Annotated in this window: 52 protein-coding genes and 5 pseudogenes; 35 read left to right on the top strand and 22 right to left on the bottom strand. The window is 48.6% G+C overall.

All coding sequences use genetic code 11. The features are described 5' to 3' along the window. Nucleotides 1–194: 194 nt before the first annotated feature. The 4 genes and pseudogenes from VSQ61_RS19440 to VSQ61_RS19455 form a co-directional block, all read right to left on the bottom strand. Nucleotides 195–431, bottom strand: a complete 237-nt coding sequence (locus tag VSQ61_RS19440; protein ID WP_334346052.1) for a TraX family protein — start codon at nucleotides 429–431, stop codon at nucleotides 195–197. 91 nt (nucleotides 432–522) lie between these two features. Next, nucleotides 523–690 (bottom strand): annotated as a pseudogene (locus VSQ61_RS19445) (CatA-like O-acetyltransferase); the annotation flags it as partial. Nucleotides 691–1,026: 336 nt separating this feature from the next. Next, entirely contained in the window at nucleotides 1,027–1,368 is a 342-nt protein-coding gene (locus VSQ61_RS19450; protein WP_334346053.1) for a DUF3021 domain-containing protein, read from the bottom strand. A 111-nt stretch (nucleotides 1,369–1,479) separates the two neighbouring features. Further along, nucleotides 1,480–2,034, bottom strand: a complete 555-nt coding sequence (locus VSQ61_RS19455) for a GNAT family N-acetyltransferase (RefSeq protein ID WP_502877060.1) — start codon at nucleotides 2,032–2,034, stop codon at nucleotides 1,480–1,482. Between the two features lie 225 nt (nucleotides 2,035–2,259). On the opposite strand from VSQ61_RS19455, the gene VSQ61_RS19460 reads away from it, so the two are divergent. From VSQ61_RS19460 to VSQ61_RS19475, 4 genes are all read left to right on the top strand, one after another. Then, nucleotides 2,260–2,784, top strand: a complete 525-nt coding sequence (locus tag VSQ61_RS19460) for an RNA polymerase sigma factor (RefSeq protein WP_334346055.1) — start codon at nucleotides 2,260–2,262, stop codon at nucleotides 2,782–2,784. 118 nt (nucleotides 2,785–2,902) lie between these two features. After that, the gene (locus VSQ61_RS19465) at nucleotides 2,903–3,664 is read left to right on the top strand and encodes a hypothetical protein (RefSeq protein ID WP_334346056.1); all 762 of its coding nucleotides are present in this window, start codon (nucleotides 2,903–2,905) and stop codon (nucleotides 3,662–3,664) included. Continuing rightward, nucleotides 3,655–4,566, top strand: a complete 912-nt coding sequence (locus tag VSQ61_RS19470) for an ABC transporter ATP-binding protein (protein WP_334346057.1) — start codon at nucleotides 3,655–3,657, stop codon at nucleotides 4,564–4,566. Before VSQ61_RS19465 ends, VSQ61_RS19470 begins: the two co-directional genes overlap by 10 nt. After that, entirely contained in the window at nucleotides 4,559–5,782 is a 1,224-nt protein-coding gene (locus tag VSQ61_RS19475) for an ABC transporter permease (protein ID WP_334346058.1), read from the top strand. Before VSQ61_RS19470 ends, VSQ61_RS19475 begins: the two co-directional genes overlap by 8 nt. A gap of 574 nt (nucleotides 5,783–6,356) precedes the next feature. Here the strand turns inward: VSQ61_RS19475 and VSQ61_RS19480 are convergent. Continuing rightward, entirely contained in the window at nucleotides 6,357–6,560 is a 204-nt protein-coding gene (locus VSQ61_RS19480) for a 4Fe-4S binding protein (protein WP_334346059.1), read from the bottom strand. Next, the gene (locus VSQ61_RS19485; RefSeq protein ID WP_334346060.1) at nucleotides 6,536–7,111 is read right to left on the bottom strand and encodes a flavodoxin family protein; all 576 of its coding nucleotides are present in this window, start codon (nucleotides 7,109–7,111) and stop codon (nucleotides 6,536–6,538) included. The genes VSQ61_RS19480 and VSQ61_RS19485 overlap by 25 nt, the downstream gene beginning before the upstream one ends. Nucleotides 7,112–7,225: 114 nt before the next feature. Here VSQ61_RS19485 and VSQ61_RS19490 point away from each other — a divergent pair, with 114 nt between their 5' ends. Next, a complete protein-coding gene (locus VSQ61_RS19490) occupies nucleotides 7,226–7,660 on the top strand; it encodes an RrF2 family transcriptional regulator (protein WP_334346061.1) in 435 nt (144 codons plus the stop codon). A gap of 50 nt (nucleotides 7,661–7,710) precedes the next feature. Here VSQ61_RS19490 and VSQ61_RS19495 read toward each other — a convergent pair whose 3' ends face one another. The 4 genes from VSQ61_RS19495 to VSQ61_RS19510 form a co-directional block, all read right to left on the bottom strand. Next, the gene (locus VSQ61_RS19495; RefSeq protein WP_334346062.1) at nucleotides 7,711–7,872 is read right to left on the bottom strand and encodes a hypothetical protein; all 162 of its coding nucleotides are present in this window, start codon (nucleotides 7,870–7,872) and stop codon (nucleotides 7,711–7,713) included. Nucleotides 7,873–7,927: 55 nt separating this feature from the next. Beyond that, entirely contained in the window at nucleotides 7,928–8,137 is a 210-nt protein-coding gene (locus VSQ61_RS19500; protein WP_334346063.1) for an NAD(P)H-binding protein, read from the bottom strand. Continuing rightward, entirely contained in the window at nucleotides 8,134–9,774 is a 1,641-nt protein-coding gene (locus tag VSQ61_RS19505) for an aminomethyl transferase family protein (RefSeq protein WP_334346064.1), read from the bottom strand. The genes VSQ61_RS19500 and VSQ61_RS19505 overlap by 4 nt, the downstream gene beginning before the upstream one ends. 173 nt (nucleotides 9,775–9,947) lie before the next feature. After that, nucleotides 9,948–11,351: a hypothetical protein gene (locus VSQ61_RS19510; RefSeq protein ID WP_334346065.1), complete on the bottom strand. Its 1,404-nt coding sequence runs from the start codon at nucleotides 11,349–11,351 to the stop codon at nucleotides 9,948–9,950. 176 nt (nucleotides 11,352–11,527) lie between these two features. On the opposite strand from VSQ61_RS19510, the gene VSQ61_RS19515 reads away from it, so the two are divergent. Then, entirely contained in the window at nucleotides 11,528–12,187 is a 660-nt protein-coding gene (locus tag VSQ61_RS19515) for a TetR/AcrR family transcriptional regulator (RefSeq protein ID WP_334346066.1), read from the top strand. A gap of 230 nt (nucleotides 12,188–12,417) precedes the next feature. On the opposite strand, the gene VSQ61_RS22880 is transcribed toward VSQ61_RS19515, so the two are convergent. The 9 genes and pseudogenes from VSQ61_RS22880 to VSQ61_RS19555 form a co-directional block, all read right to left on the bottom strand. Further along, on the bottom strand, nucleotides 12,418–12,723 hold the full coding sequence (locus VSQ61_RS22880; protein ID WP_350340334.1) for a chemotaxis protein CheW: 306 nt from the start codon (nucleotides 12,721–12,723) through the stop codon (nucleotides 12,418–12,420). A gap of 10 nt (nucleotides 12,724–12,733) precedes the next feature. Beyond that, nucleotides 12,734–12,958: pseudogene (locus VSQ61_RS19520) on the bottom strand (hypothetical protein); the annotation flags it as partial. Continuing rightward, entirely contained in the window at nucleotides 12,931–13,470 is a 540-nt protein-coding gene (locus VSQ61_RS19525; RefSeq protein ID WP_334346067.1) for an NUMOD4 domain-containing protein, read from the bottom strand. The pseudogene VSQ61_RS19520 and the gene VSQ61_RS19525, both read right to left, overlap by 28 nt. A gap of 49 nt (nucleotides 13,471–13,519) precedes the next feature. After that, complete coding sequence (locus VSQ61_RS19530) at nucleotides 13,520–14,074, bottom strand: DUF2815 family protein (protein ID WP_334346068.1); 555 nt, start codon at nucleotides 14,072–14,074, stop codon at nucleotides 13,520–13,522. A 1-nt stretch (nucleotide 14,075) separates the two neighbouring features. Then, nucleotides 14,076–15,212, bottom strand: a complete 1,137-nt coding sequence (locus tag VSQ61_RS19535) for a DUF2800 domain-containing protein (RefSeq protein ID WP_334346069.1) — start codon at nucleotides 15,210–15,212, stop codon at nucleotides 14,076–14,078. A 1-nt stretch (nucleotide 15,213) separates the two neighbouring features. After that, a complete protein-coding gene (locus VSQ61_RS19540) occupies nucleotides 15,214–15,630 on the bottom strand; it encodes a hypothetical protein (protein WP_334346070.1) in 417 nt (138 codons plus the stop codon). Between the two features lie 2 nt (nucleotides 15,631–15,632). Further along, nucleotides 15,633–16,016, bottom strand: a complete 384-nt coding sequence (locus VSQ61_RS19545) for a DUF7768 domain-containing protein (protein WP_334346071.1) — start codon at nucleotides 16,014–16,016, stop codon at nucleotides 15,633–15,635. Further along, complete coding sequence (locus tag VSQ61_RS19550; protein ID WP_334346072.1) at nucleotides 15,976–16,392, bottom strand: DUF7768 domain-containing protein; 417 nt, start codon at nucleotides 16,390–16,392, stop codon at nucleotides 15,976–15,978. The genes VSQ61_RS19545 and VSQ61_RS19550 overlap by 41 nt, the downstream gene beginning before the upstream one ends. Before the next feature lie 6 nt (nucleotides 16,393–16,398). Next, a complete protein-coding gene (locus tag VSQ61_RS19555; protein WP_334346073.1) occupies nucleotides 16,399–17,895 on the bottom strand; it encodes a DUF4368 domain-containing protein in 1,497 nt (498 codons plus the stop codon). A gap of 234 nt (nucleotides 17,896–18,129) precedes the next feature. Between VSQ61_RS19555 and VSQ61_RS19560 the strand changes: the two genes are divergently transcribed. From VSQ61_RS19560 to VSQ61_RS19600, 9 genes and pseudogenes are all read left to right on the top strand, one after another. Then, nucleotides 18,130–19,113 carry a DUF6017 domain-containing protein gene (locus VSQ61_RS19560; RefSeq protein WP_334346074.1) on the top strand — a complete coding sequence of 328 codons (984 nt, stop codon included), beginning with the start codon at nucleotides 18,130–18,132 and terminating at the stop codon, nucleotides 19,111–19,113. 31 nt (nucleotides 19,114–19,144) lie between these two features. After that, nucleotides 19,145–19,366, top strand: a complete 222-nt coding sequence (locus VSQ61_RS19565; protein ID WP_002569164.1) for a DUF5348 domain-containing protein — start codon at nucleotides 19,145–19,147, stop codon at nucleotides 19,364–19,366. 41 nt (nucleotides 19,367–19,407) lie between these two features. Then, nucleotides 19,408–19,884 (top strand): PcfB family protein, encoded by a 477-nt coding sequence (locus VSQ61_RS19570; protein WP_002586631.1) that lies wholly within the window; start codon nucleotides 19,408–19,410, stop codon nucleotides 19,882–19,884. Continuing rightward, a pseudogene (locus VSQ61_RS19575) lies at nucleotides 19,881–21,688 on the top strand (VirD4-like conjugal transfer protein, CD1115 family). Before VSQ61_RS19570 ends, VSQ61_RS19575 begins: the two are co-directional and overlap by 4 nt. Next, nucleotides 21,675–21,845: a hypothetical protein gene (locus VSQ61_RS19580; protein ID WP_016228395.1), complete on the top strand. Its 171-nt coding sequence runs from the start codon at nucleotides 21,675–21,677 to the stop codon at nucleotides 21,843–21,845. Before VSQ61_RS19575 ends, VSQ61_RS19580 begins: the two are co-directional and overlap by 14 nt. Nucleotides 21,846–22,254: 409 nt before the next feature. Further along, the gene (locus VSQ61_RS19585; RefSeq protein ID WP_034222532.1) at nucleotides 22,255–22,386 is read left to right on the top strand and encodes a Maff2 family mobile element protein; all 132 of its coding nucleotides are present in this window, start codon (nucleotides 22,255–22,257) and stop codon (nucleotides 22,384–22,386) included. A gap of 760 nt (nucleotides 22,387–23,146) precedes the next feature. After that, nucleotides 23,147–25,021: a group II intron reverse transcriptase/maturase gene (gene ltrA, locus VSQ61_RS19590; protein ID WP_334346075.1), complete on the top strand. Its 1,875-nt coding sequence runs from the start codon at nucleotides 23,147–23,149 to the stop codon at nucleotides 25,019–25,021. Nucleotides 25,022–25,356: 335 nt separating this feature from the next. After that, nucleotides 25,357–25,629: a helix-turn-helix domain-containing protein gene (locus VSQ61_RS19595; RefSeq protein ID WP_004060877.1), complete on the top strand. Its 273-nt coding sequence runs from the start codon at nucleotides 25,357–25,359 to the stop codon at nucleotides 25,627–25,629. Further along, complete coding sequence (locus tag VSQ61_RS19600) at nucleotides 25,589–25,966, top strand: TnpV protein (RefSeq protein WP_103242552.1); 378 nt, start codon at nucleotides 25,589–25,591, stop codon at nucleotides 25,964–25,966. The genes VSQ61_RS19595 and VSQ61_RS19600 overlap by 41 nt, the downstream gene beginning before the upstream one ends. A gap of 40 nt (nucleotides 25,967–26,006) precedes the next feature. Here the strand turns inward: VSQ61_RS19600 and VSQ61_RS19605 are convergent, their stop codons facing one another. Beyond that, the gene (locus VSQ61_RS19605) at nucleotides 26,007–26,333 is read right to left on the bottom strand and encodes a helix-turn-helix domain-containing protein (protein WP_103242553.1); all 327 of its coding nucleotides are present in this window, start codon (nucleotides 26,331–26,333) and stop codon (nucleotides 26,007–26,009) included. A 138-nt stretch (nucleotides 26,334–26,471) separates the two neighbouring features. On the opposite strand from VSQ61_RS19605, the gene VSQ61_RS19610 reads away from it, so the two are divergent. The 3 genes from VSQ61_RS19610 (at nucleotide 26,472) to VSQ61_RS19620 (ending at nucleotide 27,333) form a co-directional block, all read left to right on the top strand. Beyond that, the gene (locus VSQ61_RS19610; RefSeq protein WP_103242554.1) at nucleotides 26,472–26,660 is read left to right on the top strand and encodes a hypothetical protein; all 189 of its coding nucleotides are present in this window, start codon (nucleotides 26,472–26,474) and stop codon (nucleotides 26,658–26,660) included. Then, nucleotides 26,642–26,830, top strand: coding sequence for a SymE family type I addiction module toxin (locus VSQ61_RS19615; protein WP_016292393.1), 189 nt, complete (start codon nucleotides 26,642–26,644; stop codon nucleotides 26,828–26,830). Before VSQ61_RS19610 ends, VSQ61_RS19615 begins: the two co-directional genes overlap by 19 nt. Nucleotides 26,831–26,931: 101 nt before the next feature. Next, on the top strand, nucleotides 26,932–27,333 hold the full coding sequence (locus VSQ61_RS19620) for a hypothetical protein (protein ID WP_103242556.1): 402 nt from the start codon (nucleotides 26,932–26,934) through the stop codon (nucleotides 27,331–27,333). 91 nt (nucleotides 27,334–27,424) lie between these two features. Here VSQ61_RS19620 and VSQ61_RS19625 read toward each other — a convergent pair whose 3' ends face one another. Both VSQ61_RS19625 and VSQ61_RS19630 read right to left on the bottom strand, forming a co-directional pair. Beyond that, nucleotides 27,425–28,234: a helix-turn-helix domain-containing protein gene (locus VSQ61_RS19625; RefSeq protein WP_103242557.1), complete on the bottom strand. Its 810-nt coding sequence runs from the start codon at nucleotides 28,232–28,234 to the stop codon at nucleotides 27,425–27,427. Between the two features lie 287 nt (nucleotides 28,235–28,521). After that, nucleotides 28,522–28,731 carry a hypothetical protein gene (locus VSQ61_RS19630; RefSeq protein WP_155885346.1) on the bottom strand — a complete coding sequence of 70 codons (210 nt, stop codon included), beginning with the start codon at nucleotides 28,729–28,731 and terminating at the stop codon, nucleotides 28,522–28,524. 155 nt (nucleotides 28,732–28,886) lie between these two features. On the opposite strand from VSQ61_RS19630, the gene VSQ61_RS19635 reads away from it, so the two are divergent. The 17 genes and pseudogenes from VSQ61_RS19635 to VSQ61_RS19715 form a co-directional block, all read left to right on the top strand. Beyond that, nucleotides 28,887–29,078, top strand: coding sequence for a hypothetical protein (locus tag VSQ61_RS19635; protein WP_103242559.1), 192 nt, complete (start codon nucleotides 28,887–28,889; stop codon nucleotides 29,076–29,078). After that, on the top strand, nucleotides 29,068–29,406 hold the full coding sequence (locus VSQ61_RS19640) for a replication initiator protein A (RefSeq protein ID WP_103242560.1): 339 nt from the start codon (nucleotides 29,068–29,070) through the stop codon (nucleotides 29,404–29,406). Before VSQ61_RS19635 ends, VSQ61_RS19640 begins: the two co-directional genes overlap by 11 nt. Next, nucleotides 29,399–29,692 carry a DUF3847 domain-containing protein gene (locus tag VSQ61_RS19645; protein WP_103242561.1) on the top strand — a complete coding sequence of 98 codons (294 nt, stop codon included), beginning with the start codon at nucleotides 29,399–29,401 and terminating at the stop codon, nucleotides 29,690–29,692. Before VSQ61_RS19640 ends, VSQ61_RS19645 begins: the two co-directional genes overlap by 8 nt. Further along, nucleotides 29,689–30,204 carry a DUF5720 family protein gene (locus tag VSQ61_RS19650; protein ID WP_103242562.1) on the top strand — a complete coding sequence of 172 codons (516 nt, stop codon included), beginning with the start codon at nucleotides 29,689–29,691 and terminating at the stop codon, nucleotides 30,202–30,204. Before VSQ61_RS19645 ends, VSQ61_RS19650 begins: the two co-directional genes overlap by 4 nt. A gap of 577 nt (nucleotides 30,205–30,781) precedes the next feature. After that, nucleotides 30,782–31,321: a hypothetical protein gene (locus VSQ61_RS19655; RefSeq protein WP_103242563.1), complete on the top strand. Its 540-nt coding sequence runs from the start codon at nucleotides 30,782–30,784 to the stop codon at nucleotides 31,319–31,321. Between the two features lie 18 nt (nucleotides 31,322–31,339). Further along, entirely contained in the window at nucleotides 31,340–31,798 is a 459-nt protein-coding gene (locus VSQ61_RS19660) for a hypothetical protein (RefSeq protein ID WP_103242564.1), read from the top strand. A 76-nt stretch (nucleotides 31,799–31,874) separates the two neighbouring features. Then, nucleotides 31,875–33,464 carry a MobQ family relaxase gene (gene mobQ, locus VSQ61_RS19665; protein ID WP_103242565.1) on the top strand — a complete coding sequence of 530 codons (1,590 nt, stop codon included), beginning with the start codon at nucleotides 31,875–31,877 and terminating at the stop codon, nucleotides 33,462–33,464. Nucleotides 33,465–33,588: 124 nt separating this feature from the next. After that, entirely contained in the window at nucleotides 33,589–34,236 is a 648-nt protein-coding gene (locus VSQ61_RS19670; protein ID WP_103242566.1) for a CHC2 zinc finger domain-containing protein, read from the top strand. Continuing rightward, nucleotides 34,202–35,569: a virulence-associated E family protein gene (locus VSQ61_RS19675; protein WP_334346076.1), complete on the top strand. Its 1,368-nt coding sequence runs from the start codon at nucleotides 34,202–34,204 to the stop codon at nucleotides 35,567–35,569. The genes VSQ61_RS19670 and VSQ61_RS19675 overlap by 35 nt, the downstream gene beginning before the upstream one ends. Before the next feature lie 253 nt (nucleotides 35,570–35,822). Then, nucleotides 35,823–36,020, top strand: coding sequence for a hypothetical protein (locus VSQ61_RS19680; RefSeq protein WP_103242568.1), 198 nt, complete (start codon nucleotides 35,823–35,825; stop codon nucleotides 36,018–36,020). 6 nt (nucleotides 36,021–36,026) lie between these two features. Further along, the gene (locus tag VSQ61_RS19685) at nucleotides 36,027–37,691 is read left to right on the top strand and encodes a recombinase family protein (protein WP_103242569.1); all 1,665 of its coding nucleotides are present in this window, start codon (nucleotides 36,027–36,029) and stop codon (nucleotides 37,689–37,691) included. Between the two features lie 94 nt (nucleotides 37,692–37,785). Further along, nucleotides 37,786–37,869 (top strand): annotated as a pseudogene (locus tag VSQ61_RS19690) (Maff2 family mobile element protein); the annotation flags it as partial. 19 nt (nucleotides 37,870–37,888) lie between these two features. After that, complete coding sequence (locus tag VSQ61_RS19695; RefSeq protein ID WP_002584320.1) at nucleotides 37,889–38,758, top strand: VirB6/TrbL-like conjugal transfer protein, CD1112 family; 870 nt, start codon at nucleotides 37,889–37,891, stop codon at nucleotides 38,756–38,758. 177 nt (nucleotides 38,759–38,935) lie between these two features. Next, nucleotides 38,936–39,337 carry a PrgI family protein gene (locus VSQ61_RS19700; protein WP_159751715.1) on the top strand — a complete coding sequence of 134 codons (402 nt, stop codon included), beginning with the start codon at nucleotides 38,936–38,938 and terminating at the stop codon, nucleotides 39,335–39,337. Next, a complete protein-coding gene (locus tag VSQ61_RS19705; protein WP_118340138.1) occupies nucleotides 39,288–41,726 on the top strand; it encodes a VirB4-like conjugal transfer ATPase, CD1110 family in 2,439 nt (812 codons plus the stop codon). Before VSQ61_RS19700 ends, VSQ61_RS19705 begins: the two co-directional genes overlap by 50 nt. Then, nucleotides 41,723–42,670 (top strand): DNA (cytosine-5-)-methyltransferase, encoded by a 948-nt coding sequence (gene dcm, locus VSQ61_RS19710; RefSeq protein ID WP_154277754.1) that lies wholly within the window; start codon nucleotides 41,723–41,725, stop codon nucleotides 42,668–42,670. The genes VSQ61_RS19705 and dcm overlap by 4 nt, the downstream gene beginning before the upstream one ends. A gap of 25 nt (nucleotides 42,671–42,695) precedes the next feature. Beyond that, nucleotides 42,696–42,939, top strand: a pseudogene (locus VSQ61_RS19715) (CHAP domain-containing protein); the annotation flags it as partial.

Consider the following 42,939-nt stretch of genomic DNA (forward strand, 5'->3'; position numbering starts at 1 on the left):
TACTAGATCCCGATCAGTCAATTCCGATTTTATGCTCTTCCATATTGATCACAAAAATGAGCTGACAGTTGACTGCATCCACAGGACCAAAGCCACAATAAAAAGTGGGTACATAACACTTGTCTGATTAAAAATTCCCGTACTGAACGGAATTGGATTGATTCCGAATGCAAAACAATATGAAAAGTGGGAAATTACAGCAAAATCCCCATTCGCAGCATATACCTTTTTACATTATGCATGTAATAATACCCCTCACACACGAAAAACCACATAATCGGGGCTGTTAAACGCCCGACAATATGTAACGCCATTGCTCCCGGTTCCGTTGGAAAACCGAGATAAATCAAATCACATACATGGTCTATCGTCATGGTAATAATTGCAATCAGTTTTAAATGATTTGCATTCAATCGCAGCTGCAGTTTCATATTGCCCCCCCTGCCAATCTCTCGCAGTATTCTTTCAAATCATCCAACATTGGAACATTTATTACTTTGAACAAGTCCGTATCCTTATTTACATAGCCATTGTAAAGGATAGTCCCTCTTCCTTAACCATTCGCTTAAAATTTGTAATATCTGCCGTAAATGTCACGCAAAAAGCAGGCTCAACGCTGTTTCGAAAAACCGCACAGTGCATTGCCCTTTCCCATGTTTTTTCATCTATTATCTGATATGAATCGGCCATCTATTTATCCCTCCAAACTCTCATCTTACACGCTTCGCAGCTCCCCCATAAATTAGAATTGAACAAAATCGCTGCGCGATGGCCTGCCAAGGTTGTGGCATAGCGATTTTTTGTTTTCTGCAAAAAGCAGTGGGAAGCAAGTCCTAAAAGTAGTATTGTTAAGTCACCACAACAAAACAATCAAACAGGATCGGCCTTCCCACTGCCTATGTAAAGAATACCATCCTTCCGCTTAATTGGCAAGCGGTTTTATGACCCAAATGCACCTATTTCAAACCAATATTGTTCTTTATCTATTTTTAATAACAAATACTTTATGTAACTGCACTCCCATTATCAATTGCCTACATTTCCAGTATCAACAATTCTGTTCGTCAAGTCTAACGGAATATCATTTAGAATTACAAAATAACTCAGGAAGCCCCCTGCACTGTGCTCCATCCAATAATTAAAATAGGCAACCGGCATCATACTCACAGAGACAAGTATAAAATAGACTCCCGTCTGCTTCACAAGATTCCATTCCTCCGCTTCCCATATGACAGACCCCACCCCGAAGCCCGCACCCAGGATTCCACAGAGCACTGCCTGAAAAATAACGGCTTTGATTTCATTTCCCATGATGTTGACAAGCTTTGGCTCGGTATACGCACTGTCTATCTTAATTTCAACCTGCATGGGAGCTCCCTCCTTTGTGGTCTCATTATCGGAAAAATAAATGCTGCTTTCAACCGATTTCCAATAGTCGGTTGATTTTTAAATACAGGTGGCGATTCACGCTCATGCCAATCACTCTGCCGGCTCATACATCGTTTCATGGCTCCCAATCATTTTCTCCATCCAAATCATGTCATACCACCGGCCAAACTTATAACCGCACTTATGAAATTCTCCTACTTTGGCATAACCCATATGAGCATGAAACTCGGCACTGTTTTTTGTCAGGTACTCATCCGGCATTTCCGGATACCCGATACATGCATAGAGATTTAAGATTCCCATCCTGGCAAGCTTTTTCTCCAGCACCTCATACAGTCTTCTGCCAAGTCCCTGCTTTCTTTTATCCGCCGCCAGATAAATCGTCACCTCCGCCGACCAGTCATAAGCCGCCCGCCCCACAAACGGCCCTGCATAGGCATAGCCCAGAATCTCCCCATCACAAGCTGCCACAAGATAAGGATATCTCTGTAAAGTCCTTACAATTCTTCCCCTGAACTCATCTACCTTTGGCACCTCATATTCAAAGGAAATAGCCGTATGGATTACATAGTATCCGTAGATACTTAAAAGATCTTCTGCGTCATCCGGTGTTGCTGTTCTGATTTCAATGTTGGTCATAATCATCCCTCTTTCATTTATGGCAGCAGACAGGCGGCGGAGTGGGCGGACAGGCTGCCGCTGCCCGTCTGAACTGTTATCATCTGTGATTTTTTGATCAAAGTATACCAAAAAAAGACTTTCTTATCAATTTCCCACATTTTTTTCACACCCACTATCTTTTTCCCCTCCGGCACAGTTATAGTATATAGAAAGCGCTTTTCAAATGCACAAACCGGAAAGGAGGCATCCATGGGAATTACTGCTGACCTGGATTTTCTGCTTGTGGAGAAAATGCGTATGGGAAACGAAGAAGCCTTTGAAGCTTTTGTAACAAAATATTATCCCAAAATCCTGAAATACTGTCAGTCCCATACAGGCGACAGAGGCTATGCCGAGGATCTGACCCAGGAGACCTTTGTGCGTTTTTTCCGAACCCTGAACCGCTACCGGCATTACGGAAAGGCGGCCAATTACCTGTATACCATCGCTTCCCATGTGTGCCGGGATTATTACAGGCAGGTAAAAGAAATTCCCTTTGAGACATTGCCCGATGCTTCTGTCCGGCCCACGGAATCGCCGGAAGAACAAATCGCCGTAAAATATGCCTTAAGCAGTCTGCCCCCGGAATTAAAGGAAACCGCCATTCTCTATTTTGTACTAGAGCTTAAGCAGCGGGACATTGCCAGGATTCTGGGTATCGGCCTGCCATTGGTAAAATACCGGATTAAAAGAGCAAGGGAGCTGTTATCCGATTCTTTTAAAGACGATTTTTAAAGTCGTCCATGATGAGGGGCAGACCCTTTGGCCCCATAACTTCATTGGTTAGGGCTGCAAAAATTTCCCGCAATTCATAAAAAACATTCGAAATTATGTTCGAAAAGGAGGCAACTATATGAAACGATCCAAGCATAAAATCCAAACACATTTGGGTGCAAAAGGCACCGTTTCCTATGACAGGGAAAAACTTCAGGAAACCATAAAGGCGGCAAAACGGGCATTCTTAGAAAACGAAGCGGAAAGCTCTCTCTCCCGCCTGGAATTTCTCTGCCGGCAGAGCCGCTACATCCGCAAGCACTGGTGGGTGCTTCAGGGATGCATCCTGATCCTTTTATGGCTTCTTCTGAATCTTTCGGGAAGCAGCATTTTCTTTCAAAAATGCATGGGGGCTTTTGCTCCTCTCTTTGCCATACTGGTTCTGCCGGAGCTTTGGAAGAACCGCAATGCAAATGCAATGGAGATCGAATGCACCGCCTGTTTCTCCCTACGGCAAATCTATGGGGCAAGAATCTTTCTGTTTGCCCTGGTAGATCTGCTGCTCCTTGGCAGCTTTGCCCTGGCCGCCATTCTGGCAGGCAAGCTGTCGGCAGAAGAACTGATCATCCAGTTCTTTCTTCCCTATCTGGTAACCTGCTGTATCTGCTTTCGCACCTTGTACAGCCCCAGGATCACCTCGGAAGCCCTGGCCATCCTTTTATGCGTGGCCTTTAGTTTTCTGTGGATACAGTTCGTATTGACGGAAAACATCTACAGCATCATTTCCCTGCCCCTTTGGCTGACCATGACGGCAATCGCCGCATGCTACCTTGGATATTGCATCGGAAACGGACAAAAGAACTGTGTTACAATCTGGGAGGTAAAAGCACAATGGAATTAACATTAACCAATCTCACAAAAGAATTTAAGGACATCACCGCTGTCCATCACGTATCCTGTACCATGACCAGCGGTGTCTATGGACTTTTGGGTGTAAACGGTGCCGGTAAAACTACGCTGATGCGTATGATCTGCACCCTTTTAAAGCCTACCGGCGGAACCATCACCTGGGACGGCCGGGACATCTTCCAAATGGATCGTGAATACCGGCGGATCTTAGGTTATCTCCCCCAGGATTTCGGTTATTACCCGGACTTTACGGTATATGACTACCTGATGTATGTGGCATCTATCAAGGGTCTGCGGCCCATTGCCGCCAGGCATCGGACCAAAGTCCTGTTAAAAGAAGTAGGGATGGAGAAAAAGGCTCACACAAAAATGAAAAAGCTCTCCGGCGGTATGAAACGCCGGGTTGGAATCGCCCAGGCCATGCTTGGAGATCCGAAAATACTGATCTTAGATGAGCCAACTGCCGGATTGGACCCCAACGAGCGTATCCGCTTTCGCAATCTCATCAGCACTCTTTCGGAGGATCGCCTGGTACTCCTCTCCACCCACATCGTGCCGGATATTACCTACATTGCAAATGAAATTCTTCTGATGAAAGACGGAGCCATCAAGGACTTTGGCACCTCGGAGCAGCTTCTTTCCAAAATGCCGGAACAGGTCTGGACCCTGACAGTCCCGAAAAAGGCCATGGATTCTTATCTTAGAGATTATAAAGTAGCCAATGTAAAAACCGTGCCCGAGGGGGCCGAGCTTCGAATCCTGTCCTCCAAAAGGCCCTCAAAAGATGCTGTTTTGGAATCTGCGACTTTGGAGGATTTATTTCTGGCTTATTTTGGAGAATCGCCCTATGGACATACGAGGGTCGAGGAAAGTGCAGGTGAGCAGGATGATTAAATATGAACTGAAAAAGGTATTTCTAAGAACAGGCAGCAGGATTGCCCTACTTGTGCTCCTGCTTGTGACAGGCATTACCTGCTTTTTCGCCGCAAACATTTCTTATGTAAACGAAAACGGAGAATCAACATCGGGACCGGCTGCCATAGCCGCCCTGAAAAATGCACAAAAGGAATGGTCCGGCTTTCTGGATGAGGAAACCCTCCGGCAGGTCATTGCCGAAAACCGAAGAATCCGTACATCACCGGAAGCAATATCAGACAACGTAAGAGAAAGCAATATTGCCTACAGTTGGGGACAGGGCATTGGCGAAATCCGAAGCCTGCTGAACTGCTCTTTTTGTGCCTTTCGGGAATACGATTACTATCGTGCGGATTCTTTGACAGAGGATGAAGCTTCCTCTTTTTATGCAAATCGAATTTCATCTCTTAAGGATTGGCTGTCAGATGAGGCAAAGGATCAGTTCTCAGAAAAGGAAAAGGAATACTTAATAGGCCAATACGAAAGTCTTGAGACACCATTTTTCTGGGACTATATGGCCGGATGGCGGCAATTATTTGAATACGCACCTACTGTTGTAATGATTACCATGCTGGTTCTGGGATACCTGGTTGCCGGAATCTTTTCCAGCGAATTTTCCTGGAAGTCAGATGCCATCTTCTTTACTTCCTTTTACGGGCGGGATCGGGCAGTTTTTGCCAAAGTAAAAGCCGGTTTTCTTCTGGTAACCGCCGTGTATTTTACTGCCTTTCTTCTCTATACCGGAATGGTCTTGACGTATCTGGGAGCAGACGGCTTCAACTGTGCCATTCAGAGCAGCTGGGGTTCCTGGAAAAGCTTTTACAATATCACCAACTGGCAGGAATTTCTCCTGATTGCCCTGGGCGGATATATCGGATGCCTGTTCATCTCCTCCTTAAGTATGCTGGTGTCCGCAAAGACAAAATCTGCCGTGATTGCCGTCATGGTTCCCGTTGTATTGATTTTCATTCCCTCCTTTATCGGGAATATCAACAGTCCTCTTATTAATAAAATATTAGGGTTGCTGCCGGATCAATTACTGCAGGCGGGAGTGGCGTTAGATTATTTTAATCTGTACACAGTCGGAGGGCATGTGATTGGGGCGGTTCCCGTCATTCTGGTTCTTTATGCCGTTCTCACTGTGGTTCTTATGCCTGTGCTGTATCAGGAATACCGGCGTAAACAAATAAGCTAAAGCAAATGGTGTTATTCTTTTTTGCTTCCTTATTTTTAGCAATTCAGACGGCATCTTCTTGCATGACCTATTGTCATACAAAAAAATGCCGTCTAATGCGCTACTTTAATTTACATATATTTTCATAATTTTACAAAAAACAGTTGCCATAAAGATGGCATTATGTTAATCTTTAGTAGTGATGCTGCCTGATATCGGTAGGCGGTTGCCCTTTCTTTCGATTGGGGGGCCATGCCCTCCAATCGAAAGAAAGGGGGGATAGCATGGTTACATATGACGGGCTGTTTCAGTTTGGATTATTGATTGTTGCTATTGTTGGTCTTGTTTATAAGATCGCACATAAAAAATAACCGCCTGGCCTAACAAACTGAGCGGTTATTTTTACCAATCATTTTAGAGGGCAACCGTCTATTGTGGCAGCATCACCTCTGTCATTATAATAGCATTTTCTTTTTCTTGCGTCAATCATGAAAGAGGGTTTTCTCTAACTTTATGATTCCAGTTACAATTCACACCTATGTCAGATTTTATAAAGTTTTTAGTTCACAAGGTGCGAATTGTAACTGATTCCACACTATATAAAGATTTCACACTCTTTTCTTACGGAGCAGGCCTTTTTAATAGCCAGAGATGCCGCAGATACCAATGCACCGTTTACTTTTCTTGCATGATGGGGACATTGGGTTACACAGCGCATACAGGAAATGCACTTCTTACTGTCAGCCGACTTTATATTAGCAGGATTAATTGCCTTTACGGGACATTGTTTTGCACACAAGCCGCAGTTAATGCAGTCTTTGGCACCAGTCCGGCACCGCCCGACTTTTTGTAGGGCCGATTTCCCGGAATATGAATTTTTCCGGTATCCCGGGATGAATCCAGCTTTTCCTTTATCTGTCCGGCAAACGTTTCAAGCCGGGACAAATCTGCGGCATCCGGTCTTCCTGCCGCATACTGATGCATTATGGAATGCTCCGCCACGGCGGAAACAGTGGCAACTACATCAAATCCGCTTTCCCTGGCCGCATCCTCCATCTCTGCCAGTGTATCTTCATAGGCACGATTTCCATATACGCAGACTAATGTGCATTTTGCGGAATTCCCCTGAACCTTGTGAAGACGCTCCACTGCAACAGCAGGCACTCTCCCTCCATAAGAGGGCATTGCAATAAGGACTCTATCCTCCGCCTGAAAAACGTGCTGCGAGAAATCAGCCTCCCCGTCAGAAAGGTCTATGGTCTCCACGGCAGAATCCCAATGCTTCGTGATCCCATCGGCCACCTTTTTTGTACCACCCGTAGGACTAAAAATCAATTGAACATATCTCATATGTCTGCCTCCTATGTAATTTTTAAAATTATGTAACTGTTCAATACGTTCACAGTTACAATGCAAAATCCATTCAAAATCGCCTGCGGCGATGGAATTTTGCACTCCTGAATCATGCACATCAGCACCAAATGCTCCATTGCAATCCACTGCCTGATTTTTATAAATGAATACGGAGAAAGCAAACGGGTAACAAGTGAACTGCTGTCATTATCCACAGGCTGCAATCCGGTTACGATCCGCAATATTATGAGCGCTTTAAAAAAGGACGGAATTCTTTCCGTCAAATTTGGAACGGGCGGCACAACATTGTGCTGCCCGCTGGAGGAAATCAATTTGTATCGTATCTGTATGGCAGTAGAGCCGGACGCACTGGATAAACTGATTGGCACCCACATGGCTCCGTCACCCTTCTGCCCCGTGGGAAAAAATATCCATTCCGTGCTGGAAGCTCCCTATGGCAAAATCCGGGATGATTTAAAAATCAGCCTGGAATCCATTACTATGAAAGAAATTGTTGATGGATATCACAGTGCGGTTTCTACATAAATTCCCGCCATACAGACAAAAGGCTGCTGAGGGCTTTATCCAAAACAGGCTTAAGACCTTACCGGTTCATGCCCCGCTTCCGAAATCGCAACTACTGCCGCATCCGCAATATCCCTCTCATGAATCTGAGCTCCCTTTGCATCCGGAAACGGCGTCTTGGATACCCCCTCATATTGAATGCTCTCTTTCCAAAAGATCAGAGTATTTTTCATAAATTCTACCGGATAAAGCATTACTGTGGGAATACCGGAATTTTTAAGCTGCTTTTCAATTGGGTATATCGTCCTGTCCGTCCAATGCCTTTTTACAGGCTGCGGCTTTTGAAAGATCTCCTGCTTCCACCCTCACATTGTCGGGAAAATCTGCCCGTTCCCGGCTGCGTACCAGTACTGTAACCTCTGAATTTCCTTTCTCCAAAAGCTGATGGACTACCAGATTTCCAACTGTCCCTGTAACTCCGGTCACCAATACTTTCATTTTCTTCTCTTTCCGGTAAAGTGCATGGTAATCATCATCGCTTTCATAGTTCCTGATACTGTATCTCCATCCAGATGCCCGTCAACTTTAATATCCATCTTGCCCATTGGCGTTTTCATCCGCATACTGTGGTAAAAATGACTGCCATCTACGGTTCCATCAACAACCTCGGCAATCGCCCCCATTGCTGTTGCAGTCCCTTTTAATACAGTTCCATCTGTAACATAATCAAAACTGCCTTTATTTTCTTTTCCTGCGACCACAACTGTGATATCATATTTACCATCCAGCTTTACGATTTCCTGCTCTTTAAAATCAGGATGAGGGATCTTTTCTACATCAAATGTTTCATTTCGAAATTCTCCCTGATAATACGGGAACGGTGCAACTACTGCCCGAATCTCTTTTTTAGGGAATTCCTCAGCCCCCCATAAGACAGTCAGCTCTTTTCCTTCCTGTGCGTATTCCGTATCTATGACAGCCAGCGATATCATTCGTTTTTCATAATAGGCATAAGTCTTTCCAGATGCTACACCTATCTTCTTTCCTTCTGCCATAACATAATCTCCCCTGACAAACGCACCATAAGAACCATCCGAATTGGAAGTATGATCTTCTATCGGATCATAAATATCAACGTCCTGTCCACGGAACTGGGACATAAACACGTCGCCCACATCCTCCGCATTCCATTCCAAAGTAACAATCCGATGTTTTGGACTCTCTGCAATCTTTTCCAAGGCTTTTTTCCCAATAAAATCGTGATCAAAATTTACCAGAAAGCCCCATCCAACATCATAAGGAGTTAAATAAAAATTATTTTCGTCATCTGCCGCACTCCCTCTCAGCGGCATATTAATTGCTTTCCCCTGACAGAATTTTGCAAGACCCGGATCACCATTAAACAGTGGATAAATATAATGCTGCATCTGATTTGCATATCCGGCAGGAGTATGATTCACAATTCCGTAATTACGGATTCCCTGCGGTTTTCCTCCATATTCCTCCAAAACCGCACGGATACGCTTATATGCAGTTTCTGCATCCCTTGCCGCACCATGTACTTCGTATGCAAGTGCCCCTGACATGCCTAATCTATGAATAGTCATTTCCGTTCCACATATCTGAACCTTTTTGTTGTGTGCAAATTTCAAATCGTGCAAATCACAGCCAGTAGCTTTTTCCATAATCTCCAAAGATTTGGGACCATCAATCTGGTAAAAATATTCGTCCTCAATATATTTTCCGGCCACATCCAAATCGCTTGTTTCCACATAGTACTGCAATACCGGCGCCAGAAAATAACAGCGATAATGATTTTCCTCTATGCGAATCACAACCCCGTCTGCCATCATTTGTCCTTTTTCATTACAGATTACAGCATGTCTGGAAGCACCCTCTCTCAGCTTTGCAAAGTCACGGTTGACACACACATAGTTCATCAATGTGTTTACATCTTTTCCCCACACATCATATGCCGGGCTAAAATTCAGATTAACGCCAAGCCATGCACTCTCCCTGCCTGCCATATATTCACTGCGAGGGCCGGAATATTCAAAGGGAAGCCACCCTCCCAAAAAATTAATTACATTATAGACTCCCTCAAACATAGCACTGGTTTCAATATTAAAATGCATTATTTTCCTCCTTTTTTAAGTTGCTGCGCAACAGCACTAAAGGGTAAAGTCACTTCAACGCACACCTACGAGAGAAACTTTCATTTAAAAGTGCACTCATGAAAGTTCCTGTCGTGCGCTTTCGCAACTTTACCGTCCAGCAGAAAATATTTCTGTCAAACACTTGACATTTTTTAGCCGGACTTTACCAAATGTGGGATTGATTCAATATCGTATTTTTCATTTCTGGGCAAATCCAATGACGGGAACGGGGCCACAGTTGCACGCACTTTCTTAATTGGAAATTTATCCCGATCTCCCCAAATGATATATACCTCATTTCCGGGTCTATCATATTCCGCATCCAGACAAGTCAGAGAGATATGCTTCCTCTGATACAACGTGTAAGTTCGGAAAGAAGTCACTCCAATTACTTTTCCATCCTTATCCTCCACTCTCAACTGGAAGTTTGCGTATTTATTATCTCTCGGCCAGTCAAGAAACATATAAGGAGTCCCCTCTCTCATATAAGATGCCATAATATCCAATACATCCTCACTGTTCCAGCTTAAAGTGACGGCATGGCGGTAATTGCTTTTTGCAATCTTCTGCAGAGCCTCTTTTCCTACAAAGTCATGGTCAAAATGCACCATCTTGCCCCAGCCGATTTCATAAGGATTGCGGTAATAATCCTGCAGGCAGCCGCCTAAGGTTCCCTCCATATCGCACACGTCATTGGCCGCATCCCATATTTCTTTATACCCCGGATGCTCCGGAATGATATTCTGGCGATACCACTTATAAAAGTCCTCATCCTCACGATAAGCATTGTAAAAATGTCCAAAGGACTGGGGAAAACCATTTTCCGTGTGCTGGCAAAAATATGACCAGTAAAACTCTCCGAGCCTGCGGATGCCAAATGGCTGTCCCGCTTTCCAGATTGCCTCATATACATCCGTACCCATGTCCACCGTACCATGCACCTCATAGGCCAGGGTGCCTGCCATGCCAAGCCGAAGCACACGCACACGATGTCCGGCAATCGTTGCATAACGGAAGCAGCAGAATTTCAAATCATGAAAATCCTCCTGCGTTGCGGCTTCAATCGTTTCAAGAGATCTGGGCCCGCCAATCTGAAATACAAAATCGTTAAATTTCGGGAATGCAGGCTCAATATTATATTTTCCGGACATTGCATAATACATAGTAATCTGCTCACACCCATAGGTGGCAAATTCATCCTCCGCCAGCCGCAGGCAGACGCCGTGTCCCATAACATGACCGAATTTGTTCACGAAAATCACATGGCGGGCTCTTCCCACTTTCATATTAGAATAATCTGCTACCGTAGTCTCCGTCAAAAGCCTTTCCGCATCCGGTCCTTTCAAATGCAGCCAAGTCCCCCGCATGCTCAAACCTGTATGCAGATAACAGCTCTCCTTCCATGACATAGTTTCATCCAGCCAGCCCGTATACTCCCTTGGAATCATCATGTTGCCCATGCGTCCATAAAATATCACGCTTGGGTCCTCCGGTAAGTAGGGCGGAAGCGTGAACTCCCTTGAGGGTCCCATTGAAAACTTAAACTCCTTTGCCATTTGTAAAAATACCTCCTTTTTTATTTTTATATAACAGAACAGAGCCCGCTGCTGCCTGTCTGAACCGTTATATATTTTATAAGTTCTCTGTATCACAACTGCCGTTTTACTTGCACAATATTCCGGAAAATGATATAATCAAATTTGTTTATAACCAAAATTTGGAGGACAATACCATGCCTGAATATGAAAACGGAAAACAAACACGCCAGCATATCCTTGATGCCGCAAGAAGCCTGTTCTGGTCAAAGGGATATAACCAGACGAGATTTGAAGATTTTCGCAGCCAATATGGAATCAATACCGGACTGGTTCACTACCATTTCAAAAAGAAAGAGCTCCTTGCAAAGGAAATTTATTCTTCCATTATTGACGAGACAAATGAGCTCATCTCTTCCGTAGTGGATAAGGAACAGCCGCTGCTTCATTTTGTTATGCTCTTTCACATCATGTGGAAATATTTTGGAGACAGCCCGGCATATGCCCGCTTTGTAAAAGAAGTGATCCATATTCGTATCCATAGTGAAGCTGTCTTTATCCCATGCCTGACCTCCTGCTATTCCCTGAATGACCATTACCGTCTCGGCCTTACGGAGCTGGATTGTAAAATTCGTGATTTGGCTTTGATCGGCAGTCAGGTGGAGCTTATTAATGCATTTTTATCTGGGACCCTTCCCCTCAGTACGGAGGAGTGCTCCTATCAGGATGTTACCAATGCCCTCCATCTTTTGAACATTCCGGATAAAGAGATTCTTGCTTCCGTCAACCAATCCGGCACTCTTTTAGCGGAACACTGCTTTGTGATGAAAGATAATTTTCAGCAAGCTATTATCTAAAATCAAGTCTTGTTTTATAATCGAAATTTTGTTATGCATAATTTTATACATAACCAATTTTGTATATATATAATAATATGCAATAACAAATTTGTCAATACCTTTAGCAATGAACAAATGTAAAACAAAGAAATAAGGGTATCGCTTAATCTTATAATTCGATGATTTTACGACACCCTCTATAACTTACATAGCCTCCATAGACTGGTGCCTGTCAGAGCTTAATGTTTTTATTTGTCAAGCATTAAAAATTTGAAATTCAACACTTCTATCTGTTTGGCGTTATGCAGGCTCACATCAATCACTCCCAAAACATCATCTGCTAATAGTGCATAAAATGAATTTCCAATACAAGCGTTTATCGTGAACCGGCACTTGCCTAAAGGTCCTTTGGAAATTCCCAATAAGAATTTTAAGTCGATTACGGTAAGAATCTGTTCTTTATAATTTGTGACGCCTAAAATAAAGTTCGGAGCTTTCGGCATCCCGACTATCTTATGAGGCTGCGAAACATTGCAAACATTATCAACCGAAATTGCATAATCACTTCACCACAGAACCGTCAAAAACCGCCTCCGCAACTTCCCCCGGCAGTTCCTCCCCCTGCGCCAGATCTATCACCCTGGTCTCCCCACCATCAAAGGAATAGGCAAACAGCAGGACTTCAAAAGCAGGGCTGTCCGCATAAGCGTAAACCCCGCACTTAATCAAATCCACATCACTGAACGTCTCAATATCCATTTCTAAAATCTTAGGTTTTCCGGCAGCCATCCAAAACTCTCCCTTCTCTTAATCCTTGATACTGTAGAGTCTGAAACCCCATATGCCTGCGCAATACTCTTTCCGCTCTCCCCGTTTTGGAGCCTTTCCCGTATTTCACACACCTGCTCCATCGTAACCTTCCCCCTTCCGATTTTTCTATCTTGGAAATAACAATCAATGCTGTTTTCAGAATGAGTACCATATCTCAAATTTTCAATACGGTTATCTTTCTTATTGCCATTGGCATGAAGTACTTCCATCCCTTCCGGCGGCATCCCCATAAAAGCCATAGCCACCAGTTGGTGGACTGGCCGCCCTCTATTCTTTCTGTCTAGTTTTACAAAAAGATAGCCCGCTGAATGATTACCAGGACTTAAAATACGCTCCCGTATTCTCCGTTGAAATCCATTCCCCAGCTTGCTTACCACATGAATCTCCCTGGCAAGGCTTTTTATCCTCCCTTTACTGCTTGCCTGATATTTCCCTTCCAATCCAGGAATGTCATTCCAGATTTCTTTCATGTTCCACTTCCTTCATAACGGGCGGCAGTCTCCCGCCGCCCTGATACATCTACCCAAGGAAATCTTCCTCTTCGTCCACTTCCACCGCGTCAAAATCTTCCTCCGCGCTCGTCCTCCCGCCCAGGGATTCCCCGTCACGCAGCTTCTGGATATTCCCAAGCCCCACAGCAATCCCCTTATTGCCATTGGTAGAAAATCCGTAAAAATTCACGCTGATCCGCCCATAGCACCCGGAATACACCTCCGACTGATCAAGGATCGGCTGCACGTTCTTATCCACCACCTGCGGCGCCTGCTTGCTGTTGGCATTAAAGAAATAGCTGTCCGCATAAGCCTCATCCTCCGGACGGTCAATATCCCCGTCCCGCAGGGGCAGCTTCAAATTCGCCGGGACCTTCCCGCCCCACTTGGAAACCGAATCCTTCTTTGCCTGCTCAATGGCCCTCTTAATCTTCCCAATGGTCTCCGTGTCCGACTTCGGGATAATCGCCGACACCGAATACTTCGGGTCCCCGTCGTTCACCGCGTTGGGCTCCCAGCAGTGCAGATAGGAAAATCTGCACGGTACGATCACTTTTGTCAGGTTCATATTCTCATTGCTCATCTTATTCTTCCTCCTTAAAATCCGCCTCTGCGGTTGCTGCCATTACTTCCTGTCTCTTGTCCGACTCCGGAACCAGCGTGATCTTGCCCTGCGGCTTATACACCAGCTTCCCAAGAACCTCCGCAAACTTCTTCTTTCCAAGCAGCTTCTCCATCTCCGTAATCCCGATCAGCGACTTCTTATAGATATCTGTGTACCCGGCAGCCACAGCCGCCTCCGCCGCCTCTTCCTCGTCCGTATACTTCCGGCAGGTCCTGCCCTCCACCAGCTTGAAGCCGTTCCACTTCTTCCCTCTGGTCACAGCCTCGTCCTGGGCATAGGCATACACGTCCGCAGACCACCTGGCAAGCTCGTCCGCTACCTTCAAGACCTCCGCAATCTCGTCATCCGTCAGAAGCGCCGGCGCCTTAAACTCCATCTGCGCCAGCCTCAGATATTCCTCTGCCCTGGCCCTGCAGGTATCCTTCGCCTTGCAGAACCGGCACCAGGAACCGCTCCGGAACTCGCCCTCACCGCTGATGGCAAGCGCCGCCTTCGGCTTCAATTCCTTCTCCACCCACTCCATCAGGTCAGATACGGAAATCTCCCAGGTACTCACCGATTCCAGCCTTGGCTGATAAATCGTCATACGCACCGTATCAATATCATAGATAGCCCCGAACAGTTCCAGCGCCCCCAGGCCATACAGCATCATCTGCGGGTTCCGCTCCGCCTCCACGGCTACTCCCTTCCCGTACTTCAAGTCCACCACCGTCAGCACCCGGTCCGCCACGATCAGCAGGTCCCCCGTGCCGAACCCCTCCGGCACATAGGCCGAATAATCCAGCCGCTGCTCGATCAGCACCACCGGGTCCTTACACTCCTGTCTGGCAAGCTCCACCTGCTCCATGGCATAGGACACATACCCGTCCGTGCATTCCTCCATCTCGTCACACTGGTAATCCGACACCGGACGCTTAGAACGCCGTTTCAGGCTCCGTTTCAGCTTATGCTCCGCAAGGGCATGGGCGGCAGTCCCTTCCTCCGCATACACGCTGTTCCCCGTCTCTTCCGCAAACTGCTCTTCCAGCCGCGCGGACGGCGTACAGTTCAGCCACCTCCTGGAACAAGACGCCGACAATAACGCATGTCTCCCCATATCAAAGCACCTTCGCTTCCTTCAAAAGCGCCGGGTAATGCTCCGGGCTCACCGCAGACAGCTTCACCGCACCGTACTTCTGCAACAATTCTTTAATCTCCTGTGATTTCCCCTCCTGGGTCTTCTGCGCCATCACCGCCCGCACGTCCTCAATGGCGACAGCCTTCTCCTTTTTAATATCCGCCGCCTTCTTATCCTCTTTCCCGGACTTCTGCCCTTTCCCGGCATCCGAAGCGCCAGCCGCCCCAGAATCCGCTTCCGCATTCCCATCCGTATCCACGGCTCCTGCGCTCTCCGGCACAGCCGCATCCTTCTCCGCCATATCAGCAGCACCATTCCACACCATACCGGCAAGCCCTCTCAGCCCGTCCGCCACCATGGAAAACCCGTCCGCAATCTTCAACAATTCATTTCCCATCTTCACAATCCCTCCATATCTTCCAAACGCTCTATCAGTTCCTCGGAATACATAGCGCACACCAGCAGCTCCTTCCCGATCTCCGGATGGCTGAAATACTGCGCCTTCTCCCCGTACATCTTCTGTACCTCTGCCTCCATCTGCCTGCGCCGCTCGCCCCTCTCAAAGCCGAAGACCCAGATACCGTCCGCCTTCTCCATCAGCCGGGAGACCAGGAGACCCTCCACCGCGCTCCCAAGCTCATCCTTGAAAATGCCATGGAAACATAAAAACGGACTCACCGGAATCTTCCCCTTATGGGCCGCATACCGGCAGTATTCCTCCACCCTCTGCCGGTCCAGTTCCTCACTCCCCGTCAGATGCGTCAGCACCAGCACCAGCTCCATGCCCGCTCCCTCCTTCCACGCTTTCCGGCTCCACGAACCGCACCTCAATCCCATGCTCCACGGCAAAGGCGATCTCCGAAGCCATCCCTTCCGTGGCCTCCCCGAACACCCACACCCCGTCACAGCAAAGGAGCAGCTCCAGCCCCATGGCAAGTCCCGCCTGCCGCTCCGCCTCGATTCCCTCGTTCAGAAACTGCGGGAACAGCAGATGCGGCGCAACAGGCAGGACCCCTTTTTCCCAGGCCGTCCGGCAGTACCCGGCCGCCTTCCTCGCATTCCCCTCCATGTCCCCACGGAAAGGGCTGCAGATAAACACCGCTTTACATGAGTTAAAGACAGTGTTTCGGGGAAGTGCCATAATCGGCACATTCCCCATGCCTATTTAATCAATTTTTCCTACAAAACGATAGTAAATCTCAATGTCCCTCACTGTCCTACCGTTCCCGTCTTTCCATGACTGGTGGACTACGATTTTCTCAATCAGTTCATTCAAGAGCGGGGCGGTAAGCTCGTCAATGGCACTGTATTTCTGGATTAAGTCAATCCAGCGTTTTGCATCGTCCGTTTCCTCTTTCGTTTCTTCAAGCCTTGCAGAGATGGTCTTGACCGTTTCATCAAGCTGTTGCTGCTCCGTGCGGTATTTGACGGAGAGCATGGAATAATTTTCTTCGTCAAGAAGCCCTTTTACCCTGTCCTCGTACATCTTCGCAAAAAGGCTGTTCAGCTCCTGCCTGCGTTTCTGTGCCTTTTTCAGCTCTTTTTCGGCACGGGCATTCTCGGACTGCCGCTGTTTCTCGCTGCCTTGCAGCAGCCGTTCCAGAATGGCGTCCTCATTCTCTTTTACCGCCATCAGCCAGTATTGTAACCTTCCGAGAACAAACGCATACAAAATCTTGTAAGGCGTGTAATGGAGCGTGCAGAAGTTCCTGCCATACGCCGCATACTGGGTACAGCGGTAAAAACGCCCCTTGTCCTTTGTGTTTGCCGAGCCGAGCGTCCATCCGCATTCCCCGCACCTTATAAGCCCTGCGAATATCTGCGGCTCATCGTCTTTACGGCTCCGTCGCCTTGAATTTACATGCGTCTGCACCAAATCCCACAAATCCTGCGTGACAATCGGCTCATGCGTATTTTCCACCACGAACCACTCATCCTCGCTATGCTTGATATTCTTTTTGGATTTATAGGACATCTTTGTCAGCTTGTAATGGACGGTATGCCCAAGGTATATCTGGTTGGCGAGGATATTGCTGACGGTCTGTATGCACCAGCGGTATTTTACTTCTTCAGGCTTCCCCTCAAACATGGACGCCTTATACCCGTTCCGTTTATAAAGCCACCATGTTGGGACTGGCACTTTATCTTTGGCGAGGGCGTGGCAGATTTTCTTTGCCCCATACCCATGTGCCGCAAGCTCAAAAATACGCTCCACAATCCACTTCGTTTCCTCATCAATAATGAGCCTGTTCTTTTCCGTCGGATGCAGCTTATACCCTAAAGGCGTGACTGGGGCGATGTATTCCCCATTTTTAAACTTGGCTTTCATCGCATTTTTTACCTTGCGGCTCGTTTCCTTTGCCTGCCATTCGTTGACGATATTCTTGAATGGGGCGATGTCGTTGTCCTCCCTTATCGTGTCAACGCCGTCATGGATTGCGATGTACCTTACGCCCTTGCTCGGAAAATAAAGCTCCGTGTACTGCCCCGTGAGGATATAGTTCCTGCCAAGCCTTGACAAATCCTTTGTGACAACGCAGTTGATTTTCCCGTCCTCTATGTCCTCAATCATGCGTTTGAAGCTTGGTCTTTCAAAAGCTGACGTTAGATAACGATACTTTTGAAAACACTGGAAAATCAAGGTTTTTCGAGCGACGGACAAGCAGGGTATTGTACTAAAAACTGAATACGACGCAGAAGCGGCGTTTCTTACTCTCTACATGGGAGAACAGGAACGCCGCTTTTTTCATGCCCTTTGTTACGCAGTAGGGGCAGAAAAAGCCTTGCTACAAGCGGTTTTGCGGGTGTGTATCTGGCGCGGCAAGGGATTTATACCTTATTCCCCGAAACCGCGCTTCTACTGCGTAACAAATCCAAAGCAAAGGAGCTATGAACTATGGCAGTTTTCAGAGTGGAACGGAACAAGGGCTACACCGTAATGAGCAACCACCACCTACGCAACAAGGAGCTTTCCCTAAAGGCAAAGGGGCTGTTGTCGCAAATGCTGTCACTCCCCGAAGATTGGGACTACACCTTGAAAGGCTTATCCCTTATCAACCGGGAGAAGATAGACGCTATCCGCGAAGCCATTAAGGAGCTTGAACGCGCCGGGTATATCGTCCGTTCAAGGGAGCGCGACGAGAAAGGATGCTTGCGGGGCGCGGACTATGTGATATTCGAGCAGCCGCAGCCGCCTACGCCGGATTTACCTACATTGGAAAATCCAACATTGGATAATCCAACGCAGGAAAAACCAACATTGGAAAAACCTACGTTGGAAAATCCAACGCAATTAAATAAAGATATACAAAGAACTGACTTACCAAAAAAAGAAAAAATAATTACTGATGAACAAAGTACCCATTCCATTCCTATCCTTTCCCCTACCCCCTCTCCTTGCAGAGAAGCGGCTACGCCGCCGGAACGGAAAGGAACGGAAGCGACAGCACAGAGCGCAGTTGATATATACCGGGAAATCATCAAGGACAATATCGACTACCACATTCTCAAACAGGACATGAAGTTTGACAGTGACAGGCTTGACGAGATTGTAGACCTCATGCTTGAAACCGTATGCACCGCCAGAAAGCGGGTACGGATTGCAGGGGACGACTACCCGGCAGAGCTTGTGAAATCTAAGTTTATGAAACTGGACGGCGAGCATATCCGCTTTGTGCTTGACTGTATGCGGGAGAACACAACGAAAATCCGCAACATCAAGCAATATCTGAAAGTAGCCCTTTTCAACGCCCCGTCCACTATCGGCAATTATTACACTTCCCTTGTCGCCCATGACATGGCAAGCGGCGCACTGTCACCGAAGAAGCCGCAGTACGGCGACCCGGACTATTATTCATGCAACGAGGGCGAAAGCCTGTAACCACCCACAACCACAAAAGGAGGATTTTATTATGGCACAGAAAATGACAGGAGCATTGGTATTTGACGAGCGCACCGACCGTTACGACATCCGCTTTGACTTAAACAGCTACTACGGGGGCTTGCATTGCGGCGAGTGCTTTGACGTATTCGTGCGGGGCAAGTGGAAGCCGACCCGGATTGAGTACGGCGACAACTGGTATCTTGTGGGTATCAGAGCCGAGGACTTGAACGGGCTGCGGGTGCGTATCTGACCGCCGCCCCATAAAGAAAAGCGAAAGGAGGACGCGAGAAATTGCAGGACGAAGTAAACGAAAAGACCATAGCCCTTTACATCAAGACCGGGAAGCTGACCGCCCAGACGCTCCAAAAGGCAATGAAAGCCATACTGTCAAAGGGAAAAAAGCAGCTTTCCAAACCGCCACAGGGCAAGCAGAGCTTAAAGCAGCTTATGAAGCAGAACGCGGGCGTTTCCAACATTGAGATTACCGAGGGCAATATCAAAGCCTTTGAGAGTACGGCGAAAAAGTACGGTATCGACTTTGCGCTGAAAAAGGACGCGACGGAAAGCCCGCCCCGCTATCTGGTTTTCTTCAAGGGGCGGGACGCGGACGTGCTGACCGCAGCCTTTAAGGAATTTTCCGCAAAAAAGCTGACACAGGAGAAAAAGCCCTCAATCCGAAAGCTGCTCTCTACCCTCAAAGAAGCTGCACAGGGCAGAAACGCGGAACGGGCAAAGGTCAAGAACAAAGACAGGGAGGTATCGCTATGAAGCCGGAAATCAAGAAGCTGCTTATCCTAAATCTCCCGTATCTGCTCTTTGTCTGGCTCTTTGATAAAGTGGGCGCGGCTGTCCGGCTCTCCCCCGGCGCGGACGCAAGCGCAAAGCTGCTACATCTTGGGGACGGTTTTACCGCCGCCTTTTCCAGTATCGCGCCGAGCTTCCACCCGGCAGACTTAGCTTTAGGCATTGCGGGGGCGGTCATTGTCCGGCTGATTATCTACACCAAAGGCAAGAACGCGAAGAAATACCGCCGCGGAACAGAGTACGGTTCGGCGCGTTGGGGGACAGCCGACGACATAAAGCCGTACACCGACCCGGTATTTGAGAACAATATCCCCCTAACGCAGACGGAACGGCTCACCATGAACAGCCGCCCGAAGCAGCCGAAATACGCAAGAAACAAAAATATCCTTGTAATCGGCGGTTCCGGCAGCGGCAAGACCCGGTTCTTTGTGAAACCGTCGCTCATGCAATGTACGTCAAAGGATTTTCCAACGTCGTATATCGTCACTGACCCAAAAGGAACACTGATTTTGGAAACCGGGAAAATGTTACAGCGGTACAAATACCGTATCAAAGTGTTAAATACGATTAACTTCAAAAAATCCATGAAATACAATCCCTTTGCCTATCTGCGGAGCGAAAAGGACATTTTGAAGTTAGTCAATACCATTATCGCCAACACCAAAGGCGACGGGGAAAAATCCGGCGAGGATTTCTGGGTGAAAGCGGAAAAGCTCTACTACACCGCGCTAATCGGCTATATCTGGTATGAAGCCCCGGAGGACGAGAAGAACTTCACGACGCTGCTTGAAATGATAAATGCGTCGGAAGCCCGCGAGGACGACGAGGACTTCCAGAACCCGGTTGACCTCATGTTTGAACGTCTGGAAGAAAAAGACCCGGAACATTTTGCAGTCAAGCAGTACAAAAAATACAAACTTGCGGCGGGCAAGACCGCAAAAAGCATACTTATCTCATGCGGCGCGAGGTTAGCCCCATTCGACATTAAGGAGCTGCGGGAGCTTATGGAAACCGACGAAATGGAGCTTGACACCATAGGCGACAGAAAGACCGCCCTTTTCGTGATTATCAGCGACACCGACGATACTTTTAACTTTGTCGTGAGTATTCTCTACACACAGCTATTCAACCTTTTATGCGACAAGGCAGATGATGAATACGGCGGGCGGCTTCCCGTCCATGTAAGGTGCTTACTTGATGAATTTGCGAATATCGGGCAGATACCAAAGTTTGAAAAGCTCATTGCAACGATACGGAGCCGGGAAATATCCGCGTCAATCATCTTGCAGAGCCAGTCACAGCTAAAAGCAATCTACAAGGACAACGCCGATACCATAGTCGGCAACTGCGACACCACCCTTTTCTTGGGCGGCAAGGAAAAAACGACGCTCAAAGAAATATCGGAGATTTTAGGCAAGGAAACGATAGACAGCTTCAACACTTCCGAAACAAGGGGACGGGAGCTTTCGCATGGGCTGAACTATCAGAAATTGGGAAAGCAGCTTATGACGGAAGATGAAATCGCAGTCATGGACGGGGGAAATGTATCTTGCAGCTACGCGGAGTGCGCCCGTTCTTTTCGGACAAATTCGACATAACGAAGCACCCGAAATATAAGTACCTGTCCGACGCAGACCCAAAGAACGCCTTTGACATGGAAAAGCACCTTAAACGCCGCCCCGCCATTGTCAAGCCCGACGAGGTTTTTGACTATTACGAGATTGACGCAGCAGACTTACAGGAGGACGCAGACCATGAGGAAACGTAGCGCAGAGGAAAAACAAAAGCAGCTTGAACGGTTTTTAATGAATGTTGCGGAAGCCGCCGACGCTGCATTATGGGAGTATTGGCGGGAAAAGGAAGCGGAACACCGCTGTTTTGCAACGGAGTATGTCACGCGCCGGGGGCTTATCCCGCAACAGTGACAGCATGGCAGACCGCCGGGGGACAGGGGAAGCTACACTTCCCCTACGCTGCCTTGCGGCAGCTACCCCTTTGTGAACTTGCGGGAAGCGAACACCTTGCTATGCAAGCTATTCACTTCCCGCAAGTCTGAATAATACCCGTCCGGCAGCACAGCGGGACACCGAAAGGAGGAATGGAAGCAATCACATATATCAATATCGGCTACATGATACGCGCCCCTACTTTCCGGCGCAGTACACAGCGGCAGGAGCCGCACCCCTTACAACTGAATACCGCCGCGCCGCAGAACTTACGCAGCGCGGGGACAGCCGCCTTTACCAGAGGGCGGTTTTTTTGTGCGGCGGCATACGCTGACCGCCTTTTGTCCGCTTGCCGGACAGCCGCAGACGCGGCAGAAAGGATATATTTATGGCATTTTTCAATAGCGCAGTAGACGTTTTGCAGACCCTTGTTGTAGCACTTGGAGCCGGGCTTGGTATCTGGGGCGTGATTAACCTTATGGAGGGCTACGGCAACGACAATCGTGCGACACGTTCGTAACTGAAAAGGTTACGCACTAAGTCGAAAGGCTAAATAGCCTGAAATCTTAGGAGAACTGACAATCCGATGGGTGGAATGATAGGGTAACGCCTTGAAACGCCCACACTGATACTCCGATTGGCGGCGGTATGCAACTGCCTAACCGTCAAAAGCTCGGTGAAGTCGGCAGAGAGTGACCGTAAGCGGGATTTTTTTTACCGCACGAAACCTGTCCAGAGGTGGACGGCGTCACCTATATGCCGGGTGTCGGATACTCATGGTGAGAATGTATGAAAATACTGGCGTACTTCCGAATGTACGGGTCTAAACGTTTGGATTTGTCGAAAGGCATTTCCCCATTAAATTGGGGTGTCCGTGGATTAGTAAGATTGGTTGTTATGAACGTCCACATACCGTTACAGGCGGTAAGATTCTTTGAATTGGACACAGGCTTAGAGGAAGCGCCTAAAAGTATTCAATGATAGGATTGTTGGAACGTGGTAAACCGGGACGTGAATGATAAGGCTGTTGCAGGCTGATGTCACGCTGATAAGGAAAAGCGAAAACCAGCAGGGAATGCTGGTATATCAGTTATGATATTCCACTATCGCTATAACTTATCTTAATTCTGGCGAAAGTGGTGGCACAGTACCTATGAAGCGGGAATAAAAAGCCCGTGGAGGGATAGCCACCAGTCGGATTTAGAAACAAAAACTGAAAACATAACAAACACAGCTTCGAGTATGACAAAGAAAATCCTAACCGAAAGGGGTGGGTGCCTGTGTTGACTTCGGAGCAGCAAAAGCGCAAACCAAAACAAAGCAAAATCCGCTATACGGAGTATTACGACCTGCAAAGCATCTTTGACAGTCTGTATGCTGACAGCCTGAACGGCAAGACCTTTCAGAACCTCATGCGCCTGATTGCAAGTGAGGAAAACATCAAACTGGCATATCGGACAATTAAGGGCAACAAAGGAAGCGGTACTCCCGGCGTGGATAAGCGGACAATCAAAGACCTTGCCGCACTTCGTGAGGAACAATACGTCCGGCTTATTCAAAAACAGTTCAGTTGGTACACTCCCCGCCCGGTGAAACGGGTGGAAATCCCCAAACCCAACGGAAAAACAAGACCGCTGGGGATTCCTACAATTGTTGACCGCATAGTGCAGCAATGTATTTTACAAGTGCTTGAACCAATCTGTGAAGCAAAGTTCCATGAGCGTTCCAACGGCTTCCGTCCGAACCGCTCTACGGAACACGCCATAGCACAATGCTGTCGGCTCATGCAGGTACAGCACTTGCATTATGCGGTGGATATTGATATTCGTGGTTTCTTTGATAATGTAAGCCACGGCAAGCTGATAAGGCAGATGTGGGAAATGGGTATCCGGGACAAAAAGCTGTTGTGTATCGTCAAGCAGATGTTAAAGGCACAGGTGGTACTTCCAGATGGAACGAGGACAACTCCAACCAAAGGAACGCCGCAGGGCGGCATTTTGTCGCCACTGCTCTCCAACATAGTGCTGAATGAGCTTGACTGGTGGGTGACTTCCCAGTGGGAGGAAATGCCTACCCATTACGAGTACAAAACCCGGCAGAACGCCCACGGTACAGATATTAAAAGTCACACCTACCGGGCGCTCAGGCGGAGCAGACTCAAAGAAATGTACATCGTGAGGTACGCTGACGACTTCAAAATCTTTTGCCGGAGCCGGCAGGACGCTGAAAAGGCGTTTGAAGCAACGCGGCTATGGCTAAAAGACCGGCTCGGGCTGGAAATCAGCCCGGAAAAGTCTAAAGTCATCAATCTAAAACAGCGGTATTCGGAGTTTTTGGGATTCAAGATGAAAGTCTACCCCAAAGGGAAAAAATACGTGGTCTGTTCACACATGAGCGATAAAGCCATAAAGCAGGCAAAGGGAAAAATATCTGCCGCTATCCGGGCGATACAGAATCCGGCAGATGACCGGGCGCAATACATCGCCATTCAGCAATACAATTCCGTGGTTGCCGGACTGCACAATTATTACCGTCTGGCAACACACATCAGCGTAGATTTTCCAAAGCTGTCCTATGGACTGAAGCTGCAAATGGCAAACAGGCTGCGGGAATTGACATCAAAAGGAAAACTGGAACGTGGATTTATCAAGGAACGGTATGGCAAGAGTAAACAGCTAAGGTTTCTAAACGGACACCCTCTCATTCCAATGGGATATGTCCAAACAAGAAACGCCCAGCACAAAAAGAAAACCGTCAATCGGTATACATCGGAGGGACGGGCAGAAATCCATAAAAATCTTGGTATCAATACCGATACGATGATATGGCTCATGCAAAACCCTGTGTTGGATAAAACGATTGAGTTTGCAGACAATCGGATTTCGCTGTTTGCGGCTCAATATGGGAGGTGTGCCGTAACTGGCATTGACCTTATGCCTCATGACATTCGCTGTCACCATAAAGTGCCGCTTGAAAACGGCGGTACAGATGAATATGGCAACCTTGTTCTTGTAACCGAAGCAGTACATATCTTAATCCATGCCACTTTGGGAGAAACAATCCAGAAGTACCTAAATGAACTCCAACTGAACAAAAAGCAACTGGAAAAACTGAATAGACTGCGAAAACTGGCGGGAACGTCTGTAATCGCATAACCAATCTTTTAATGCTGTAACGAAGTGTGTAAGTTATGTTTAAAACGTAAAATTTCTAAATTCGATGGGGCGCCGTGTGCGGTGAAAGTCGCATGCACGGTGCTAAGCGGGGGAAAAGCCGGAAACATTTGAAACTGTAGGCTTACCTATCGCAATCGGGCGCGAAAAGCCAGGGCATGAAGCAGGTCATGGCTAATTAGAGGTAATCAAAAGAGGAAAGGAAAAGCACAATCCAGACGGAACCGGCGATACCGTCAAGAAATATTTGTGAGTTAGCAAGAAACCTGATATAATGGGGGCAAGCGCCCATCCGGGGCAGAAAGGCAGGGAGAAACATGCACATCAGCTACAAACCGCTCTGGCACACACTGATAGAGCGCAACATGAGGAAAGAAGATTTAAGGCTTGCCGCTGGCCTGACCACAAATATGATTGCCAACATGGGCAAAGAAGGGAAACATATCAGCATGGACACACTTGCCCGTATTTGTGAAACACTGGATTGTGGCATTATGGACGTGATTGAGCTGGCCAGTGACGAGCCTTCCGCCACAGGAGGGAACGATAATGGAAAAACTGAAAGAAAGAATCACAGAGAACGGCATTGATTATATTCTGGCAGGTGATTACTATATCCCGGACTTGAAGCTGCCGGAGGAGAACCGCCCCATCGGACGCTATGGGAGGCTGCACCGGGAATATCTCAAACAGGAGCATCCGGCACGGTACAGTTCCCTTATTTTGACCGGGACATTATGGATATACCTTGCCGACCTGAACGAGCAGGCGGAAGAACGGCTTAACTTAATCATTGAGCAGATGAAAGCCGCCGAAGGAGTGACCGAGGAACTGAAAGCCCGGAACCAGCTTGAATGGGTAGGCCGGATGAACAATATCCGCAACCGGGCAGAGGAAATCATAAACAGTGAGTTGATTTATATTTGATTGGATGTGGAAAGACCAGCCGACTACCCGGCTGGTCTTTCTAACCTTCCCTGCGCTCCAATACCGCCCGAATCATGGCAACGGCGATTTCCTGCTGGCTGGGCGACGTGCTTTCCCACAGCTCTGCCAGCTCCCGTATCTTGCTGACCTCATTATCTTCCAGCGCATCCCGCAGCAGATAATCAGGGGAGATTTTCAGTGCGTTGCAGATATTGATAAATACGGGCAGACTGGGAACCTTTATCCCGCCTTCAATCTGCCGGAGGTAAGTTGCGTTGATATTGCACAGCTCCGAGAGCCTGTCCGCCGTGAATCCCCGGTCTTTCCTCACCATGTTGATACGTTTGCCTAATCCTTTACCTTCCATAATGCCACCCATTTCATAAGCTATTAGCATTTATTTTGTACACTTTTAGACTACATCACACTTAGGGATTGCAATAGATTCTAAAAGACTATATAATATTAGCTAGTAGACTATAAACTATGAAAGGGGAACAACAGAATGGAACTGAACTATTTTAGGGACAGGCTTTTTGATTTACTAAACGACAGTGAAGGGATGGGGATTGTTGACCTGAACGCAGATGAGCGGAACAGCCTGCTCACTGTCAGGACAGAGGACGGGAATGTATTTGAAATCGTATGCCGACAGGCAGCGGGGAAGGAGGACGGATGGACGACCGCAAACTGACTGTATGCTATGGACGTGGCAATTACAAGCAATCTCCGCCGCAGATTCTTTTACAAGGTAAGTGGCTGGAACAGGCTGGATTCTCCGCAGGGGACAAAATCACCGTGAAATGCCAGCAGGGGCAGCTTATCATCACAAAAAACGGAACAAGAGCAGATTCAACAGAATAATGTTTATGATACAATGATTTTTTCGGAAAATCTATTCCCTCTGGAAAGTGACTGCGGTATAATGAAGCTATCGACAAATCGGAATAGGGAGGTAAATTTATATGAGTGATTTTGCTATTCGTTTTCTTAATAGTGAAGGGGAACCTATTACACAAGAAACTGTAGACAAACTGGTGTGCAAAATTCGGGAAAATCATTGTAGGTCTGCATGGTTAGCTTTGGATGAATATGGCGAAGAGGATTTTCTATCTGTAGATATTGAGAATGATTGGGCGGCTCTGGCTTTTAACACATATGGTGAAGATGAAGAGGCTCATATGTATATGCCTGTCAATTCCGAATATGGTACATCCAAAGAGGACGCTCCTGTAAATATCAGCGGACAGACTCCAGTTCTCAAGCGAAATGCGCTCAATGATTTGAATCTGGTTGCTGAATGTGTTCTCCATTTTGCTAAAACAGGAGAGCTGTATCCAAAGTTGAAGTGGGAGGAAGTAGCGTAAAAAACACAACTTCCAGTTTGTGCGCTTAAAAATTGAATAAGAACCACCCAAAATGCCGTTGCATGGAAAAATCCCAAGCAACGGCATTTCCTTATCTCCGTTTCATTCTGCTCAACGGTGAATCCTTATATGCCGGAGTTTTCTTCATAACATTTTTCAGAACCGTGCGCTCCTGCTCCGACAGCTTCTCATACCGGATTTGTAGCTGCGTACACATCAGGGCAGTGAACACATCCAGATAGGAACCCGGCACGGCCAGCGCCTTCTTTGCGTCCTTGATTAGCTTCATGCCATTGGAGCCGTCCGGCGCACTATCCGTATCATTCTTGTGCGTTTCCCTTATGGCATGGAGGATAGTGTCCCAAGTCCGGTGCGTGACCTGACAGAAATAATCTTCTTCCTGTACCTGCATAGCTTCCAACGCCTTTAACGCAGCATCTTCCTCCACCGGCTGATATTGGGAAAGGACTTGCCCCCGCAGGACTTCCAGAAGGCTGTTGAAGTTTTGGAAGTGGGCGGTTGCCACACCATCTACATAAATTTCCGTGTCCGTCATCAGGGTAATAAAATCCTCATGTGTGGCAATCTCACACAGCAGCCGGTTGTTGATACGCCCGCTTTTCAACAGCTCCACCATGCTGTCACTCAAATGCAGCTCCGTAAGTTCCATGCCCGGATGGTTCCGGTTCTCTGTCAAGCAGAGCAGGTAATCCGTTGACACACCGTAAAACTTTGCCAGCTCCACAAGGTTTTTGTGGCTGATTTCCTTTAGTTCGTCATTCTCATAGCTTCCCAAGGCTGATTTGGAAATCCCCGTAACCGCCGCCAGTTCCTCTAATTTTAAATGCCGCTCCGTCCTTAAATCCTTTAACCGCTCCTGAACCGTTATCCCCTGTTTCATGGCTTCCTGCTCCTTTCCAGCGGCCAGCTTTTGCCGCCATCCCCATTGTACCACATATCCATGCCGGGCGCATTTCCCTTTGTGATTCTTTTCAAAGGCGCAAAATGCGCTTTTGATTTGCCCGGATTTTCAGAAGTGCAAAATGCACATCTGATTTTTGCACCCGTCCAGCAGGAAGCCTTTTCCGCAATCGTGGAATTTTTCAGATTTTGGGCTTCATTCCTGATTCGTGGACATACGGCACATGGTACAAAAATGTCATATGATATAGGCAGTTCATCGATGGATTATTCCAATCGAATGACCGGCCTGTATGGGATATGCTCCCCGGCGATGTAACGCAACGACTTCCGGCAGGGAAACGGAGGAACCCTGACCGGAACGAGCGTACCAAGGAGAGCGAAACGCCGCCAAAGACGGGGGCAGGAACGACAGCAGAGGGAACCGGCAAAATGAACACCGAAACGATACCGAAACACAACAATTTCACGGGGCATAGTCTGCCCTGTCCGTAATACTAAGGGGGATTTTGGGGCGGCTCTACGGCTGTATTTCCCCTGAAAATCGCCCCGAAACGATACACAAAAAACCACTGCCCGCCCATTCCGGCTGTTACTGCTGAATCGGGCGGTTTTTCTATGAAGGAGGCACCATGCCGAGAATGTCAAAGAAGTTGAAGAAAGAGCTTGCTTTCTTCCTGAACGACCGGGGGCGCAGAAGCTACAATGAACTCTGCCGGAAATGCCAGCATGAATGTAAGCAGGGTTTCCGGGCTGTCATTATCGACTGCCCCCGCTACCAATCCAAACGAGCCAAAAGGAGGACACCATCCAATGAATTGTGAATTTATGATAGCCAGTACGCCCCTGCCGCCCTGTATGCCGCTCCCAAAGGCAATGCTCCGGCTTCCGGTCAGCAATACGGCAAAGGTCATGTACGCCCGCCTGTTGGATGAAATCCTGACAAGGGGAACCGAGGACAGCAACAGGATTCTGTTCATCCGCTTCCCCGTCATGGAGATAGCGGCGGCACTCTCCCGAAGCCCCCAGACCTGCAAGCGTTCACTGAACGAGCTGGAACAGGCCGGGATGATTATGCGTGTCCGTCAGGGCATCGGGGAGGTCAGCCATATGTATATCCTGCTCCCGAAGGAGGACACCGCCCATGAATGAAAAGCTGGAAAAACTGAATCAGGAAATTGAAAAGACCGAAGCCAGACTGCGGCGGGCGCAGCATAAGGAGAAAATGCTGGAACACCAGATAAAGACGCTGAACCGGAAGGAACGGACACACCGGCTATGTACCAGAGGGGCTATGCTGGAAAGCCATCTCCCCCACCCGGAATCCGTGACGGATGGGCAGGTCAGCACCATCTTAAAAGTCCTGTTCTGCCGGAGCGACACCAAACGTCTTGTGGAACAGGTTCTTGCAGAAAACTGGAAGGAGGACGCAGAGTGAAATTTTCAAAAAGTGAACTGGACATCATCTATCAATATGCCGCACCGACCAAGGCGGAAACCCTTGCGGGCATGAAAGAAACCGTGCCGGTGATAAAGGACTTACTGACAAAGGCAATCGTGGAGAACGCCATCCGAAAGCTGGAAAAGATACCGGAGCCGGAGTGCAGCCAGTTTGTTGCCGCCACAAAAGCCCGGTTCCTTGCAGAGCGTGACAATTCCATCCGCCAGCGGCTTGCGGCGGCAAAGGCACAGGAGCCAATCATGCAGGGGCATGACCTGTTAGGGATAGAACGGTTCCACCCGGAAACCCGGCACATGATTACGCTGGAAGTACAGAAGCAGTGCTTTGTCGGTTTTAAGGGGGAGCGGTTCCGTTTCTTCCTCTCCGATGAAGGCTACCGGAACGCAAAACGCAGCGAGCAGGAAGGGGAAATCAAGATAAAGAGTCATGCTGCCGTTGTCGCCGGGAAGCTCTATCCCGACAAGAAGCCGAAACAGCAGGAACGGTAAAAAGCCCGTTCCAGAATCAAAGTGCGCCGGGCGCGTCTTGATTTTGCAAGGGAAGTTTTAACGTGGACGAGTCAGGCGCGCTCACATTGGCGGCTTTCCATGTGTGAAAAATCAGAACGAGCCGGGCGCGTTCTGATTTATGCCGCCTATGGCGTAATTGGTACGGCTGATTTCCAACTGCCATAAACTCCACTTGCAATTTTGGCTTCCAAAGCGACAAGCTGGAAAATCCCCCTCTGAAAGAGGGCGCAATTATACACCACCCAGAGGTTGGTGAATTGCGTTCTCCGAAGGCTCCTTGCCGGAGGGCTGTGATTTTCCGCAGTCATGGTCTGCTCCAAATCAAACAGGGGACGCTACGCTTCCCCTGCACTGGCTGCCGCCAGCTACCCTTTTGCCTTTGAATAATCGAATAAATTTATTAGTTTTTTGTTGTGCTTATTCTATAATGATATTGACATAAATAAAAAAATATAGTAGAATATGCACAAAAAGAGGAAAAGGGAGGGATACTGATGATTTTATAAAATAAGCCGTAATTGTAATCTATGTGTAATAATGATTAAGGAGGATACCCATGAAGAAGTTTTTAACATTTTTATTAACTTGTGTTCTTTTTATTACATCTTCAATGCCAGTTTTTGCAATGACAAATGATAAAGTTTCTACAGAAACGCAAGTTGAAATTCCAGTTTTACAGTTTGACAGTAAGGAAGATTTTGAACAATATTGTTATACTCTTTCAAAAGAGAAATCAACCAGAGGGGCAACCGTTATTTATGCTTCCGTGATTAGAGATGGCACAAGTGAGGATTGTGAGTTATACCTATTGTGGGAAGGTGACGAAATGTACAATGCTTTTAGATATAAAAAAATACAGGTTAAAAGTGCTAACCTATTATCAAGTAAAGTTTATAAAACATTTGGAGACGGCACCAATTACACTACCAAAAATACAACCGCTGCGTCTGTTGGGTCTGTAAAAATAGGTGATTTCAAATTAGATAGTGATATTGAAAAAGTTAAAGTAACTTCAAAAGGCTTACAGGGGTATAATATGAAATCTCTATCATGGTTATCAGGAGTAGAATTTTCGGGAACTGTTACCATTAATTAAGCAGGAAAAATATATATTATGAAGCAAAGATATGAATTTATAAGAAATTATAAATCTCAAATTATTCCGGGTTTTAAATCTTTTGAGGAAACATTGAAATGGTTGTCTGAAAAAGTTGATATTATAGAAATACCATTAAGTAGTTTTACAAATTTCTTTTTAGAAAGCCAAAAATTTAATGCTATAAATGCAATTACTAATAACAATTTGCATTTATCTTCAGAAGATTTTGAGTTTATAGCATACAAATTACTATCTACATCAAAAAATGAGGCTTATAATGAAAAATTAGAAGATGAAAAATTTGTTTATATTTTATTTGAGCTAAGAACAAGGTATGTTATAAGCAATAGTGCTAAACTTCAATTAGAAATAGTGATTCAGCAAGGTATTGGTCAATATGATTATGAAAATAATACAGAATATTTGTTGTATTATATTAGCTGTATTGATAGACTAAAAAACAAGGAATATTAAGCAATAAGCAGGAAATCTGAAAAAAGGTCTCCTGCTTTTTTTCTGCCCGGAATCCGGGAGAAAGGAGGGCGCACACTTGCCATGCCCGCACTGTAAAATCACAATCATTAAGCGGAGCAACAATGAATCCGCTGTTTCTGCCGCCGCCTACCAGAGCGGCGAGAAACTGTTCTCTGAATACGACCAAGAGCAGAAACACTATCCCTACAAGAACGAAGTCACCCACAAAGAAATCATGCTCCCGCCCCATGTGCCGCCGGAGTATGCAGACCGCAATACTTTATGGAACTCTGCCGAAGCACAGGAAAAGCAATGGAACTCCCAGCTTGCCCGGAGGTTCGTGCTTGCCATCCCAAGGGAAATCCCATCGGAACAGCACGCCGACCTTATCCGTGACTACTGCCGGGAGTTTTTTGTTTCCAAAGGCATGATAGCCGATTTTGCCATCCATGACAAAGGGGACGGCAACCCCCACGCCCATATCCTGCTCACCATGCGGGCGATGGACGAAAAAGGCAGATGGCTCCCCAAATGCCACAAGGTATATGACCTTGACGGGAACGGCGAAAGAATCCGGCTCCCGTCCGGCAGATGGAAAAGCCACAAGGAGAACACCGTAGACTGGAACGACCGGAAGTATGCCGAAATCTGGCGGCAGGGATGGGCGGACACGGCCAACCGCTATCTGGAAGCCAACGACCGCCCGGAACGGCTTGACCTGCGCTCCTATGCCCGACAGGGGATTGATAAAATCCCCACCGTCCACATGGGGCCAGCCGCCTGCCAGATGGAGAAGAAAGGAATCCAGACCAACGTTGGCAACCTGAACCGGGACATCAAAGCCGCCAACTCCCTCATGCAGTCCATCCGCCAGATGGTGCGCCACTTAAAAGGCTGGATTGCCGATTTAAAAGAGAAAAAAGCCGCCCTGATGGAAGCATTGGAGCAGACGAAGGAACCGACCATACCGGAGCTGCTCTCACAGTATTTAGAACTGCGGAGCGGACAGCGTGCCGACTGGACTTCCAGAGGGAAGCTCAAAGGCACAGTTGCCGACTTCAACAGGGTACAGGCGGCAATGGAGTTTCTGCGGGAAAAAGGAATCTCCACCATAGAGAGCCTTGACACCCGGCTGGACGAAATCAGCCAGACCGCCGTTTCTGTCATGGAGAGCGTGAAAAAAAGCGAGAAGCGTATCAAAGCCATCGACACCATGTTGTCCTATATTGACAAATACGAAGCAAACAAGCCAGTCCATAAGGAGTACGCCGCTATCGGCTGGAAGAAGAAAAAAGAGCAGTTTGCAGAGAGCCACCGGGAGGAACTGGACGCTTACCATGCCGCCATCCGGTATTTTAAAGCCAACCTGAAAGGCAATTCCTACTCTCGCAAAGATTTGGAAGCGGAACGGGAACAGCTTGCTTCTGCCCTGCCGGAACAGGGGGAGGAACTGGAAGCGGTTCAGGCAGATGTAAAAGTGCTGCGGGATGTGCGCCGCTGGCTCAATCAGGTATTGCCATCCGAGCAGTACCGACAGACCGCCGAGCCGGGGAAGAAACCGTCCGTACAGGGGAACCTGAAAGGGCGGCAGGAACGCATCCGGCAGGAGCAGGCAGAGAAACGCCAGCCGCCCCGGACACAGAAACAACAGAATATGGAACTTTAAACAGGCACTTGTTTTGTGATTGTAAATCGCTGGCAAGTGCTTGTTCATTTGAACAAGACGGATTTACAGACAACGTGAACGACATTGTGTCGCTCACGTTGGGATTATCAGGAGGGAACGCCTATTGAACGTATTTGAAGCCGTGAAACAGTCCGTCACCACAAGGCAGGCTGCGGAGCGTTACGGAATCAAAGTAAACCGGAATGGGATGTGCGTCTGTCCATTCCATAACGATAAGAACCCAAGCATGAAGGTTGACCGCCGCTTTTACTGTTTCGGCTGCGGAGCCACCGGGGACGTGATTGACTTTGTTTCCCGGCTCCACGGTATCGGCAGTAAAGAAGCCGCACTCATGCTGGCACAGGACTTCTCCATCCCCTATGAGGACGGGAGGAACGCCGGGAAGCAGCCCATAAGGCCACGCCTGCGGAGGGAAACGGAGGAACAGAAATTTAAGCGCATGGAGCGGCACTGCTTCCGGGTGCTGTCCGACTATTACCATCTTCTGCGCCGCTGGAAGGAAGAATACGCCCCCAAACAGCCGGATGAAGCATGGAATCCCCGGTTTATAGAAGCCCTGCAAAACATGAGCCGTCTGGAATATCTGATGGACGTACTTCTATCGGGGGAACTTCCAGAGCGGGCAGCCCTTATCACAGGACACGGAAAGGAAGTGAGGAACCTTGAAAGACGGATGGCAGAACTTACCGCCCCAGATACGGCAGGAAATAGCGAACATGGCAGACAGCGCAGAGCCGCCCCAGAGCATTGAGGAAGTAAAGGCCATGCTGGAAACCACCGAGAAAGGCGGCTTCCGCAACAGCATGAGCAACTGCCTGACCGTGTTCCAGTGCGACCCGCTCCTTTCTGGGGCGGTTGCCTACAACCTGCTGACCGACCGCACCGATATTTTAAGGCCAATCGGCTACAAAAGAGCCACCGGAAGCCCCATGACCGACACGGACATGAAATATATCCGGCTGTATCTAGAAAAGACCTATGGCCTGACAAGCGAGAAAAAGATACAGGACGCCGCCGACCTTGCCGCCAATGAGAACAGCTACCACCCTGTCCGGGATTATTTAAACGGCCTGACATGGGACGGAACCGGGCGGATACGCTCCTGCCTGCGTCACTTTCTGGGAGCCGGTGAGGACGATTACACATACCAATCCCTGCGCCTGTTTTTGTTGGGAGCCATCCACCGGGCATTTTCCCCTGGCTGCAAGTTTGAAGTCATGCTCTGTCTGGTAGGCGGTCAGGGAGCCGGGAAGTCCACCTTCTTCCGTCTGCTGGCAGTCAAAGACGAGTGGTTTTCGGACGATTTGCGGAAACTGGACGATGACAACGTATACCGGAAGCTGCAAGGTCACTGGATAATCGAAATGTCGGAGATGATTGCCACCGCAAACGCAAAGAGCATAGAGGAAATCAAGTCATTTTTGAGCCGCCAGAAGGAAGTCTACAAGATACCCTACGAAACCCACCCGGCAGACCGCCCAAGGCAGTGCGTGTTTGGCGGCACGTCCAATGCCCTTGACTTCCTGCCCCTTGACCGCTCCGGCAACCGCCGTTTTATTCCCATACAGGTATGCCCGGAGCAGGCGGAAACACACATTTTAGAGGACGAAGCCGCTTCCAGAGCCTATTTAAACCAAGTGTGGGCGGAAGCGATGGAGATTTACAAAAGCGGCAGATGGAAGCTGACATTCAGCCCGGAAATGGTGCGCTATCTAAAGGAACATCAGCGGGACTTTATGCCGGAGGACACCAAAGCCGGGATGATACAGGCTTTCCTTGACAGCTACCCCGGCGATACGGTCTGCTCCAAACAGCTATACAAAGAAGCCCTGAACCATGATTTTGACGAGCCGAAACAATGGGAAATCCGGGAAATCAACGAGATAATGAACCAGTGCGTCACCGGCTGGAAGTATTTCTCCAATCCCCGGATGTTTGCCGGATACGGCAGACAAAAAGGATGGGAACGGGAGCAAAAGGCAAAAGCTGACGCTTGCGCCTTGACAACGGACACCGGCAACGGGGCGGGAAAAACCCCGGAGGGATTTATGCCGGTGCCGGAGCAGATGGAACTTCCATTCTGAAAAAATCCGGCAAAAGACAGCCCGTTGCACACTTCGTTGCTATCCCGTTGCCGGGCCGGTTGCCGGGGAAAATCCCGTAACTATCGGCTTTTCTCCCCTTTAACAACCAAAGCAACAGAAAAATAAAAGAAAAAGTATAAAATAACCCAACTGCCAGACAAGGATTCGTTCCAAGGTTTTTTGAAGCCCGTTGCCGGACTTCGTTGCCGACCTTCCCTGTCTGGCTGTTTTCATGTATGGAGGACAACTGCCTATGGCGAAAAATAAAACAGAGATTCATGTCACCACAGTATTTGACGGCGAGCTGGACGCTACGGACGTTTTCGTGAGCCTTATCGCACAGAAGCACAGCAGAAAAATAGATAAAGAATATCTTGCTAAAACACAAGAAATGAGATATAATAAAGACGAGGTTCAATGTGACCGTGTTCCGTCTGGATTGTGCGGGTAAACGGTTATGATGAACACTTTTGAATATGCAGGGATGGACACACTTCTTGCCGGGAGCTTCCGGGCGGCTATCTATTGCAGGCTGTCCAAGGACGACGACCTTGACGGGACGAGTGCCAGCATCGAGAACCAGCGGGATATGCTGGAAAAGTTCTGCCAGAAGCAGGGATGGGAGGTTACGGCAGTCTATCAGGACGATGGCTTTACCGGCTTGAACATGGAACGCCCCGACCTGAAACGGATGTTGAAAGCCATTGAGCGGAAACAGGTAAACCTTGTCATTACAAAGGATTTATCGAGGTTAGGACGGAACTACTTGCAGACCGGGCAGCTTATCGAGGATTTCTTCCCAAGGAACGGCGTGCGCTATATCGCCATGAATGACGGCATCGACACCATGCGGGACAACAACGACATTGCGCCCTTTAAAAATATCCTGAACGAGATGTACAGCAAGGATATTTCCAAGAAAGTCCATTCTTCCTATGTGCTAAAGGCGCAGAAAGGGCAGTTCACCGGCTGTATCGCCCCATTTGGCTACAAGAAAGACCCGGAGGACAAGAATCACCTTCTCATTGACGGGGAAACCGCCCCCGCTGTCCGGCAGATTTTTGGGTGGGCATTGGAAGGGAGAGGCCCCAACTACATCCGGCGCAGGCTGGAGCAGCAAAAAATCCCCTGCCCCACATGGTGGAACCGGAAGCGGGGACACCGGAACATCCGCACCAAATGGGAAAAGAAAGACCCGGAAAACGGGCGGTACGTCTGGGACTTCTCCGTGATTAAGGAAATCCTGATGAACCCCGTCTACACCGGCGCAATCGCTTCCCAAAAGACCGAGTACCGCTTTAAAATCGGCACTATCCGGGATAAGAAGCCGGAGGACTGGATTGTGGTGGAGGGGACGCATGAGCCGCTGGTGGACAAAAAGGACTTTGCGATTGTGCAGGAAAAACTGAAATCCCGCCAGCGACCGGGCAAATCCGGGGAAATCAACCTCTTTGCAGGGCTGATAAAATGCGGGGAGTGCGGAAAGGCTCTCACCATCCGCACCACGCATGAGAAGTTCCCGAAGCGTATTTTCTCCTGCAAGACCTATAATGCCTATGGGAAGCAGCACTGCACACAGCACCGGGTTGAATTTGACACGCTCTATTCTCTTGTGCTGAACAAAATCCGGGAGTGCGCCGCCGCTGCCCTGACAGACAGTGAAGCAGTAGCCGGACGGCTGACCGATACCTGCCATGCCAGGCAGAAAGACCAGCGGGAAGCGATGGAGCGCACCCTTGCCAAAGACGAAGAACGGATTGAAATGCTGGAAAAAATGGTGCTTCGGCTCTATGAGGACATGGTAGCCGGACGAATCACAGAAGCAAACTTCAATCTCCTGCTGGAAAAGACACAGAAGGAACAGGCGGAATTAAAAGCCAAGGTTGAGGAAGGCCGGAAACGCCTTGCCGATGAAATCCGGCTTGCCGTGGACGCAAGGCAGTGGGTGGAATCCATACAGGAATACCGGGACATCACCGTGCTGGACGCTTCCATCCTGAACCGCCTGATGAAAGAAATCGTTGTCCATGAAACCATAGACAGCGACAAGACAAGACACATTTCCATCGAAATTCATTTTAATCTCAAACCCATACCGGAAGTGGAGCAGGTCACAGGCTGACCGCTCCCCGCTCCGGGGAGGTTCTTTAAAAACTCCATATATATTTCTTGACGTGCCGCCGCCCGCCAGAAAGCTGTATTGTTCCTACTAATTGGGGATAACACAGCTCATGGCGGGCGGCGGCGTTGCCCTTATCGGCATGACCCTTGTACCGCTGCTTTCCGGGCTGTTCGGTTAAGAAGCGTGGGTAAAGGCTTATGCAGAGCATACTTGACGCGATTAACGAATGGATAAAGGAAATCCTCATAGGAGCCATAAACGGTAATCTGTCAACTATGTTCGGGGACGTAAACGAGAAAGTCGGCACTATCGCCGCAGAGGTAGGGCAGACCCCGCAAGGGTGGAACGCAAATATATTCTCCATGATACAGACGCTTAGTGAGAATGTAATCGTACCCATTGCGGGGCTTGTCATTACCTACGTCCTATGCTATGAGCTTATCAGCATGGTAACGGAAAAGAACAATATGCACGACGTTGACACTTCCATGTTCTTCAAGTGGGTGTTCAAGGCGTTTGTGGCAGTCTACCTTGTGACGCACACCTTTGACATCACTATGGCGGTGTTCGATATGGCGCAGCACGTTGTTTCCGGCGCGGCGGGGGTAATCGGCGGCAGCACAGAGATTGATGTTGCCGCCGCCCTTGCTTCCATGCAAAGCGGGCTTGACGCTATGGAAATCCCCGAACTGCTCTTACTTGTCATGGAAACAAGCCTTGTGAGCTTGTGCATGAAAATCATGTCCGTACTGATAACCGTTATCCTCTACGGGCGCATGATAGAAATTTACCTTTACTGTTCGGTATCGCCTATCCCGTTTGCAACTATGACTAACCGGGAATGGGGGCAGATAGGAAACAACTACCTAAAATCCCTGTTCGCTATCGGTTTTCAAGGCTTCCTCATAATGATATGCGTCGGCATTTACGCGGTTTTGGTAAACAACATGATAATAGCGGACAACCTGCACAGCGCGATTTTTTCCCTTGCAGCCTATACCGTTATCCTCTGTTTCTCCCTGTTCAAATCCGGCGCACTGGCGAAGTCGATTTTCTCCGCGCATTAGCGGCGTGTCAAGGGCAGGGTGGAGATTTTCAGAGCGAAGCGGCGAAAATACGACCCGACCTTGACGCGGATAACCCCCATATAATACGGGCGGGCAAAGGGCATAGATTGACCTTTGCCTTGATTACCCTTATGGAAAATTACAGCAACACCAAACCCAGAGAAAGGAGGTTTTCACTTGGCGTATGTACCCGTACCCAAAGACTTATCCAAAGTCAAGACAAAAGTAGCTTTCAACCTTACCAAACGGCAGATTGTATGTTTTGCGGCAGCTCTCATTATCGGCTTGCCGCTTTTCTTTCTGCTCAAAGACAGCACAGGCACAAGCCTTGCGTCTATGGCTATGATTGCCGTCATGCTGCCCTGTTTCCTGTTCGCCATGTATGAGAAGCATGGACAGCCCCTTGAAGTGGTGGTGAAGAACATTATTCAGACGAAATTCATAGCCCCCAAAGAACGACCATACAGGACAGACAACTTTTATTCCGTCTTAGAACGGCAGAGAAAACTTGAAAAGGAGGTATCAGCGATTGCAAAAGGAAACACGAAGAAACAGCGCGGCGGGAAGCGCAAAGCCTAACCCGCCCCGCAAGCTCACCCGCGCCGAGAAAAAGCAGATTGCGGAAATCATCAGACAGGCAAAGGGCGACGGGAAAGCGCATACCGCGCAGCAGACAATCCCCTATATCCAGATGTACCCGGACGGTATCTGCAAGGTTACGGGACGCAAATACTCAAAGACCGTCGCCTTTGAAGATATTAACTATCAGCTTGCACAGGCAGACGACAAGACCGCCATTTTTGAAAACTGGTGCGACTTCCTCAACTACTTTGACGCTTCCGTTTCGGTGCAGCTCTCTTTCATCAATCAGGGGACGCAGCGGGGCGAAGCGGAAAAAGCGGTCAATATCCCGGCACAGGAGGACGCTTTCAATTCTATCCGCACAGAATACCGGGATATGCTGAAAAACCAGCTTGCAAAGGGCAACAACGGGCTTGTCAAAGCAAAATATATCACCTTTGCCATTGAAGCCGACAGTCTGGGCGCGGCGAAATCCCGCCTTGCCCGTATCGAAACGGACGTACTCAACAACTTTAAGCTCTTGGGCGTGTCTGCCCGCCCCATGACAGGCTATGAACGCCTTAAAATGCTGCATGGCATTTTCCACCCGGAGGGCGGGCAGTTTGCCTTTGATTTTTCATGGCTTGCCCCGTCCGGGCTTTCCACAAAGGACTTTATCGCCCCGTCCTCTTTCCGTTTTGGCGAGGGGCGGTATTTCCGCATGGGGCGCAAAATCGGCGCGGTTTCATTCCTTGAAATCCTTGCGCCGGAATTAAACGACCGTATCTTGTCGGACATTCTGGACTTGGAAACGGGCGTTATCGTCAATCTGCATATCCACAGTATCGACCAGACCGAAGCCATAAAGACAATCAAGCGGAAAATCACCGACCTTGACAAAATGAAAATCGAGGAACAGAAAAAAGCGGTACGCAGCGGCTACGACATGGATATAATCCCGTCCGACCTTGCCACGTTCGGCAGCGAAGCGAAGAACCTCTTACAGGACTTGCAGAGCCGGAATGAAAGAATGTTCCTCTTGACGTTCCTTGTGGTGAACATGGCGGACACGAAGCGGAAACTGGAAAATGACGTATTCGCGGCGGCGGGCATTGCACAGAAGAACAACTGCGCCTTAACCCGCCTTGACTACCAACAGGAAGCGGGGCTTATGTCCTCTGTACCGCTTGGGGAGAACCTTATCCCCATTCAAAGAGGGCTTACCACGTCAAGCACCGCTATCTTTATCCCCTTTATCACACAGGAGCTTTTCCAGACGGGCGCGGCTTTGTACTACGGCTTAAACGCCCTGTCTAACAACATGATACTCTGCGACCGCAAGCAGCTAAAGAACCCCAACGGCTTAATCTTGGGTACGCCGGGAAGCGGGAAATCCTTTGCCGCCAAACGGGAAATGACAAACGCTTTCCTCATTACAGACGACGACATAATTATCTGCGACCCGGAAGCAGAGTATTTTTCCCTTGTGCAGCGGCTTGACGGGCAAGTGATACGGTTATCGCCTACGGGCAAGGGCATTGACGGGAAGCCCCAGTATGTGAACCCTATGGATATTAACCTCAATTACAGCGAGGACGACAGCCCCCTTGCGCTGAAATCCGACTTTATCCTCTCCCTCTGCGAGCTTGTCATAGGCGGCAAGGAGGGCTTGCAGCCCGTCGATAAGACCGTCATTGACCGCGCCGTTAGGAACGTGTACCGCCCTTTCCTTGCAGACCCCGACCCGGAGAAAATGCCTATCTTGGGCGACCTCTACAACGAGCTTTTGAAGCAGCCGGAGCCGGAAGCGGCGCGTATTGCGGCGGCGTTGGAGCTGTATGTTTCCGGGAGCCTTAACGTATTCAACCACCGTACCAACGTGGAGCTGAACAACCGCCTTGTCTGCTTTGACATCAAGCAGCTTGGGAAGCAGCTCAAAAAGTTAGGTATGCTCATTGTGCAGGACCAGGTATGGAACCGCGTCACCGTCAACCGGGCAGAAAGGAAATCCACCCGGTATTTTATGGACGAATTTCATCTTCTCTTGAAAGAGGAACAGACCGCCGCCTATTCCGTTGAAATCTGGAAGCGTTTCAGAAAATGGGGCGGCATACCCACAGCCATTACGCAGAACGTCAAAGATTTGCTTGCTTCCCGCGAAGTGGAGAATATCTTTGAAAACTCTGATTTTGTCCTCATGCTCAATCAGGCGGCGGGCGACCGGGCTATCCTTGCAAAGCAGCTCAACATCTCCCCGCAGCAGATGAAATATGTCACCCACACCGAAGCGGGCGAGGGGCTTATCTTCTACGGAAACGTGGTGCTGCCCTTTGTAGACCGCTTCCCGAAAGACACCGAGCTTTACCGGGTAATGACGACGAAGCCGGAGGAAGTGGGCGAAGCATGATAAAAAACGAAAAAAATATAAAACCACTGACACATTTAAGCCTGTTTACCGGGATAGGCGGCATAGACATAGCCGCCGAAGCCGCAGGCTTCACAACCGTCTGCCAGTGCGAATGGGCGGATTACCCAACCGCAGTATTGGAAAAGCACTGGCCGGACGTTCCACGTTTCAGAGATATACACACTCTGACAAAGGAGGCTTTCTATGAACGGACAGGAAAAAAAGAACTCACGCTGCTCTCCGGCGGCTTCCCATGCCAGCCCTTTTCCAGTATCGGGCCAAAAAAGGGGTTTGAGGACACCCGTTACCTCTGGCCGGAAATGTGCCGCGTCATTAACGAACTCCGGCCCCATTATGTGCTTGGCGAAAATGTTGCTAACTTCATCAATATGGGGTTCCACAAAACGCTCATTGACCTGGCAAAAGCGGGATATGCTGTTTGGACATTCGTACTTCCTGCTTGTGCCGTCGGCGCATGGCATGAACGCAAGCGAACTTTTATCGTGGGGATTGATGTTTCCTACTCCCCTTGCCGCCGACACAGGCTCAAGGACAAGGACGGAACGGATAAGCATATCCCCAAACGGGGCGTTCCGCCGGAAGAAACGGGACGGGAGGTACTGGTCGGCGGGGCTTTCGGAAACAATCTATTTTCTGACGCCGGTAACAGACCCGTCCCTGCGCTTCAACCCGGAATGGGTGGAATGGCTGATGGGCTTCCCACAGGGGTGGACGGAAATATCCTCTGGTGCATAGAGCCTACGGATATTCCCCGGCTGTCCCCGAACACAAAGGACAGGTCAAAACGCCTAAAAACGCTTGGGAACGCCGTAGTGCCGGCACAGGTTTACCCAATCTTAAAATATATCGCGGACATGGAAACCGGGAAATGTTCGGAATGGTGCGTCTGGGAAAAGGAGGTGGCAGACCATGAAACAGTATAAATCCAGTGACAAGACCATGCTGAAAATGACCCGCGAGGGGGCTGTCGAGGTAAACGCCGCCACCGGGAAAAAGAAACGTATCAGCAAGCGGATAAGGGACGCGGACTTTGCAAAGACCGAAGCCCCGCCGCAGCCGGAACAGGCAGCGCAGACCCTACCGGGCGGCGCAGCTCCCGCGCCCACAGCCGACGCGCCGCCGCTTCCCCATGCGCCGGGGGCAGAACGGGAACAGGACACCGCAGCAGCCGAGCGCGTCTTGGAGCGTATCG

Origin of the sequence: Candidatus Merdisoma sp. JLR.KK006 (assembly GCF_036941035.1) — a bacterium.
Classification (GTDB): Bacteria; Bacillota; Clostridia; order Lachnospirales; family Lachnospiraceae; genus Laedolimicola.

Bases quoted from the DNA above. Each gene is read 5' to 3' on its own strand.
- VSQ61_RS19685 (WP_103242569.1), top strand. From the start codon at position 36,027: ATGATGAACACTTTTGAATATGCAGGGATGGACACACTTCTTGCCGGG.
- VSQ61_RS19585 (WP_034222532.1), top strand. From the start codon at position 22,255: ATGGCATTTTTCAATAGCGCAGTAGACGTTTTGCAGACCCTTGTTGTA.
- VSQ61_RS19530 (WP_334346068.1), bottom strand. From the start codon at position 14,074: ATGAGCAATGAGAATATGAACCTGACAAAAGTGATCGTACCGTGCAGA.
- VSQ61_RS19680 (WP_103242568.1), top strand. From the start codon at position 35,823: ATGGCGAAAAATAAAACAGAGATTCATGTCACCACAGTATTTGACGGC.
- VSQ61_RS19525 (WP_334346067.1), bottom strand. From the start codon at position 13,470: ATGAAAGAAATCTGGAATGACATTCCTGGATTGGAAGGGAAATATCAG.
- VSQ61_RS19510 (WP_334346065.1), bottom strand. From the start codon at position 11,351: ATGGCAAAGGAGTTTAAGTTTTCAATGGGACCCTCAAGGGAGTTCACG.
- VSQ61_RS19635 (WP_103242559.1), top strand. From the start codon at position 28,887: ATGCCGAGAATGTCAAAGAAGTTGAAGAAAGAGCTTGCTTTCTTCCTG.
- VSQ61_RS19490 (WP_334346061.1), top strand. From the start codon at position 7,226: ATGCACATCAGCACCAAATGCTCCATTGCAATCCACTGCCTGATTTTT.
- VSQ61_RS19470 (WP_334346057.1), top strand. From the start codon at position 3,655: ATGGAATTAACATTAACCAATCTCACAAAAGAATTTAAGGACATCACC.
- VSQ61_RS19495 (WP_334346062.1), bottom strand. From the start codon at position 7,872: ATGAAAAATACTCTGATCTTTTGGAAAGAGAGCATTCAATATGAGGGG.
- VSQ61_RS19545 (WP_334346071.1), bottom strand. From the start codon at position 16,016: ATGGAGCTGGTGCTGGTGCTGACGCATCTGACGGGGAGTGAGGAACTG.
- VSQ61_RS19450 (WP_334346053.1), bottom strand. From the start codon at position 1,368: ATGCAGGTTGAAATTAAGATAGACAGTGCGTATACCGAGCCAAAGCTT.
- VSQ61_RS19645 (WP_103242561.1), top strand. From the start codon at position 29,399: ATGAATGAAAAGCTGGAAAAACTGAATCAGGAAATTGAAAAGACCGAA.
- VSQ61_RS19595 (WP_004060877.1), top strand. From the start codon at position 25,357: ATGCACATCAGCTACAAACCGCTCTGGCACACACTGATAGAGCGCAAC.
- VSQ61_RS19695 (WP_002584320.1), top strand. From the start codon at position 37,889: ATGCAGAGCATACTTGACGCGATTAACGAATGGATAAAGGAAATCCTC.
- VSQ61_RS19465 (WP_334346056.1), top strand. From the start codon at position 2,903: ATGAAACGATCCAAGCATAAAATCCAAACACATTTGGGTGCAAAAGGC.
- dcm (WP_154277754.1), top strand. From the start codon at position 41,723: ATGATAAAAAACGAAAAAAATATAAAACCACTGACACATTTAAGCCTG.
- VSQ61_RS19655 (WP_103242563.1), top strand. From the start codon at position 30,782: ATGAAGAAGTTTTTAACATTTTTATTAACTTGTGTTCTTTTTATTACA.
- VSQ61_RS19540 (WP_334346070.1), bottom strand. From the start codon at position 15,630: ATGGGAAATGAATTGTTGAAGATTGCGGACGGGTTTTCCATGGTGGCG.
- VSQ61_RS19600 (WP_103242552.1), top strand. From the start codon at position 25,589: ATGGAAAAACTGAAAGAAAGAATCACAGAGAACGGCATTGATTATATT.
- VSQ61_RS19660 (WP_103242564.1), top strand. From the start codon at position 31,340: ATGAAGCAAAGATATGAATTTATAAGAAATTATAAATCTCAAATTATT.
- VSQ61_RS19515 (WP_334346066.1), top strand. From the start codon at position 11,528: ATGCCTGAATATGAAAACGGAAAACAAACACGCCAGCATATCCTTGAT.
- VSQ61_RS19440 (WP_334346052.1), bottom strand. From the start codon at position 431: ATGAAACTGCAGCTGCGATTGAATGCAAATCATTTAAAACTGATTGCA.
- VSQ61_RS19640 (WP_103242560.1), top strand. From the start codon at position 29,068: ATGAATTGTGAATTTATGATAGCCAGTACGCCCCTGCCGCCCTGTATG.
- VSQ61_RS19475 (WP_334346058.1), top strand. From the start codon at position 4,559: ATGATTAAATATGAACTGAAAAAGGTATTTCTAAGAACAGGCAGCAGG.
- VSQ61_RS19565 (WP_002569164.1), top strand. From the start codon at position 19,145: ATGGCACAGAAAATGACAGGAGCATTGGTATTTGACGAGCGCACCGAC.
- VSQ61_RS19615 (WP_016292393.1), top strand. From the start codon at position 26,642: ATGGACGACCGCAAACTGACTGTATGCTATGGACGTGGCAATTACAAG.
- VSQ61_RS19630 (WP_155885346.1), bottom strand. From the start codon at position 28,731: ATGCCCCGTGAAATTGTTGTGTTTCGGTATCGTTTCGGTGTTCATTTT.
- VSQ61_RS19620 (WP_103242556.1), top strand. From the start codon at position 26,932: ATGAGTGATTTTGCTATTCGTTTTCTTAATAGTGAAGGGGAACCTATT.
- VSQ61_RS19485 (WP_334346060.1), bottom strand. From the start codon at position 7,111: ATGAGATATGTTCAATTGATTTTTAGTCCTACGGGTGGTACAAAAAAG.
- VSQ61_RS19455 (WP_502877060.1), bottom strand. From the start codon at position 2,034: ATGATTATGACCAACATTGAAATCAGAACAGCAACACCGGATGACGCA.
- VSQ61_RS19560 (WP_334346074.1), top strand. From the start codon at position 18,130: ATGGCAGTTTTCAGAGTGGAACGGAACAAGGGCTACACCGTAATGAGC.
- VSQ61_RS19625 (WP_103242557.1), bottom strand. From the start codon at position 28,234: ATGAAACAGGGGATAACGGTTCAGGAGCGGTTAAAGGATTTAAGGACG.
- VSQ61_RS19580 (WP_016228395.1), top strand. From the start codon at position 21,675: ATGAGGAAACGTAGCGCAGAGGAAAAACAAAAGCAGCTTGAACGGTTT.
- VSQ61_RS19605 (WP_103242553.1), bottom strand. From the start codon at position 26,333: ATGGAAGGTAAAGGATTAGGCAAACGTATCAACATGGTGAGGAAAGAC.
- VSQ61_RS19535 (WP_334346069.1), bottom strand. From the start codon at position 15,212: ATGGGGAGACATGCGTTATTGTCGGCGTCTTGTTCCAGGAGGTGGCTG.
- VSQ61_RS19610 (WP_103242554.1), top strand. From the start codon at position 26,472: ATGGAACTGAACTATTTTAGGGACAGGCTTTTTGATTTACTAAACGAC.
- VSQ61_RS19460 (WP_334346055.1), top strand. From the start codon at position 2,260: ATGGGAATTACTGCTGACCTGGATTTTCTGCTTGTGGAGAAAATGCGT.
- VSQ61_RS19505 (WP_334346064.1), bottom strand. From the start codon at position 9,774: ATGCATTTTAATATTGAAACCAGTGCTATGTTTGAGGGAGTCTATAAT.
- VSQ61_RS19675 (WP_334346076.1), top strand. From the start codon at position 34,202: ATGGCAGACAGCGCAGAGCCGCCCCAGAGCATTGAGGAAGTAAAGGCC.
- VSQ61_RS19500 (WP_334346063.1), bottom strand. From the start codon at position 8,137: ATGAAAGTATTGGTGACCGGAGTTACAGGGACAGTTGGAAATCTGGTA.
- VSQ61_RS19550 (WP_334346072.1), bottom strand. From the start codon at position 16,392: ATGGGGAATGTGCCGATTATGGCACTTCCCCGAAACACTGTCTTTAAC.